49 protein-coding genes (2 of these 49 cut by a window edge) are annotated in these 57,671 nt (G+C 34.1%); 33 read left to right on the top strand and 16 right to left on the bottom strand.

Features of this window, described 5'->3' with window-relative positions; all coding sequences use genetic code 11:
* From T367_RS0106675 to T367_RS21630, 9 genes are all read left to right on the top strand, one after another.
* Positions 1–1,222, top strand: the 3' portion of a protein-coding gene (locus tag T367_RS0106675) for a T9SS type A sorting domain-containing protein (RefSeq protein WP_027419146.1). 644 nt of this gene lie to the left of the window's left edge; only the last 1,222 of its 1,866 coding nucleotides appear in the window; its start codon lies off the left edge, out of view; the stop codon is at positions 1,220–1,222.
* 77 nt (positions 1,223–1,299) lie between these two features.
* Positions 1,300–1,902 carry a TetR/AcrR family transcriptional regulator gene (locus T367_RS0106670; RefSeq protein WP_027419145.1) on the top strand — a complete coding sequence of 201 codons (603 nt, stop codon included), beginning with the start codon at positions 1,300–1,302 and terminating at the stop codon, positions 1,900–1,902.
* 60 nt (positions 1,903–1,962) lie between these two features.
* Positions 1,963–2,763 carry a haloacid dehalogenase type II gene (locus T367_RS0106665; RefSeq protein WP_027419144.1) on the top strand — a complete coding sequence of 267 codons (801 nt, stop codon included), beginning with the start codon at positions 1,963–1,965 and terminating at the stop codon, positions 2,761–2,763.
* 30 nt (positions 2,764–2,793) lie between these two features.
* Positions 2,794–3,528 (top strand): glucose 1-dehydrogenase, encoded by a 735-nt coding sequence (locus T367_RS0106660; RefSeq protein ID WP_027419143.1) that lies wholly within the window; start codon positions 2,794–2,796, stop codon positions 3,526–3,528.
* A gap of 144 nt (positions 3,529–3,672) precedes the next feature.
* Complete coding sequence (locus tag T367_RS0106655; protein WP_027419142.1) at positions 3,673–4,251, top strand: hypothetical protein; 579 nt, start codon at positions 3,673–3,675, stop codon at positions 4,249–4,251.
* Positions 4,248–4,418 (top strand): hypothetical protein, encoded by a 171-nt coding sequence (locus T367_RS24850; RefSeq protein WP_157454147.1) that lies wholly within the window; start codon positions 4,248–4,250, stop codon positions 4,416–4,418. Before T367_RS0106655 ends, T367_RS24850 begins: the two co-directional genes overlap by 4 nt.
* A 143-nt stretch (positions 4,419–4,561) precedes the next feature.
* Positions 4,562–4,813 (top strand): hypothetical protein, encoded by a 252-nt coding sequence (locus T367_RS0106645; protein WP_027419141.1) that lies wholly within the window; start codon positions 4,562–4,564, stop codon positions 4,811–4,813.
* Positions 4,814–5,908, top strand: coding sequence for a DUF695 domain-containing protein (locus T367_RS0106640; protein WP_027419140.1), 1,095 nt, complete (start codon positions 4,814–4,816; stop codon positions 5,906–5,908).
* A 9-nt stretch (positions 5,909–5,917) separates the two neighbouring features.
* Positions 5,918–6,967, top strand: a complete 1,050-nt coding sequence (locus T367_RS21630; RefSeq protein WP_051568405.1) for an endonuclease/exonuclease/phosphatase family protein — start codon at positions 5,918–5,920, stop codon at positions 6,965–6,967.
* A 32-nt stretch (positions 6,968–6,999) separates the two neighbouring features.
* On the opposite strand, the gene nhaA is transcribed toward T367_RS21630, so the two are convergent.
* A complete protein-coding gene (nhaA, locus tag T367_RS0106630) occupies positions 7,000–8,307 on the bottom strand; it encodes a Na+/H+ antiporter NhaA (protein ID WP_027419139.1) in 1,308 nt (435 codons plus the stop codon).
* 86 nt (positions 8,308–8,393) lie between these two features.
* Between nhaA and T367_RS0106625 the strand changes: the two genes are divergently transcribed.
* Positions 8,394–8,744 (top strand): hypothetical protein, encoded by a 351-nt coding sequence (locus T367_RS0106625; RefSeq protein WP_157454146.1) that lies wholly within the window; start codon positions 8,394–8,396, stop codon positions 8,742–8,744.
* Positions 8,745–8,750: 6 nt separating this feature from the next.
* Here the strand turns inward: T367_RS0106625 and T367_RS23750 are convergent, their stop codons facing one another.
* Positions 8,751–12,047 (bottom strand): choice-of-anchor I family protein, encoded by a 3,297-nt coding sequence (locus T367_RS23750; RefSeq protein ID WP_051568403.1) that lies wholly within the window; start codon positions 12,045–12,047, stop codon positions 8,751–8,753.
* A 303-nt stretch (positions 12,048–12,350) separates the two neighbouring features.
* Here T367_RS23750 and T367_RS0106615 point away from each other — a divergent pair, with 303 nt between their 5' ends.
* On the top strand, positions 12,351–12,887 hold the full coding sequence (locus tag T367_RS0106615) for a hypothetical protein (protein ID WP_027419137.1): 537 nt from the start codon (positions 12,351–12,353) through the stop codon (positions 12,885–12,887).
* A gap of 803 nt (positions 12,888–13,690) precedes the next feature.
* Here T367_RS0106615 and dxs read toward each other — a convergent pair.
* The gene (dxs, locus tag T367_RS0106610) at positions 13,691–15,634 is read right to left on the bottom strand and encodes a 1-deoxy-D-xylulose-5-phosphate synthase (protein WP_027419136.1); all 1,944 of its coding nucleotides are present in this window, start codon (positions 15,632–15,634) and stop codon (positions 13,691–13,693) included.
* A 253-nt stretch (positions 15,635–15,887) separates the two neighbouring features.
* Here dxs and T367_RS0106605 point away from each other — a divergent pair, with 253 nt between their 5' ends.
* The gene (locus tag T367_RS0106605) at positions 15,888–16,613 is read left to right on the top strand and encodes an outer membrane beta-barrel protein (RefSeq protein ID WP_027419135.1); all 726 of its coding nucleotides are present in this window, start codon (positions 15,888–15,890) and stop codon (positions 16,611–16,613) included.
* A 7-nt stretch (positions 16,614–16,620) separates the two neighbouring features.
* Here T367_RS0106605 and T367_RS0106600 read toward each other — a convergent pair whose 3' ends face one another.
* On the bottom strand, positions 16,621–18,129 hold the full coding sequence (locus T367_RS0106600) for a hypothetical protein (protein WP_027419134.1): 1,509 nt from the start codon (positions 18,127–18,129) through the stop codon (positions 16,621–16,623).
* A 160-nt stretch (positions 18,130–18,289) separates the two neighbouring features.
* Here T367_RS0106600 and T367_RS0106595 point away from each other — a divergent pair, with 160 nt between their 5' ends.
* The 8 genes from T367_RS0106595 (at position 18,290) to T367_RS0106560 (ending at position 28,940) form a co-directional block, all read left to right on the top strand.
* Positions 18,290–19,009 carry a dolichyl-phosphate beta-glucosyltransferase gene (locus T367_RS0106595; protein WP_027419133.1) on the top strand — a complete coding sequence of 240 codons (720 nt, stop codon included), beginning with the start codon at positions 18,290–18,292 and terminating at the stop codon, positions 19,007–19,009.
* 41 nt (positions 19,010–19,050) lie between these two features.
* A complete protein-coding gene (locus T367_RS0106590; RefSeq protein WP_027419132.1) occupies positions 19,051–21,456 on the top strand; it encodes a DUF2339 domain-containing protein in 2,406 nt (801 codons plus the stop codon).
* Positions 21,457–21,503: 47 nt separating this feature from the next.
* Entirely contained in the window at positions 21,504–21,818 is a 315-nt protein-coding gene (locus tag T367_RS0106585) for a hypothetical protein (RefSeq protein WP_027419131.1), read from the top strand.
* A gap of 39 nt (positions 21,819–21,857) precedes the next feature.
* Positions 21,858–22,157: a hypothetical protein gene (locus T367_RS0106580; protein ID WP_027419130.1), complete on the top strand. Its 300-nt coding sequence runs from the start codon at positions 21,858–21,860 to the stop codon at positions 22,155–22,157.
* A gap of 424 nt (positions 22,158–22,581) precedes the next feature.
* Positions 22,582–24,981 (top strand): NACHT domain-containing protein, encoded by a 2,400-nt coding sequence (locus T367_RS0106575; RefSeq protein ID WP_027419129.1) that lies wholly within the window; start codon positions 22,582–22,584, stop codon positions 24,979–24,981.
* 160 nt (positions 24,982–25,141) lie between these two features.
* A complete protein-coding gene (locus tag T367_RS0106570) occupies positions 25,142–26,032 on the top strand; it encodes a hypothetical protein (RefSeq protein WP_027419128.1) in 891 nt (296 codons plus the stop codon).
* Between the two features lie 119 nt (positions 26,033–26,151).
* Complete coding sequence (locus T367_RS0106565) at positions 26,152–27,585, top strand: carboxypeptidase-like regulatory domain-containing protein (RefSeq protein WP_027419127.1); 1,434 nt, start codon at positions 26,152–26,154, stop codon at positions 27,583–27,585.
* A 629-nt stretch (positions 27,586–28,214) separates the two neighbouring features.
* Positions 28,215–28,940 (top strand): hypothetical protein, encoded by a 726-nt coding sequence (locus T367_RS0106560; protein WP_027419126.1) that lies wholly within the window; start codon positions 28,215–28,217, stop codon positions 28,938–28,940.
* A gap of 418 nt (positions 28,941–29,358) precedes the next feature.
* On the opposite strand, the gene T367_RS0106555 is transcribed toward T367_RS0106560, so the two are convergent.
* A complete protein-coding gene (locus T367_RS0106555; protein WP_027419125.1) occupies positions 29,359–30,210 on the bottom strand; it encodes a hypothetical protein in 852 nt (283 codons plus the stop codon).
* A 314-nt stretch (positions 30,211–30,524) separates the two neighbouring features.
* Here T367_RS0106555 and T367_RS0106550 point away from each other — a divergent pair, with 314 nt between their 5' ends.
* The 5 genes from T367_RS0106550 to T367_RS0106525 all read left to right on the top strand — a co-directional run bounded on the left by T367_RS0106550 (position 30,525) and on the right by T367_RS0106525 (position 36,583).
* Positions 30,525–31,013 carry an AAA family ATPase gene (locus T367_RS0106550; protein WP_027419124.1) on the top strand — a complete coding sequence of 163 codons (489 nt, stop codon included), beginning with the start codon at positions 30,525–30,527 and terminating at the stop codon, positions 31,011–31,013.
* A 506-nt stretch (positions 31,014–31,519) separates the two neighbouring features.
* Positions 31,520–33,109: a T9SS type A sorting domain-containing protein gene (locus tag T367_RS0106545; protein WP_027419123.1), complete on the top strand. Its 1,590-nt coding sequence runs from the start codon at positions 31,520–31,522 to the stop codon at positions 33,107–33,109.
* Positions 33,110–33,332: 223 nt separating this feature from the next.
* Positions 33,333–34,223 (top strand): hypothetical protein, encoded by an 891-nt coding sequence (locus T367_RS0106535; RefSeq protein WP_157454145.1) that lies wholly within the window; start codon positions 33,333–33,335, stop codon positions 34,221–34,223.
* Positions 34,224–34,385: 162 nt separating this feature from the next.
* A complete protein-coding gene (locus tag T367_RS0106530; RefSeq protein WP_027419121.1) occupies positions 34,386–34,901 on the top strand; it encodes a hypothetical protein in 516 nt (171 codons plus the stop codon).
* An 89-nt stretch (positions 34,902–34,990) separates the two neighbouring features.
* Positions 34,991–36,583 (top strand): T9SS type A sorting domain-containing protein, encoded by a 1,593-nt coding sequence (locus T367_RS0106525; RefSeq protein WP_027419120.1) that lies wholly within the window; start codon positions 34,991–34,993, stop codon positions 36,581–36,583.
* 30 nt (positions 36,584–36,613) lie between these two features.
* Here the strand turns inward: T367_RS0106525 and T367_RS0106520 are convergent, their stop codons facing one another.
* The 5 genes from T367_RS0106520 to T367_RS0106500 form a co-directional block, all read right to left on the bottom strand.
* Positions 36,614–37,657 carry a M42 family metallopeptidase gene (locus T367_RS0106520; protein ID WP_035842780.1) on the bottom strand — a complete coding sequence of 348 codons (1,044 nt, stop codon included), beginning with the start codon at positions 37,655–37,657 and terminating at the stop codon, positions 36,614–36,616.
* A 4-nt stretch (positions 37,658–37,661) separates the two neighbouring features.
* Complete coding sequence (locus tag T367_RS0106515) at positions 37,662–37,961, bottom strand: hypothetical protein (protein ID WP_027419118.1); 300 nt, start codon at positions 37,959–37,961, stop codon at positions 37,662–37,664.
* 88 nt (positions 37,962–38,049) lie between these two features.
* Positions 38,050–38,460 (bottom strand): BrxA/BrxB family bacilliredoxin, encoded by a 411-nt coding sequence (locus T367_RS0106510; protein ID WP_027419117.1) that lies wholly within the window; start codon positions 38,458–38,460, stop codon positions 38,050–38,052.
* A gap of 368 nt (positions 38,461–38,828) precedes the next feature.
* Positions 38,829–39,842 (bottom strand): NAD(P)/FAD-dependent oxidoreductase, encoded by a 1,014-nt coding sequence (locus tag T367_RS0106505; RefSeq protein ID WP_027419116.1) that lies wholly within the window; start codon positions 39,840–39,842, stop codon positions 38,829–38,831.
* A 9-nt stretch (positions 39,843–39,851) separates the two neighbouring features.
* On the bottom strand, positions 39,852–40,550 hold the full coding sequence (locus tag T367_RS0106500; protein WP_035842777.1) for a ComF family protein: 699 nt from the start codon (positions 40,548–40,550) through the stop codon (positions 39,852–39,854).
* A gap of 497 nt (positions 40,551–41,047) precedes the next feature.
* Here T367_RS0106500 and T367_RS0106495 point away from each other — a divergent pair, with 497 nt between their 5' ends.
* From T367_RS0106495 to T367_RS0106485, 3 genes are all read left to right on the top strand, one after another.
* Positions 41,048–42,025: a ribonucleoside-diphosphate reductase small subunit gene (locus T367_RS0106495; protein ID WP_027419114.1), complete on the top strand. Its 978-nt coding sequence runs from the start codon at positions 41,048–41,050 to the stop codon at positions 42,023–42,025.
* 81 nt (positions 42,026–42,106) lie between these two features.
* The gene (locus T367_RS0106490; protein WP_027419113.1) at positions 42,107–44,470 is read left to right on the top strand and encodes a ribonucleoside-diphosphate reductase subunit alpha; all 2,364 of its coding nucleotides are present in this window, start codon (positions 42,107–42,109) and stop codon (positions 44,468–44,470) included.
* A gap of 262 nt (positions 44,471–44,732) precedes the next feature.
* A complete protein-coding gene (locus T367_RS0106485; protein ID WP_027419112.1) occupies positions 44,733–45,155 on the top strand; it encodes a DUF1801 domain-containing protein in 423 nt (140 codons plus the stop codon).
* Positions 45,156–45,162: 7 nt separating this feature from the next.
* On the opposite strand, the gene T367_RS0106480 is transcribed toward T367_RS0106485, so the two are convergent.
* The 5 genes from T367_RS0106480 to T367_RS0106460 all read right to left on the bottom strand — a co-directional run bounded on the left by T367_RS0106480 (position 45,163) and on the right by T367_RS0106460 (position 49,189).
* A complete protein-coding gene (locus T367_RS0106480) occupies positions 45,163–45,624 on the bottom strand; it encodes a hypothetical protein (RefSeq protein ID WP_027419111.1) in 462 nt (153 codons plus the stop codon).
* Positions 45,625–45,726: 102 nt separating this feature from the next.
* Positions 45,727–46,914 carry an energy transducer TonB gene (locus T367_RS0106475; RefSeq protein WP_027419110.1) on the bottom strand — a complete coding sequence of 396 codons (1,188 nt, stop codon included), beginning with the start codon at positions 46,912–46,914 and terminating at the stop codon, positions 45,727–45,729.
* Positions 46,907–47,278, bottom strand: a complete 372-nt coding sequence (locus tag T367_RS0106470) for a BlaI/MecI/CopY family transcriptional regulator (RefSeq protein ID WP_027419109.1) — start codon at positions 47,276–47,278, stop codon at positions 46,907–46,909. Before T367_RS0106470 ends, T367_RS0106475 begins: the two co-directional genes overlap by 8 nt.
* Before the next feature lie 150 nt (positions 47,279–47,428).
* The gene (gene purQ / locus T367_RS0106465) at positions 47,429–48,115 is read right to left on the bottom strand and encodes a phosphoribosylformylglycinamidine synthase subunit PurQ (RefSeq protein WP_027419108.1); all 687 of its coding nucleotides are present in this window, start codon (positions 48,113–48,115) and stop codon (positions 47,429–47,431) included.
* Positions 48,116–48,223: 108 nt separating this feature from the next.
* Complete coding sequence (locus T367_RS0106460) at positions 48,224–49,189, bottom strand: hypothetical protein (protein WP_027419107.1); 966 nt, start codon at positions 49,187–49,189, stop codon at positions 48,224–48,226.
* Positions 49,190–49,242: 53 nt separating this feature from the next.
* On the opposite strand from T367_RS0106460, the gene T367_RS0106455 reads away from it, so the two are divergent.
* The 5 genes from T367_RS0106455 to T367_RS23745 all read left to right on the top strand — a co-directional run bounded on the left by T367_RS0106455 (position 49,243) and on the right by T367_RS23745 (position 57,136).
* A complete protein-coding gene (locus T367_RS0106455) occupies positions 49,243–49,434 on the top strand; it encodes a hypothetical protein (protein WP_027419106.1) in 192 nt (63 codons plus the stop codon).
* 387 nt (positions 49,435–49,821) lie between these two features.
* Complete coding sequence (gene fbp, locus T367_RS0106445; protein WP_027419104.1) at positions 49,822–50,817, top strand: class 1 fructose-bisphosphatase; 996 nt, start codon at positions 49,822–49,824, stop codon at positions 50,815–50,817.
* Between the two features lie 38 nt (positions 50,818–50,855).
* The gene (gene tpx / locus T367_RS0106440; RefSeq protein WP_027419103.1) at positions 50,856–51,353 is read left to right on the top strand and encodes a thiol peroxidase; all 498 of its coding nucleotides are present in this window, start codon (positions 50,856–50,858) and stop codon (positions 51,351–51,353) included.
* A gap of 123 nt (positions 51,354–51,476) precedes the next feature.
* Positions 51,477–54,809: a transcription-repair coupling factor gene (mfd, locus tag T367_RS0106430; RefSeq protein ID WP_027419102.1), complete on the top strand. Its 3,333-nt coding sequence runs from the start codon at positions 51,477–51,479 to the stop codon at positions 54,807–54,809.
* A 74-nt stretch (positions 54,810–54,883) separates the two neighbouring features.
* Positions 54,884–57,136 (top strand): RNA polymerase sigma factor, encoded by a 2,253-nt coding sequence (locus T367_RS23745; RefSeq protein ID WP_072032171.1) that lies wholly within the window; start codon positions 54,884–54,886, stop codon positions 57,134–57,136.
* 4 nt (positions 57,137–57,140) lie between these two features.
* On the opposite strand, the gene T367_RS25545 is transcribed toward T367_RS23745, so the two are convergent.
* Positions 57,141–57,671: the 3' portion of a PKD domain-containing protein gene (locus T367_RS25545; RefSeq protein ID WP_157454144.1), read on the bottom strand. The gene runs 2,802 nt beyond the window's last position; 531 of the gene's 3,333 nt are visible here — the last part of the coding sequence; its start codon lies beyond the right edge, outside the window; the stop codon is at positions 57,141–57,143.

Raw genomic sequence — 57,671 nt, 5'->3', positions numbered from 1 at the left:
TGATTTTATTTTCTCCGGAGATTTTACTGACGTAGATGATTTACCCTGTTTAAATATTGGTAAATATGAAGATGGAATATTGTCATGTCTCGGCGAAGGAATTTCAGGTATGGTGAGTGGTTTATTTTATACAGTAGACGACGGTATCTACGTTTATGGTGAGTTAATTCATGATGATATATCTTACCCAATGGCACGTTACCAAGATGGAGATTGGTTTTATGAAACAATACCAACACGTTCAGGCGCTATTAGCTCAACAGGAAAAATAGCATATGGTTCGAATCAAATATATTTAGCCATTAGTCATCCTGACATTCCAGGTCAAGAAATTTGGTTATTAAACGATGCAGGTGAATGGACTAAAAGTGCAGAAATAGATGGACATATTTATACAGCAGAACAAACCAGTTTAGGCCATCTTTTTGCAGGTAGTTTTAATGCCGCTACAACTTATGATGACGAAGGAATAGCGTCAACTCATATTGTCAAAAACATTCTATATAACAGTGTATTATCAGGGTGGAATGCCATTAACGAACCTACAGTAAGTGACACAATTAAATGTGTTAAAAGTATCGGATCCTCGATCTATTTCGGAGGTTCTGCTAATCGAGATACGGAGAGTAATGTTTGTTTAAGTCGTTATTTCGCTGAAACAATGCTTCCACTTGTGACACTAGATGAATTCTTTGATGAAGACTATGTATCTTTTAATGACATTGAATTTTATGACGATGTGAATTTGGTACTAGGTGGTGATTTTAGATATGGCGGTTTTGGAGGAACTCATGGCAGAAATTTAGCCTATTACCATTTGATATATGATCGTTTTAATCCCATAGCGGAATTCCTTGGAACTGTTCATTCCCTTTTGGCATTAAATGTAAATTTATACATTGGTGGAGATTTTAGATCAAACGGCATAAGTCTAACCAACTACAATCATATGGCAAAACTTAAACCTGCAACTGTTGGTTTAGATGATTTGGATAGTGATTCGAAAATGATTGCTTACCCTAATCCATTTAAAGACAAAATTCGTTTGACAAATATTGAAGAAGGATCGAATTATTCGTTAATTAACAACTTAGGTCAAATGGTTCGTCAAGGTCAGGTTACCGATCAAACAATTGATAATTTGGATGGATTAGCGCATGGACATTATGTTCTCAAGATTGAGCAAGAAGACAAAATCTACACAAATATAGTGGTGAAGTAAACTTAAAGTCTGTTAAAAAGAAGTTAAAGCGCTTATCTAAAACATTCGAATAGGTATTTTTTATTTATGTTTGCAACATGCAACAAGATTTAAAATCGCAACAAACCAAACAACTCATCATTAATGAGGCGTTTAATCTGTTCTATGAAAACGGTTTTAAAACGACGAGTATTGAAAAAATAATGAAAGCCACACAGCTTTCAAAAGGCGCATTCTACCATCACTATAAGAACAAAAAAGAGATTGGTTTAGAAGTCATCAAATTAAAAATACGGAAAAGGGTTTACGAAGGAATGATCATTCCCTTACATGCTAATGGAGATGCTTATGAGATATTGTCATCGACCTTTTTAAATCGAATCAAATCATTTCCGCTTTACGATAAAGAACATGGTTGTCCAATGAATAATTTCATCAATGAGATTGGAGATTATGAGCAAACCTATCAAGTTGCTTTACAAAAAATAATTGAAGCCTGGAAAACAGAATTGATCTGTTTAATTGAGCGTGGAAAAGCGGAAAAAACCATTAAGTCTAGTATTGCAAGTGAAGCCATTGCTATTTATTTAATCAGTGCTTTTGAAGGAATTAGAGGAATTAGAAAATTATACGAAGACGATGTCATCCTTGATCAATATTTAATGGGACTTGCATTATTTTTAGAAAGATTAAAAGCTTAAATATTTTTTTTACCATAAAACATACGGTTACGAATGTTTTATAAATTAACAAAGATTAAAATGAAAAACACCAGAAGAAACTTTATAAAAAAGTCAGCCATTCTAGGCATAGCTGGCGCGACAATACCACAATTCACATTTGCTAAAAACGAAACAATGACAAAAACAAACGAAAACAACAGCACAAGACCAAAAGTCCTATTCTTTGATGTCAACGAAACATTATTAGACTTAACCGTGATGAAAAAAAGTGTAGGTGATGCATTGGGCGGTAGAAAAGAACTTTTACCACTTTGGTTTACAACAATGTTACAATACTCATTGGTATCAACTGTCGGGCGACAATACAATGATTTCGGAATAATTGGTTCAGCCGCTTTACAAATGGTTGCAGCCAATAATGGCATCACTTTAAGTGAGGAAGAGGCACAAGCAGCAATCCTTGGTCCCATTCGTTCGTTACCCGCACATCCAGAAGTTAGAGAATCGTTAGAAGCTTTAAAAGCGGCAGGATACAAATTAGTATCTTTCACTAACTCTTCGAATATTGGCGTGGAAACACAATTCAAGAATGCGGGATTAATTGATTTATTCGACGAGCGATTGAGCATTGAAGACATCGGTAAATTTAAACCTCATACAGATGCTTACGATTGGGCAGCAAGAAAAATGGGCGTTCAACCGAACGAATGTTTATTAGTCGCTGCACATGGTTGGGATATTGCGGGTGCTATCTGGGCCAATTGGAGAGGAGCATTTGTCAGTCGACCAGGTGCGCAACTTTATCCTTTAGCTCCAAATCCGGAAATAAACGAACCGAACTTAAAACTTATTGCGGAGCGATTGATCAATTTAAAATAAGACTATTAACCCCAAATAAAAACATAGCATATGCAATTAGAAAATAAAGTAATTATCGTCACTGGTTCTTCAAGAGGAATTGGTAAAGAAGTAGCTATACTATTAGCAGAAAACGGTGCTAAATTAGTTGTCAATCATTCGAACAGTGCAACGGAAGCACAAGCAACAGCTGATACAATCACTAAAAACGGAGGAGAAGCAATTGTCATAAAAGCTGATGTCAGCAAAAGGCAAGAAGTAACCGAATTATTCGAACAAGCCATTGCGCATTTCGGCAAGGTTGACGTTTTAGTTAATAACGCAGGTGTGATGACTTCAAAACCATTAAAAGACTATACAGAAGAAGAATATGACAATATATTCAACGTAAATGTTCGCGGAATTTTCAACACCTTACAAGAAGCAGATAGAAGTCTAGCTGACAACGGGAATATCATTAATTTTTCGTCGAGTACAGCAAAATTAATGTTCCCTACATACAGTATATATTCAGCTTCAAAAGCTGCTGTTGAACAAATGACACGTGTTTTCTCAAAAGAAATCGGTCGTGGAATATCAGTCAATGCCATTGCGCCAGGCGCAACTGAAACTGAATTATTTTTAGAAGGAAAATCACAAGAAGTGATCGACAAATTAAGCGCCATGAACGCATTCAATCGCTTGGCAAAACCAATTGATATCGCACGTGTGGTACTTTTCTTAGCCAGTGATGATTCGAAATGGATCTCCGGTCAAGTGATTGGTGCGAATGGTGCATTGGTATAAATTCTTTACAAAAGAGGAATAAGAAGGGTAAACAATAATATTGTTTGCCCTTTTTTTGTTGAATTATAAGTATTACTATTTCAAATATTTATTATTTATTCTATCTTACACTGCCTTAAAACAGTTGTTTATCAAATAGAAAAAGTGAATGAAGATTTTATAAATATCGCCGTAAATAATGTCCTTTCAATCTACAACTCACCGGGACAAAATCTGCATAAAAGCAAATTCAAAACAGATTTTAGGAAAAGTATTCCTGTAGAAGATATTATTGAATTTTTAGTGAACAGTGATTTTATAGAAACTGATCGCCATGGTGACGACACCTACTTTCTCAATCATGAAACTTATGATTTGATCGAAACAAACAACTTGGAAGATGCCATACGTTATCAAATAAGCTCAAATGAAGGTGAAGATTTAGAAATTGAAGAAACTGAACCCCGTTTAACATTAGATGAAATCAATGCATTAAACATTCAAATAAAAAATCAGAATAAGGATCAAAAAAAAAATACCAGAACATTGATCATAGGCGTATCAATTACCATAACAATCGTCTCTTATTATGTTAGACTTGGTCATGAAAATAAAGCGCCTGTACGATACGGAATAGAACAGATGGATCTAAAGAATATCAGCATTGACTTACAAACACAAATCGACTCTTTAGTAGCAGAAAAGACGAGGAAAAATACGGAGTATAAAGCGAGACTAAAATGACATTAAAAGAACTTCCAAAATATATTCCATTCTTTTTTGCCATTGCTTTGATACAAGTCTATTCACTAAAAACTGAATTTACACCAGCCTATTATAACGAAAACGGATTGCTAGTTAGCACTGCTGTCATATCAGCTGTCAATTATGCAAAAATAGCTGTTCCATAATTCTCATATTTATTCTCGCTGAAAAACCGGTTTGGCGATACTTATTCATATTATTAATCTTACTATCATTTACGCCGCTTATTAAATTCTACAATTACCAATATTCATTTGGAATTGGATCCTTAAAAATCGAATTAATTTCATTGGGTTTATTAATTTCGCATCTTCTATTAAACCCTGAAATTTTCACCGCCTTTAACGCCTTATTCCCCTTGAGTGAAGATGTAAATGAAACAGAAAAAGTCGTCATCTTAAAACAAGAAGAAAGTCGTATAAAAAAATATGAACAGAAATATAATTCAAAAACTCAAAACGAATTAGAGGATATTGTAAATGGAAATGCTTATGTTGTAGAAGCGGTTGAAGCAGCCAAAAGATTATTAAAGCAATTTTAAATGGGACTCTTTAAAAAATTTAGAAATAAGCACACAACAGAAATCAATACAAATGAGGATTTCTGGAATTGGTTTGTCGAAAATGAAAAATCATTTTTCAAGACTGTCCGAGAAAGACAACAAATTGAAAGAGATTTCCTTGATCAACTTGCGCAAAAGTTAGATAAGCTAATTGGCGGTTATAATTTCTTGACGGGTATGTTTGATGAGAAGACTGCGGAATTAATCATAACGGCAGATGGTGTTGTTAAACACATCGTTTTTGTTGAAGAATTAATTCAAGCTGCTCCCAGCATTGATGGTTGGAGATTTACAGCATCGAAACCGGCCTTACCAAAATCACATCAAGGAATTATATTAGAAGATATGCCTTTCGACCCATCGAATCTTAACTTCTATTCGAATGAAAATCCGAACCGACCTGATGAAATAAACATTACTGTTGTTTATGACAATTATAAAGAAGAATTAAAGGACCCAATAAGCAGTGGTGTATTTATTTTTCTAGATAATTTTTTAGGAGAATTAGCCGTTGTTACGGATATAGATTTTGTCTACATTATCGGTCCAGACAAGATTGAAAAAGAATTGATTCCAATTGAAAAATTAAAAGATTTTATAATCTGGAGGCAAAAAGAATTTGTTGAAAAATACGAAGGTACTTTGTACAATACAGAAAATGACAAATACCATTCGTTAGAAGCCACACTCGAAAATGGAAAACCATTAATTGCAATCATCAATACAACGCTGTTAGAATGGGATAGAAAAGCTTCACATCCGTGGATATTACTTCTAGAAATCAATTATGAAGGCAATGAATATGGAATGCCCAATGATCAGTATTACGAAATAATGGATCAGTTTGAAGATGAATTGATGGAGCGACTGAAAACCGAACAAGGTTATTTAAATGTAGGCAGAGAAACCGCTGATGGTTTAAGAAAGGTTTATTTTGCTTGTAAAGACTTTAGAACGCCATCAAAAGTAACAGCTGAAATACGATTTAAATATCAAGATAAATTGAATGTAGAATACAATATATACAAGGATAAATATTGGCAGACTTTTAATCAATTCAAACCTACCATCTAAAACAATATCGTGACGACAGCCATTACAATCATCGCCTATATATTTGCTACCTTTAGTTTCCTCCCTGAAATTGGAACGACACATTGGTTTTTCAGGATCTTCGATTTCATTCGAATTCAGGTTGTCTTATTACAATCCATTGTATTCGTAACTGGCTTATTTCTATTCGAAGAAGGCAATACCTTAATGTTAGCAGCCTTAATCATTCTCTTTATTGCCATCATCTATCAGGCAATAGTTATCGCTCCTTATATCCCCTTCAAGAAGAACAAAGACAAAGGGCAAAAAAGCACCATCAATATCCTAAGTGTAAATGTGCTACAAAAGAATGATAATTACGAGGAGCTTATAAAACTAGTGAAAGAAGTAGATCCTGACATTCTTTTAACGATGGAAACAAATAAGGCTTGGGAACAAGCACTTGAAAAAATAGAAGTTGATTATATATCTGTTCACAAAGCGCCGAAAGAGAATAGATATGGCATGCATTTCTACTCTAAACTAAAAGCGCATAAAATTCAAACGCACTATTTTATTTCAGATGAACGACCGGCAATTGAAGCGCATTTAGTCGATAAAAACGGCAATGATTTCGCCTTTATTGGCATTCACCCACCACCACCCAGTCCAACAGAAAAAACAACTTCTAAACAAAAGGATGGTGAATTAATGAAAGCGGCAAAACATATCTGCGAATTGAATATGCCGACCATTGTAACAGGAGATTTTAATAATGTTTGTTGGTCAAAAAGCTCCAAATTATTTTCAAAGGCTGCCAGTCTAGTTGATGCTAGATTGGGCAAAGGAATTTACGGAACCTTCCCTGTATCACCAGCCATTTTCAGATTCCCATTAGACCTACTCTATCATTCGAAAGGTATCGAAGTCAATCAACTCAAAATACTTAGAGATATAAGCTCCGATCACTTCCCTTTTTACACGGAATTAACAATCGTGAATGAACATGCTGAACCGAATAGCAATTTAGACAAGGATCTAAAAGAAAAAGCAGACGAAATTATTGAAGAAGGAGAACAAGCAGAGGAGATTGACGAATAAATGCTATGATTCAAAGACAATCATCTCAAATATTATTTCTTGTCTTTCAGTGTCAACCTCAGCAATACATATCCTAAAATTCCAGCGATTAGTGAACCTAGAATCACACCTATTTTAGAGGCATCTACTAAATCTTTATCAGCTGTAAAGGCAAGATTCGCGATAAAAATAGACATCGTAAAGCCAATTCCAGCTAAAAATCCTACACCAATAATATGGATCCACTTTATTCTATCAGGCAGTTTCGCCAATTTTAATTTCACACTTAAGAAAGTGAAGAAAGTAATACCAACACTTTTACCTAAAATCAATGCAATAGCGAGATTGAACATTAATCCCGTATCCAAGGATGCATCACTAGCAAAGTCAACCCCTGCGTTTGCAAAAGCAAAAATGGGTATAATTACAAAGGCGATCCAGTCGTGTAATTCATGTTCTAAATGCTGTAAAGGCGATCTTACTCTTTGTGTCCAAGCTTCAATTTTATCTAAGGCATGTAATTGCTCTTTTGAGGCAATTGGCACATCTAAATTTTCAGCATTGCCCAATTCCAAAACCTTTGCATCAATTTTTTCCATTGAATCTTTAATCCCAAATCGTTGTCTTAAAGGAACAGTAAACGCAACTAAAATTCCCGCAATTGTTGGATGAATTCCAGACTTCAAAAACAAGAACCAAATCACAAGACCGAAAATAAGGATCAGGTATTTGCTATAAATTTTTCTGAACATTAAAATAAACAAGTAAACCAAAGGAATCATCGCATATAACAACATCATCCAGTCGATATTCTCACTATAGAATACAGCAATAATTAACACAGCGGCAATATCATCAACAATTGCTAAAGCCGTTAAAAACACCTTTAAACCAATAGGCACACGTGAACCTAAAACCGTCAGAATAGCCAATGAAAAGGCAATATCAGTCGCCATTGGAATACCCCATCCTTTTTCAGTAATAGGATCCTCATTAAACACCAAAAACAAAACAACAGGAAGAATAACCCCACCCAGTGCCGCAAAAATTGGCAAGGAAGCCTTTTTCATAGAGTTCAATTCCCCAATCAAAATTTCTCGCTTGACTTCGAGCCCAATTAGGAAAAAGAAAATGGCCATTAAACCATCATTAACCCATAGAATAAGAGGCTTAATTAATTCGAACGAACCAAAATTAAATCCAACCGGATAGTCCCAAATTTCTTGATAAGAATCAGCCCAAGGTGAATTGGCCCAAACGATGGCAGCAATTGTTGCAACAAATAACAAGATCCCGCTAGAACCTTTATAATTCATAAAACTTTCTAACGGTGTAAATATGAGATGTTTTGGCTTTTTCAATAGTTAAATTTTAGTGAATTTATACCCTACAAAAATACGTATTTGATTACTTTTTTTAGCTGATTTTAACAGCCTTTAACATTTAGGTGTTTTTTGATTTGTTGTGGGGTTTATTTGTTGAAATTGTTGGTGGTTTTGGTGCTTTGTTTAGCTATCTATTTAATCTAAAACATAGGACTTTGTCCTATGTGAATAAATATCGCCCCTTCAGGGCTTTTAGATCCCTTCGGGACTTGAAAGAACTTCGTCTTTCTTTAATTGGGGATTGCCCCTTCAGGGCTTTTTTTGGTGAAGCCCCTTCGGGACTTGAAATGAGAATTGCCCCTTCGGGACTTGAAAGGGCTCGTCTTTTTTCGGGACGATTGTTGATGCGTGAATTAAAAACTAAAAATCCCCTTGCATACGCGATGCAAGAGGATTTAATTATCTTAAAATGATCAATTTTATTTGATGATCAATTTTTTACTTTGACTTGTTTTTCCATCTGACAATTCAACAAAATAAATTCCTGTTGTGAATTGACCTAGGTCCAATTGCATGCTTCCATTATTAGAACTTTGAATCTCATGAGAAATAACAACTTCACCTAAGATATTAATCAATTTAACAGTTCCATTTCCGTTCAACATCCCAAACTCAACAGTTGTATATTCACCTGCTGGATTTGGATATACAGTAAAGGCACCAAAATCATTAGCAGCTAGACCTGTATAAGCAACCTCATAAGTAGCTACTCCAGTACAACCTTCTTCATTTGTAACAACTACAGTATACTCACCATCAAATTCTGGCGTAATCTCTAAATCATTTGCACCATCAATTGCTTCACCTTCGTAAAACCATTGATACGTATCAAATACACCTGTAAACAATACCCCATCAGTTACTGAAATAACCGGCGTTGGAGTTGGCAATTCATCAATAAATAACGAATCAGTTTTACCGATACAAGCTGCATCCGTATTTTCAAAATACACTTGGTAGAATCCTGCTTCGTCAGCTGAATAAATTGCTTCATCTGCTCCAAGAAGATCTGCACCATCTAACAACCATTGGTAGGCTAAATCCGCATCAGAAACAGCCATTAAATCTAATTCTTCACCTGCACAGAAAGTCGTTGCATCATCAGTTGTATTGATAACCAAATCAGACAATGCAATACATGAATTCACCTCGAAAATAGACAGTGTACTAGAAACCTCATTCGCTAGAATTAAAATCCCTTTTCCATTTGGAGAATCCACAGCATCAATAAAGATAATTCCTTCAGCTCCTCTATCAGGACCATTCGTTTCAACATCTCTATTATTTTCATAACCGATATAAATTGGTGTAGCAGGATTGTTAATATTGAAAGCGAAAACACCACCCACTCTTTCTAAGGAAACAAATAAATAAGCATTCCCATCAATCATTGCCGTTTTTACACCTTCTGGTTCTGGGCCTTTATCATCACTTCTATTTTTCACATCTTCATCTTCATTGTCTGCATTAAACAATTCAGAGAAGATTGGATGTGCAGCCAAAATTTGCTCGAATAAATCACCTGAATCGAATAAACGATCGCCAGTTGCAGCTTCCCAAATTGTAAATGAACGCGTTCCGTACGAATGAATCACATCGATATCACCATCGCCATCTGTATCTCCAGTTGCTGATGTTGTTTTTAGTCGACCTAACAATAAATCGTTCTGCCAAATTGCTGCATCAGGGAAAGCTGTTTCATCTAATAATAAATCACCCACTCTCTCCTCTTCACTATATCCATCATAATCTCTCGAATCACCTTCATTGGCAGTAATCAAATAACTTTGTCCTAATATTTCAATTTGATCAATTGCATCTGGCATGTGCATACCTTGAATTGGGAAATTCGCAATATTAATTCCAGATGTTCTATTCGATGCATCTAAACCAAATCCATAAACAGAATGATCAATTGTACCCAACGGTAAAATCTCAATTATTTCTTTAGCAATTAAATCAACCTTAGCCAATGCATTGTTCTCTTGTAATACAACAAATGCTGTTGCATCGTCATTTAAGATAGTAACATACTCTGGCTCCAAATCTTGTGCAACTGTAGCATCCAAACCAAAGATTCGAACACCAGCAGCTTTTAAATCCGCTTCCATCGCGTTAAAATCCATGAAATCAAGAATAGTCACATTGTCTGCTGATAAAGCGGTATAATCATCTTCTAAGTCAATTATAGCAATTGTTCCGTTCGGATCTACATCATAATCATCATTCGGCTCACCTTCACAAGCAACTACGATTTGTGTTCCAGCATGATTAAAAGTGATCATATCAGGCATTGCTCCAACAGTCAAACGATTCAACCAATTACCATCAACATCTAAAAAGGTTATAAATCCAGGATCTTGTGCATTTGGCGCCTCCAAAGCAACAGCAACAATTCCATCATAAACAGCGATTGAATTCATAAATCCTACAGAATCAAAATTGATTGCCATCATTGCTACCGGAGCAGCTGGATCAGATAAATCAACAACATCAACAGTATTTGCAATACTATTCGCAATGAATAATCTTTCTGAATCTTTATCAAAAGCAATAATCTCAGCTGAACTATCTCCTTCTTCACCATTCGAATAACTTGTCAATAATGACATTTTCAATTCGTTTGTTGCTGTTGGCAAAATACGATCGTTATCATTAATAAAAATAATCAATTCTTCGTCACCAGTAAAAGTTGCGTTTACGAAGTTTTCTAAGCTACAAACTATATATTCTGCTTGCTCAGCTAACATATCGTCAAGAATCTCAATTGTGAATGCCTGTGTACTTTCCATTCCTGCAGGAAAAACAATTGTCGTATCAATTAAAATAAAGTCATCAGGAGAACCTGCGTTTGAAGTCGATCGAACCACAACATCAACAGATGCATCTTCGTCATTAAACATAGACAAGTCAAGCGCTAAAGAAATGATTCCAACATCTTCCATCACCCGCATTTCATTCTCTGCAAATTCGATAGTTGGAATTACATCTTCCGCATCAAATACAATAGAAGACGTACCATCTGTTGCTTCCTCATCTACAAAAGTTCTACCCGTTGTAAATTCGAATGTTTCTAAATCGTAAACACCAGACAAAGTTGTTAAGTGAATATCTTCACCAATAAAACTACCGTCAATTAATTTGCCACCGCTATAAAAATCATTTATTGGCAATTGATATCCTTCAGTATCTGAAAAATAAGCACTTCCTAAATCAGTACCATAAATTACAGCGTCTGTAGGAACCGTTTCAGCAGTAATTTCGGCAACTGGTAAATTAAAAACTGCGATTCCATCACAGTTTCCACCACCATTACCAAATACACCACCATCATTCGCATCACCTATTCCACCATCTCCATTTTCAACAGCATAATCAATTGCACGCAATACTGTTCCTGTAGGTGCCATTAACGACCCGCCTACATAAACAACATCACCGACAGCAACTGTTCCTGTTGATATTTCAAATGCATAAGTAACATCACTTCCTTCAATCCATCCGTTTGCTGTGGCGTCGCCATTATCAGAAACGATGATAGTATAAGGAGTGATCGAAAAATCAATATCATCTGTAGCTATTAATTCTACATATTCGTAAGGTGAATCATCACCATCCGGATTTTGATAAAACTCTGAAATTAACATTCCAGGGTTTTGCGCTATCGCCATTTGTGCTCCACAAATTACCAAAAGTGTTAAGTAAATTTTCTTCATAATTTTTTGTCTTCGTTTTTTTTTAACAAAACTACTGGCAAGCAATTATGCCCGTATTACCTGAGAATTACGGTAATGTTATGGTGTATTATTAATATATTAAGAGGGATAACAACAAGTGAACCACTTCATTTTATTCTAAAATAGATCGGTTTACTTATAAATAATGCTTATTTTAGGTGTTACCCAACCTGAACCCATTCAGAACTTTTAACATCTTTCCGATGAAAGCTCAGGTTAACAAAACTTATATTTATCGATAAACAAGATCCCTCAAAATCTTTTTTATCACAACTCAAAAACATGAAAAAACTTATTTTAATTCTTGCCGTTATTGGCATGACCACAACTGTATCTGCACAATTCGATTTTGACTATATTATTGGAATGGATTATGAAAATGTTAAAACGGAATATGAAAGTTATAACGAATTAGGCGATACCATTTCTTGTACATTAAATAATACACAAGATGGTACTGAAATTATTCTTGCCAACACAAGTGAACCACAAGACAACGCCGACGTCCTATTTGAAATTCATCTTGATTATGACAGCGTTTGGAACCAAGTAAATAGAGTTGTTGTCACTTCTAAAAACAGTAATAGTGATGAGTCTTTACTTGATTTTTTTATTCGAAACTCTAAAGTCCACAACTGGGAGATGGTGGCTTGTAATCAATTCGTTTCAACGCGCAATACACGTAACATCAAATCTAAAAACGACAATAAACTCGTAAGTTATTTGGTTGCTTCGTTAGATAATAATGATTTTGTTTTGTCAGAACAAAGCATGTCTAAGGACGAATGGATTAAATATAAAAAGGAATTGAAGCGATAATTGGTCAATATTAAAAAAACATCAATCATTATAAATGATTGAATAACATTCCATCTACCCTAATTGATTAGATTAAACATTCGGAATAACGTCTGGAATAATTTATATTTTGACATTAGAAGTAACGGATCAAGACTAATTCTTGTGGAAGAGCTAAATACTTGAGTTAATCTTAATATGATTAGAGCCACATTTTTGAATCATCAAAATTTTATTTTGACTTTTTTGGTTACCCGATTTGCTTTTAAACTTTATTTAACCTCTTCTTCCTTTTTTTACAGCAAAAAAAGGAAGCAAAAAAGGCTGCCTGGCAGGGCCTACAACCAATAGCCCGCTTTTACTCACCAACGCCACTCTTGAAAATGGAAAAGATCGGTGATCTCCAATCAGAGATTGGAGCTTCCTCACTTTTTTACCAGTTTCAATTCGTTTCTTATGGCTCTTAAAAGAATGGCATCGAAAAATCGAGTTTCGGATATGATTATTGGGTTAAGTTGTAATTAGTAAAATTATTTTACTCTAAAAAAATCAATCCAACACTTATTCTTTTTTACAAAGAAAATTATTTTGGCCTAAATTCCTCCCCAACTTTTGTGACTGATCCGTAAAAAACTACATCTGGAATCAACACGAGCATCATCGGAAGATTGACTTTAAGGAGGAGTATAGGTATTATTTGGAGAGGTATAACATTGATTATGATGAGGATTATGTTTGGGATTAGATTTGACATATCCTAAGACTTTGTCCTAGGGAATAATAATGCGCCACTTCAGGGCTTGGAAAGGGTGAAGTTAAACCGACTATCCTACCGAAGCATTACCTTGCTTCGCAATACCATTCATCAACTTCTCAGCTGCGGCAACCATTGCTGGTGCATCAAAATTACACTCTGCGTATAATTCGTCTTGTGTGCCGTGGTGAATAAATTTATCTGGAATTCCTAAACGTACCACCTTGGCTGTATATCCATGATCTGCCATGAATTCTAATACTGCAGAACCCATACCGCCCATTATTGCACCATCTTCTACTGTAATTACCTTGTCAAATTTTGAGAAGACTTCGTGTAATAACATTTCATCGATCGGCTTAACGAAACGCATATCAAAATGCGCTGCAGAAATACCTTTCTCTTCGAGTGTGGCAATAGCTTTGGTTGTATAATTCCCGATTGGACCAATGGTTAAAAAAGCAATATCATCGCCCGACTTTACTTTTCTACCTGTACCAATTTTAATTTCTTTGAATGGTGTTTTCCATTTCGGCATTACCCCTTTTCCTCGTGGGTAACGAATAGAGAAAGGACCTTGATCTGGCAATTGTGCCGTGTACATCAAGTTTCTCAATTCAGACTCATTCATAGGTGAAGACACAACCAAATTGGGAATACTTCGCATATATGACAAATCATAAGCACCGTGATGTGTCGCACCATCAGCACCAACCAATCCTCCTCTATCTAAACAGAAAACGACATTTAAATTTTGTAAGGCTACGTCATGTATTACTTGATCGTATGCGCGTTGCATAAACGACGAATAAATATTACAAAACGGAATTAAACCTTGTGTTGCCATACCTGCCGAAACAGTTACCGCATGTTGCTCAGCAATACCCACGTCAATTGCGCGATTCGGCATTGCCTTCATCATTATATTTAAAGAACTACCAGATGGCATTGCCGGAGTAATTCCCATAATCTTATCATTCTTTTCAGCCAATTCAACAATGGTATGACCGAATACTTCTTGAAATTTTGGAGCCTGTGGAGACGAAGGCACAACCTTAACAATCTCACCGGTATCTTTATTAAAGACTCCTGGTGCATGCCATTGTGTTGCATTCCCATCCTCGGCAGGTTGATATCCTTTACCTTTTTTGGTAATGACATGCAAGATTTTCGGTCCAGGAATATCTTTTAGATCTTCCATGATATTCACCAATCCTATTGTGTCATGCCCATCAATAGGCCCAAAATATCTAAACTTTAAAGATTCGAAATAATTACTATCCTTCAATAAAGTTCCCTTTAAAGCATTACTGATTTTAGAAGCAATGGCTTGTGCATTTGGACCAAACTTAGATATTTTCCCCAACAATGTCCAAACATCATCCTTTACTTTATTGTAGGTATGTGATGTCGTAATATCCGTTAAATATTCGCGCAATGCACCAACATTTGGATCGATAGACATACAGTTGTCATTCAATACAACTAAAAGATTCGTATTTGTAATTCCAGCGTGATTTAAACCTTCAAAAGCTAAACCTGCCGTCATCGAACCATCACCAATTACGGCAATATGCTGACGATCATCTTTCTTATACTCATTGGCCAAAGCCATTCCTAAAGCACCTGAAATTGAAGTAGAAGAATGTCCTACACCAAAAGTATCATATTCACTTTCGCTTCTTTTAGGGAATCCTGAAATTCCACCTTTAATACGATTCGTATGAAAACGATCTCTACGACCAGTTAAAATTTTATGTCCATAAGCCTGATGACCTACATCCCAAATTAATTGATCGACTGGTGTATTAAAAACATAATGCAATGCAACGGTTAATTCAACTACTCCTAAACTCGCCCCGAAGTGTGAATTACCAATTTTCGATATGACATCAATAATATATTGTCTCAACTCATCCGCTACCTGAGGTAACTGATCAATTTCGAATTTTTCTCTTAAATCTTGTGGAATTTCTATTTGTCGTAGAAGGTCTCCGGCAGTATATTCTGTCATAGGGCGATTATGAATTACAAAGATACATAAAGTTGGCTTAAATTAATAACGTTTTAATTAACAAAGCATACAATGTATTTAACATTAATTACGAAAAAACTGATGTTTTGGTTGACAACCCAAGAATTAAAACGCATTCAACGCTTGTAAAACATGCATCTAACTTCTCAAAACAATATAAATCAACGAGAAACGTTAACTGTAGCAAATCAACTTTATGTAGTAAACTGACCTAACTTTAAATAAGACGATCATGAAAATTATTTTGCTCAACTTTATTAGTTTCGTTTGTATTCAAACAGCATTCTCACAACACAACCTCAGCATAACACCATCTCTTGGTATTAGTAAAATTGCAATTAGAGCGGATTATCTAAAACCTTTTAAGCTGAATCAAGAAACGAGTACCAGATTTAGGGAAAGTTTTGGTCTTAATGTTGATTATCGATATGACTTCAATAAAATTTCCATCTCTACAGGTCTTGGATTGACAACAATAAGCGGAAAACAAGAGGAAACCTTTATCAAAGAAAGTTTTAATGGCGCGTTTTACGAATCAACCACAATGAATCTTGCCAAAAATAGATCAACACTATACGCCTCTTTACCGCTCGTATTTTCTATCACGAATAATAAATTAACCTTTGGAATTGGGTATCAAATTATGGCTAGCCTATCCAGTCGAACGCAAGTCATGCGATATGCGGATATTGACTCGGAAAACCCTACGCTCCTTTCAGATTATCCCGCTGGAAAAACAACAAGATCAATAGACTATGGCGCTATTTTTCAATGCGGATATCAGATTATGCCAAGAGCCACAATAATAGCGAAAGCATATATCGGGGTGAATGATATTAGTTATGGAAACGAAATCAGACAAGCTTCATCATTTCCGAATCCGCCGAGTACGCATCAATTATACAGCAGACAATTTACGATTGGTTTCAGCTATCAATTTCTGCGCAGACCTGTGTAGTGCAAGCCTAAACTTTAATCAAACCTAACATAACGTCATAGAAATTTGCACTTGACATCTTCGCTTTTAACCAAGCATAATAACCCATCGCTTGCAAATCTTCTTTTTCCTTTTCTATCCAATCAATTGATGTTTCAACTTTATTGTAAAATGCCTCGCTGGTAATATCATTGGGATGATCAATCATAAACTTGAGCAGGTTTAAAAAGACTGAAATTCGACGGTACTTCTCAGTCACTAAAAGGTCTTTTTGACTCCGCTCCATGGCAAGAATACGGTCGAATGCTATCTCATAATTGCCCAATTCGTATTGATAAATTATTTCGATTAGATTTTTTTTCACCCGCCATTCAACGCCAATATTCTTATCTAACCAATGGTCTGTTTTCCCCATCAATTGTAAAGTACGATTGGCCGTTTTAAAATCATTATTTTGAAAATGATAAATCGACAGATTCAAACGGGCATTTAACTCATCTTCTTTTCCAATTGACTTAAATGTATTCAGTGTTTCTAGTATTTCGATCGCATTTTCAATCGACCCATTAAAATTCTCACAAGCCGCGAGCAGCAAATGATATTTCGGATTAAAACGGTTAAAAACACCTTTATTCACTTGGGTTAAGGTTGTTTCCATCTCCTGGAGATATTCAATTGCTTTGTCAAATTTCTTGTTCCGATACAAAGTATGCGCAATGATGTAAAGGATATTTAATCGATAGGATGGTTTGGCTTCAAAATAACCGGATGCATTGATCTTGTCGTAATTCTGAATGGCATATTCTTCGAACGAATAGAAGGCTTTATTCGCTAGAATTATTCCACGAGCGATGAGCATAAAATTATACCGCAATTTCGGTCGACGAAAAAGTGTATCGTTCATCTCGAAGGTATTGAGTAATAAATCGAGGATGCGCTCCAAATCCAAATCGACTGCTTGAATTTTAACTTTTGCCAATTCTTGCTTTACGAAACTGCCCACAATTTTCAATTTCTGATCATCGTCCGCTAAGAGAGCGATTTGCATCCTTTTTTTAACCAAATCATCTAAAGAGGATTGGACATAGGCTGTGTCGAAATGCTCTATTTGTAAATCGTAAATAAGTTGAAGCTGGACATTTAATTCGGCCTGTTCCGCCAATCGCTCACTCTTCTTTAAATTCTTCCAAGCTAATTTGGTGAGGTTGTGCGCAAATAAATGCCGAACTAAAATTAAGTTCTTACTGATCTCTGCATCCAAACTTTCATCTGAATCAATCTGACGCAAATAAATGAATTCGTTGATATGTTTAATCAACCTTTTCCGAACACTATGATAGGCGTTTTTCTGCTGATCATCTCCGTATAATTTTAGCAAGACCTCTCCATTATCAATGTCCCGCTCTTCTACAAAAAGGTCGAATAAATCTAAGTCAATCCTCGAGTTTTTAAACCGATTCCGCTGAATGAATTGCCTGAATTCTTTCTGCTCAAGTGATGATAAGGAATGGATAATGGCCTGTAAATCGTCTTTCATAATCAATTACTAAAGTACGTTTTAAAACAATTAAAACACCATAAATACAACATAAATTAAGTTAATGCGTCGATTTCAAAAGTACGTAATTTGAAAATCACACCTTGTCAGGGATTTGATATCGACCTAAGTTTGACCCAAGAAATTAAAAAACAGAATCATGAAAGATATCAGCATAATAATACCAGCATACAACGAAGTGGAACGCATTCAACCTACAATTGAAAACTGCATTCAACATTTAAACCAAACGAATTATACTTATGAAATTTTGGTTGTAGATGATGGTTCAACTGACCGAACGGTTCAATTGATTAAAGCATTAGAATTGGAACATCATCATCTTAAATTAGTCGTTCAACCTGAGAACAAAGGAAAAGGCGCTGCGGTGAAACGCGGTATGCTAGAAGCTATTGGTGAAATTCGTGTTTTTATGGACGCGGATGAATCGACACCGATATCTGAATTAGAAAAACTCTTGACGCCGATCATTCATTATGGGGCAGACATTTCAATCGGATCGAGATATTTACCAAGTTCTGATGTAGCCATTCCACAACCTTGGCATAGAAGAGTGTGGAGTCGATTTGCGAATCAGATCGTGCAAAACATTCTACTGCCTGGCATTGTCGACCCGAATTGTGGTTTCAAAGCATATACAGCTGAGGCTGCTGAAAAGATCTTTTCTAAATGCGAAATCAACCAATGGTCTTTCGACTTAGAAGCTTTAGGATTGGCAAGATCTTATAATCACACCATCGCCGAAGTTCCAGTGAGATGGCTGAATGACGAACGGAGCAAAGGTAAATTCAGTCATTTACCACAAGAAATAAGAAACCTCTTTATCATCAAACACCGCATCCATTTACAGCAACAATAAAAGATTAAAACCACAATAAATATTCATCTAAATTTTAAGTTATGACTTTATTTATTTCACTGATCATTGCTGTCATTTTAATCGTAATGATCAATTCTTTCAGAAATGAAACGACAAGACAGTTTAGCCAATTGGGACAAAATATTGACGAACTAAAACGAAAGGTAAACGGTCTAAAAACAGAAGAAATCATTCCTAAACCTTTACCAAAAGTTGAAAAAGCACCAATTGAAATTAAAAAAGCACCGCCTGTCGTTCAACCAAACCCCATTATAAAGGAAGAAGCTTCGGTTGTGAAACCAGTGATTCCAAAGCCTGTTGAGAAGGAAGAAATTCCATTCGTCAAACCTGTCGAAAGACTAAAATCTGCAGAACATATTAAGGTATCGGTTCCAAAAACGGAACCTTCTATCGCTACTGTTCAACCTAAAAAAGAAACAACGCCAAAACCAGCACGAGATTATGAAAAACTAATCGGTGAAAACTGGTTAAATAAAATCGGTATTGCTATTCTAGTGATCGGTGTAGGATTCTTTGTAAAATACGCCATCGATAAAAATTGGATTGGAGAATGGGGCCGTGTATTAATTGGAATTGGAACAGGCGGATTATTGATCGGTGTGGCACATGCATTACGTCGCAAGTACATGGCATTTAGCTCGGTATTAATTGGCGGTGGAATTAGTATTATGTATTATACCATTTCAATCGCTTACCACGAATATGGCTTATTTGCGCAACCCGTAGCATTCTTAATCATGGTACTCATCACCCTATTTTCTGTCGGTATTTCTATTATTTACGATCGAAAAGAATTGGCCATTATTGCTCTGATTGGTGCCTTTACCACGCCATTTATGGTGAAAGGTGAGACCAATAATTATGTTGCCTTCTTTACCTACATCACAATCATCAATACAGGCATGTTAATGTTGAGTTATTTTAAAAAATGGAATATTATCGGGAAGTTAGCCTTGTATTTTACTGTGTTATTTTTTGGAGGATGGTTATTCACCGTTGGCAACCTTTACGGATCAATCGAAGCAAAATGGGGATTGTTTTTCGTACATGTATTTTTCATCCTGTTCTTAGGCATGACTTTATTGTATAATATCAGCAAAAAGGTAAGATTTAACGCATGGGAAATTATTCAACTCTCTACCATCACGATCCTTTATTATACTTGTTCGATGTTCTTATTGCCGAAAATAAATGCAACAGATTGGCAAGGAACGTTAACGATATTGATTGCTAGTTTTTTCTTTGTCTTATTCATTATCGTTCGACGATTTAAGCAACCAGAAAACACGATTTCGATCCTACTTCTAGGCAAAGCCATCAGTTTTATAACCTTGGCTGGCGCATTAATGTTCGACGGAAATTATATGACCATTTTCTGGGGAATTGAAGGCGTCGTTTTATTGGTAGTTGCGCAAAAATCGAATTTAAAGATGCTTAAAAATGCGACACAGCTTGTTAGTATTATTGCATTCATAGGATTTGCAAAAGACATGTTGATCAATACAATTTACCCTCAATATAACACCCCGATTTTTAATAGTGAATTTCTGAGTTATGTTTTTGTATTGGGTGCATTGTATGCCATCTTTATCTTAATTAAAAGGAATGCAATAGCAGGAGAACGCCTTTTATTCCCGATGCATTTATACCGCAGTATTTTGGGCGGCGCGATCTTTTTAGGTCTTTACTTGGCCAGTTTACAAGAATTAACGAATCAAATTCGGACAATAGAATATAAAAGCGCTGAAATATTAATCATTTGGCTCTTCCATTTTGTATTCATTTCCGTGACATTGATTATTGCCAATATGCGGAAATCAATTCCATTGCAACAATTATTCTTTGTATTCGGAACTGTTTGCACATTGCTCTACTTACTTTTTGCCAACGGAACAATCATCAGCATCCGTTCGATGGTTATCTTGAATGCGGCTGAGCAAGGATTCTTTTATATGCATTATGTGGTTGTACTCTTCCTGATTGGCTTAATGTATTTATTACATCGCGCTGGGAAAGCTATTCTACCAACAGGGAATGAAAGCGTTATTATCACTGCGGCTTTAGCCATTGCAGGAATTGTTTTAGCATCGTTCGAAATGGATCATATTGCAGTATTTAATTATGCATCAAAATTCAGTGAATCGACAATTCTGCGCCATACACAAACCGAAGGTTATACGGTGTTATGGGGAATATGCTCATTGGTGATCATGGTAATTGGCATGCGTAAACAATGGCGAACATTCCGCTTATTGGCGCTTGCTATTTTCACTGTCGCCTTATTAAAACTGTTCACTTCAGACATTCAAAACATCACGGAGGCAGGAAAAATCATCGCCTTTATTTCATTAGGTGTATTGTTATTGATTGTGTCGTTTTTATATCAAAAATTAAAGAAACTCATCGTTGACGGGAAGGTTGACTAAATCTAAATCAGGTGCGGACTTCGGTTCGCACCGTTAATCTAAAATCTATGAAACAAATAAATATTTACAAGTTAAGTTTTTGGCTAATTACGATTACACTTTTTGCGCTCACTACACATATCACCCTTTCAGGCATTTTACTTTGGGCGACAGGCGGATTCGTTATTGTTGTTTCCATTGCATATATTATTTCCGCGATATTTTATGCGATTGCGAAAAAACAATTGAGCAAAATAGATGCTCAACCTAATAGCAAATATTGGAGTTGGGCGTCATTCATCCTTTTCACCCTTATTAACACCATCCTAATCACCCTCGAAATCATTGAAATTAACCAAGATCATCATTGGGCTTTTGGATAAAAATCATCAAGAAACAAACCCTATTTTAAAACGAATAATATGAAAGAATTGACACAAATAAAAAGTGCTTTTTTAATTTTCACAGGACTATTAATTATCCTACATCTCTATGTATTTACAAGTGATTTTTTCGGATATTTCTATCTCTTCTACCTTTGTTTTTCGGCACTCGTATATGGCACCTTGAGTTTGCTTTATATTTGGTCGCGTTATTTGATTAAAAAAGAAAGCGAAAAGAACAAAGGACTGGCCTGGATCCCATTCATTTTTTGCATCATCGCCAATCTGACCAACGTAATCTGGCCTATTTTAGAAGATCAACATTATCGTTATTTTTAGATGAAGTTGATCAATATTCAATTGGAAATCATATATTTGAAACCACAACCTGAACACCTGACTTGAATTCTTTTTAGCTATTCTTAAATGATTGTAATTATTTACAAATATTTACATACGAATATAAAAGTGAATAAAACGGACTGGTGTGTTTTAATCGGTTGTTGTGCGTCAGCTGACAGACCAACGAAAATTGAGCTAAAATTCAAACCTATATATACTTACAAACGAAAAACTAAGCGGTATTTCAATCAGATTCTGAAAATCATTACGCAGGTATTATTTACTCGAACGAAACAATAATTAAGAGAGGGTTTAAAAAAAATAAAACAAAAAATTGTAACTTGACCTAAAATAAATTTGCTAAGTTTTTCTATGCTAAATTTTATAAAAAGCTTAGTGGTTAAGAGTAAATAATGACTTTATGAGTAAAAAAGAAACAACAAAGAACAAAACATTTAAAAGTGTAAAAGATAAACTTGAATTTATTCAAAAAAGTTGCTACGAAACGGAATTATTCGAAGATTTAGCTGTTCTTTTTAAAAAAAAGAAATTCAATAATGTTAGAATTACTCACGGACCAAATGAATTTGGGAAAGACCTCGTTTTTTCAAGATATGATGAAGATTTCGAAGAAGATAAATGGTATGCAGTAATAGTAAAAAACAAACCAGCAACTCAAAATGATTTTGTCAAAGGGAATGAAATCGCAAATCAAATTAACGTTGCACTTTCTGAACCCTACACTAATCCAAAAGGAGAAGAGAAAATAGTTTCTAAACTTTTCATCGTTATAAATGGGACTGTAACACCAAATGCAACAAAATTAATCTCTAAATTTATTGAACCGAGTATTTTACCAAATATAAAAATATGGGATTATCAAGGATTAAAGGAACAAATTGAAAGGCATACTAAAGAATCATTTTTAGACAACAATGAACCTTTTCTTAATTTATACACAACTGAGCAACAAAAGAAATTGTCGGATATAAGTATATCAAATAATGTTTTTGATATGAAATTCGACGATATCGACCAAATATTCGTGAATGTTCAAACAACTTACTCACGTGAATTAAAAAAAATAAATAATTACATCACTTACGACAAAAGTGACAGCAAGTATAAAGAAGAGGATATTGAAGGTTCTAATGAAATTCTTAATTCTAACAAAAACTTTATAATTCACGGAATTCCAACCAGTGGCAAAACGTTGTTTTTAAAAAGAATAGGTTTAAAAGCATTAAATTCCGACAAACCAAAACCAAATGCTGTCTTCTATTTTGATTTACAAAATCATACAACTAAGGACATTGACATTAACGATTTAGTTAAAAATCAATTTAAAGAATTAACCAAAGGAGAGAATTTCAATAAAAGTGAATTTTCAAAGACTATTTTACTTTTTGATTCAATAGATTTTATCAAAGATTCAGAAATTCGTTTATCTATCTATCAGCAAATAGAAGAATTTAGTAAAGAAAACGAAGAAAACAACTATCAAATTATCATTGCTACAAGAAGTTTTAATTTCATACAGAGTCAAGAACTATTTAAAGATTTTAAGGATTCAGAACTACTTCCTTTCAATTTTAAACAGGCTATGACGCTTGTAAAAAAAATCATTCCCAATAACAGTAGTAAAACGAACAACTTTCTTACAGCATTGAAAAATTCAATGTTGAATACAACATTACAGCGAACACCACTTTCGTTAACACTTTTAGCTATTTTATATCGTGATGACAAAATTGACTTAAAAGAATTACCTGCTAATATATTTTCGTTATATGACCTATTTACTGATGTTTACCTAGATAAATGGGATTCGACTAAAGGACTTACGCAACTCTATAAATATGAACAGACTAAAAATATACTTGCCTTCATAGCGTTTTATTTACATAAATTAGGCTGGAATTCAATAAGTCAAGATGATTTAAACACCTTTTTAATCACATTAAGAGAAAAGTATAATTATGATGAATTAAATGATATTGACAACTTTATAATTCATTTAAAATCAAGAAATGGCGTATTTAACTTTGAGGAGATTAGTAATTCTTTTAGCTTTTTTAATCACTATTTTCAGGAATACTTTGCTAGTTTATGCATAGAAGATGAAGACGATGATATTTTAATAGATAACTTTTTCAATAATTGGTGGAGTAATTCTTTAGTTTTCTATTGTGGAAAAAACCCAAAAAGCAACAAATTGCATAAAACAATTATCGAAAAAATTATCCCAATTGATTCAGCACAAAAAGTTACTTACATAAACAACCATTCTAAATGTTTACAAGCTAGTCACGCTATTTCAATTGAAAATAGAACATCTGTAGTCAACAAGCTAATTGTTGAATTTGATAATCTTTTCAAATCAATATATAAGGAAGCTGAAGAAAACCCAGATTCTATCATAAATCAATTACCCTTTGTAAATATAATCAATCAAAGTAAAAGTTTATTTGAATCAGTTTTTGGTTCCAAACATATTGCAACCAAAGAAACAATTGAATTTTTTGAAAAAGTTTTATTAGATGAAAAGAATAACCTTTCTAATATTACAAACTATAATATCGCATATTTTTTAGCTTTTATTAATAATTCTGTTTTTTCACTTGAAGTATTCGCTGATTTAATTGGAGATGATATCGTTTGGAATAGAATACTCTATGTTGATATAAACTTCTTGAAAATGAAAAAGACGATTGACGACAAAAAATATGTAAGAATAAAAAGAAAAATGAATAAGAATAAATTTTTAATTCAACACATATTAAGAAACAGCGTTACTGAAAAAAATAAACTAATTGAATAAAGCCGAACGCACAACACCGCCTATAATTAATTGCCTGGTAATAGGCTAGTTACGAAAGTACTCGCGGACTTTCAATTCGGTTTTTATTTGCTAACTTTAGCGCTTAAACCACGCAAATAACCATACACAAAACCGTTGTGTGTAATGCAAAAAAAACTGAATGGCAACAGATGGAACTAAAATAATTGACGGAGATACAGCTCACGATACCTATTGGGGAATTATGGACTTGTATGATAGTGAAGCTACTTCAGAAATGATACTCAATGAATTCCCAATAAAGCAACCTGATTATTTTGATGCTTTCGATAATGAAATTTATGTAACAAGTTGTGGACTTGCGTATTGGGAAATCGGACTAATGACATCTGAAAGAATTGAATATATTGAGAATGTTATAGCGAAAAATGCTTGTATAGACGAATGGAGAAAGTTATCTGAGAAAGAAGGTAAATCAAGAAAAAGTGTGTTAACACGGTTTTTAAATAAAATCAAAAAAGAAAATACTAAAATACGAAAGCCAAAAAAGTATCGCAAAATTTCCAACTTCATATTTAACGAAAATGATATTTTGTTATTTAAGCTTAAAGACAATAGTTATAGAAGTTTAATCTGTATCAAAATAGACCAATATAGAGGAAATTGTAATTATTGGTTTGTACCAACTATTTATAATAGTTCCGAAAAACCAACAGAAAAATCAATTACTAAAGAAATGATTTTAGGAAGAACTATTGGCTCTGGATATGATAAAGAAACAACTAGAAAAGAACAACCAGGAGTTGAAATTATTTGGGACTATGTTGGTGGAAATCCTAAATTTCTTTTTGGGTTTGTAATTGATGCCGTTGAGCACAAGGATTTACTAAAGTTTAAAGATTCATTTGAAAAAGTAGGTTCTGTAAAAATAGTTGAAGGATTAAAGAAAATAGGTTCATTTGGTTATTCAGAAAACTTTGAGCGTTTTGAGGAAAGATATACAGACCTAGATAAACAAATAAGCATTTTTGGCTATAAAAAATACCCAATCGAAATAATGATAGAAAAATAAAAACACCTAACACTATATTTAGCAAATAGGGCGTTTGGTGATTTTTAAAAGTTCAGAGCTATTTACAAACACCGCCAAATCGTTGATTTGGCTTTAATCCTTTTTCAAATACTGATATTATGTTTAAATTATTGACCTTATTAGTTTTTTTAATTGTCCATGGTTATCAATTTGCTCAAATTCAAATTATTGACAGTTTGAGTTCTGAACCAGTCCCGTTTACTCATATACGTATTGTTAAGAATAATAAAAATGTAATCTCCAATCACGACGGCTACTTTTATTTGGATACATTACGTTTTAATGATGATTCTTTAATCATTTCAAGTATTGGTTTTGAGACAAAAAAAATTGCAGTAAACAATTTACATTCTTCAAGTAAAATACAATTAATTCCAAAACAACAACAACAATTAGATGAAGTAGTTGTTGTTCAAAAAAAAGGCAAGTATAAATTGAAGAAACTTGGTATTACAAAAACGCCAAGAAAATTATTTCCCCAATATGGGATGACGTCTCAAAATGGAACTATCCAAGCAGTTTATATTCCAAACAATTATTCAGCTCCTGGAGTATTAAAATACGTCAATGTGTACATTACAGATCAAGGTTTTCCCAATGCTTATTTTAGAATACATGTTTATGATGTTTCTTTATTAGAAATCAAACCAGGTAAAGAACTCACTTCTTCAAACATTGTGGAGTCAGGAACGAAGGGGAATGAGTGGGTGCAGTTTGATTTAATTGATGAACGTATTATGATTAGGGAAAATGGGTGTTTCGTTGGTATTGAATGGTTTGAGAATACAGATTCAAAACCTTACCAAGACACATTGATTTATAAGGCCACCGTGAATAATGGTGATTATCATAAAGACACGCTCGTTACCGAAGTTAAAAGTGGTTATGGTGTTGTTCTTGGAGCCAGATACGAACTTTACCAAAATAATAAAAATAAAATTTGGTATAAACTGCCCTTTGCAGGTGAATGGCTCAAATGGAGTGTATATATGGCTAAATACAAACATGAACTTCATGATTCTTTGATACCGTATTTTATGCAACAAGTGGATATGACAGATCATTCTATTCAAGTACCATGTATTAATATAACAGCATCCTTCCCAAAAGTAAAAGCTGAACTAAATTATACCGAGCCACAAAATCAAAAATTAAATCAATTTGAAAATATTGAAGAGGACTTATCTAAGTATCCACAATCAAGTGTTGTCGAATTGTTCAGCTCCTTTATTGCAGCATTTGAAAATGATGATATTATCTATGCTCTGAAATATTTATGTATTTATAGAAATAATGAACTAGAAACCATGATTACCATTTTAGAGGATAATTATACCACGACGGGTAATTACTTTTCTGACACGGTTAAAAACCAAATAATCAAAAAATTTAATGAAATTTTAGAAAACCTGAGTGTTGATTCATTAACCAAAATTGATTCTCAGCATTATGAATTAAAAGCTAACAATAGAATTTTCAATTTGTTCATCGTTGATGGTAAATGGAAACTTCAAATTATCACTTTTGAATGAATCATACATTTGAATCTACTAGCAAGCCAATTTTACCCTTCACCCTCAAGACCAAAACTTGGTTCATTTGTATTTATCCATAACAACTTCACAGACAACCTCTTTAATGTATTATTTTGAGGTTTTTATTAATTTAGGAACTTGGATTAGTGTTAAATCTGTTATTATTGGAGGAATTTGCTATTTCACAATTGTATCGATAATTGTCTTTATAAGACTAGTATTCTTGTTTTCAAAGTTTGTAATACAAAGTGCAAAAAGACAATAATAAAGCAAAGGGCATAACAAGGGCTATGCGCAATATACCTGTTGCAGACGCAACACAGACACACTGCGCATAGCCGAGCCATTGTTTTCCAACACCAACCCAAAATATTCGCAAATGAATGTAATTTACGTCTCGTGGGATTAAAAATAACCGTGACTAAAAACACACCTAAAGCATAGCCCTTCCATACTTTTCAAGCGGCATATTTATTAAGTCCCCTATTTTTTTTAATTTGATTATATTTATAAAAGAAAAAGTAAACTTAAAAATTAAAAAATAGGCTTCGCATAAACTCAAAGGTCCATGCCTTTTAACATGCCACTATTCTTTTGATATTATTTGTAAAACAATCACCAATTTAATGGGCGAAATTTTAAAAGTATGTAATATATGTAATGTTGAAATTCATGGACCGTATTGTCATCAATGCGGGCAGCAGATTACAAACAAAAAATTAACTTTCAAATCTATACTTAATGATTTTGTATCAAATCTCTTCAATTTAGAAAGGTCAGGATTCGCTACTTCATTAACACTACTTAAAGAACCGAAGAAAGTAGTCTCAAGTTATTGGTCTGGAAACAGAAAATACTATGCCTCACCAAGCAAATTTATACTGTATTTAATAATTGTATTGGGAATTCACATCGCAAGAAGCAACAACACAATTTTAGGCATTGGCTTTGGAAATACTCCAAAAGCAATAATAATAGTTTTGCCTTTGCTCCTTATCTTAGCTTCCTTCATAACTTTTACTAAACTAAAAAAATCTATCTGGGAACATTCTATTTCAATTCTCTACCTCTATAGTCTGTGGTTAATAATATCTATTATCGTTTATGAGATATTATATAGCTTTATTAATCAAGCTGTTTTAGATTCCTTTGAAGTACCATTGCTCTTAACTTTCGCATCATTTTTATTTACTTTCATATGGAATAGTCGCATCTTTTCAACTGATAAAAACGTGGTAATTAAATCTATTGGTAATACAGCGTTGCAATTTATCCTATTTATCACAATAGTTGTCATAACAATAACAACCCTTTTATTCATATCTAATGATCTTGAGTTTACTTTTAAGTAATCAATATTGTAAAAGAGTCATTTTGAATTAGTTTAACATACAGTTCAGTTATTCGTCATCCCTTTTTCAGCAAGTCTATATCCTCACTCAACCCAAATCAGCAAATCACAATCATCATTTTCCTAAACCAAAAAGAACAAACTACTAGATTGACTATCAAACATTTTGATTGTATTTAACTCGTTAACCTAATCATCATATTATGAAACTTCTAATCGCGATATGTGATTAAAAAAGAAAGCGAAAAGAACAAAGGACTGGCCTGGATCCCATTCATCTTTTGCATCATCGCCAATCTGACCAATGCAATCTGGCCTATTTTAGAAGATTAACATTACCGTTTTTTTTAAATGAAGTTGATTTATTAGGCAGAAGTGATAATTTAATGTGTAATATTTATTGCCGAGGATTTTTAAATTCACTCAACATCCTCTAGCATTTTAAGTAATTCAGTTCTATTTACATCTTCCAAGAAATACCCGAAAAAATAATGTTTTAGTAATTTTTCAGCTATGATATTCTCGGTAACAATTTGTGGTTTATTTTCAGTTTTAAAAAGTATAATATCGAAACACTCTTCTTTTGAATCTAATTTATCTTTTAGAAAGTCCAAAGCAGAAGAATCAACCCACTCTTTCGGGATATGTTGAATTTCAGCATATAGAGGTTCCTTTTTTAAATAATCAAAGAAAACATGAGGTTTTATGAATGAGAAATAATAAAACTCATGCAAGTTATTGGCATTAACTTCAAAACCATTTTCAACTAAACATCTAGATAATTCGAATCGTCCAATTGGATCATTAAAAATTTCGTAAGTTCCAAAATGTAGACCTGTTGAATCATATTCATTTTGATAACCTAAAATAGAATCGATCTTTCCATACGAATACTTTAATCTGCCAAGCTCATCAAAATATAAACTGGTACCGGTCTTTGAATCGCTATAACTCAAGTTTAATAGCCTTCCATTCACCCGATAGTTAGCTTCAAATGAAAAATTAGAGATTTGATTATATCTTTTAACTGTGTGAATTGAACCTGTTTCAAAAAATATATCATACCCAACTTCAATAGGGTCACCTAAAGGATAAAACCTTGTCGTGTCAAAATAATTTATCGTATTAATTCCTCCACCTTTGTCTAGAACAGTGTCTCTTAAATGACTCTTATCCAACGATTTAAAATTATCAATCAAACCTTGTCCAAATCCAATAGAAACCGAGCAAAAGAGACTTACGAAAATAATAAATTGACTTAAACACTTCATTATAGTTGCTTATACGTTATAATTCGCGAGTTATTGTATCATGTAATTTAACCATAACAGAATGGTTAAATCGTCCACGCCTAAGAGAAACAAAGATCGATAAGGTCAATGATAATAATTGACTACCGATAACTCATATCTATACAACCTACCAAAATCTCAAATATTGGTTGTTTTATTTCTAAAAATTATCCTAACTTCAACTCATGATCGCTAATACTAACAACCAGTTATCTATACGATTCAACTGAACTGCTTGAGAAAAGCAACGCAACCTTGCTATTTATATTTAATATTAAAAAAAACATTGCTCCATGATTCACCTTATCGTTGGAAATACCGGTGCTGGAAAAACGACTTATTCGACCGAATTGAAAAGTAAAAATAACGGCATAATTTTTTCCATTGACAAATGGAACAAGACTTTATTTCTCGCTGACAAAAAACCGACAGACGGCTTGGAGTGGTTTTTAGAAAGAATTGACCGCGCGGAAGTAATGATAATGGAATTGGTAACACAATTAGAAAACGCAAAAACCGATACCATACTTGACTTAGGTTTTTCGAAACTAGCGCATAGAAATAAATTCAGAAAGTTCGCGGACACGAACGGATTCGAATTAAGAATTCATTTCTTAGACATTTCAAAAGAAACCCGGTTGAAGCGGGTAATGAAGCGAAATTCGGAAAAAGGTGAGACTTTTGAATTTGAGGTCAGTCAAGAAAATTTCGATTTTATGGAAAATTGGTTTGAGAAGCCAAGTGAAATTGAGATGCAAAATGGTATCACCATTGTGGAATGAGACTAAACAAGACTAAATCGATGATTTTAAAACTCTATTTTCTTAATCAATTCATAGTCAATAAAAATAGTTCATTTTGGTGGGAATTCTTGGAAGTGGTCAGAGGAAATTAATTTCAAATTTGATGATATTAAAAATGAGTTTATTCCGATTAAATATATAACCCATTCTTTTTGGTCGTTTTATCCTGACAGCACAATGAAAGTTGACTCTATTCTATACGAAAAAAATAGCCCCGGCTTAAAGAATTTCACCTACCCAAATAACCAATAAAAAGATGGCGACGTTGCTTTAAAACGACCAATCGTAGTCATGCAAATCAGTCAAACAAGCGGATAATAAATCAATTGAACCTTGAATATCATCTTTATTCGCCATTTCAATGACTTGGTGTAAGTGACGGGTTGGAATTGAAATTGCCTATTAACACATGTTAAAATCACATCCTTTTTCATTCATTATCAGTTATTTTAACTATATTGAATATCCTAACCTAATTTTATTTTATGAAACTATTTATCACGCTACTAATTTTCTCAACTTATGCCATTTCACAAGACATTGATATACTATGGCAAAAAACAATTGGCGGTAATTTTGATGACGGATCAGACGACATCGTAATTAATGATGCTGGCGATATTTTTCAAATAGGCACTTCAAGTTCAGATATCTCAGGTGATAAAACAGAGCCAATAATTGGAGATCGAGATATATGGATTGTCAAAACCAATGCTGTCGGTGAAATTCTTTGGGACAAAACTATAGGTGGAACAGAACGTGAACGGTCTGCAAAAGCAGTTATTTTAGCAAACAAACTATATGTCTTATGTACTTCTACATCTCCAATAAGTGGTACTAAAACAGCTCCTCATTATGGATTTAACGATTATTGGTTAGTTTGTATGGATATGGAAGGAAACCAATTATGGGATATGACCTATGGAGGTGATAAAAACGATCAAACTTTCGATATTAATGTAAATCCAGCAGGAAACTTATTGATTGGTGGCATGAGTTTTTCAAGTATATCCGGTAATAAAACAGATTTAATAGGTGGGGAGCGCGATTTCTGGATTTTAGAAATAAGCCCGACAGACGGTTCAATATTACAACAAAAAAGTATTGGTAGTAACGGTCCTGAATCTTTTTCTTCTTTGGTCTGCGATACTGATGGTAATATCTATTTAGTTGGTAGCTCAGGTACTAATGTTGAAAAAGATAAAACCGATCCTGGTTATGGTGATGGTGATATTTGGATTGTAAAAATGGACAGTGACTTTAATTTACTTTCGGATAAGTGTTTTGGTGGTACAGCAGGTGACGAGGCATCTGGAACCAGCTATATCTATGAAGACCATTTATATTTTACAGGAATAAGCCAATCTGATAACGACGGAAATAAAACAACAATTGCGTTCGGCTCGATGGATGTTTGGTTAGTGAAAGTTGACTTGGACTTAAATTTTATTTGGGATATAACTTTGGGAGGACTTGGATATGATACACCGCGAGATTTGGCCGTAAAAAATGACCAAATTATTTTGACTGCCCTTTCAGATGGAGATATTTCTGGTAATAAAACTGTCAATAGTTATGGAGATTTTGATATATGGTTGTTAATCTTAAATTTAGAGGGTGAAATTCAATATCAAAATGTATATGGCGGGGATGATTCGGATGATGGTAGATTTACATTTGATTCAGAAGACAAGATAGTTGTTTCAAGCTCTTCTAAATCAAATGTTTCAGGTGTAAAAACATCTCCTAACAAAGGTGGATATGACTTCTGGCTCTTTAAACTCGATGCATCTATTTATTTAAATATTTCGGACAATGAATTATCACAATCCAGCTCAATCAAGACCTACCCTAACCCTTTTATTGAAGATGTCAAATTTGCATTCGAAAGCCCTATAAAGTATCAGTCTGTTTTGACCATTTACAATACCCAAGGTCAAATGATAGACCAACTCGACGTTCAACCGAACAGCACTAACTTAGTTTGGAATACAGCAAACCTTGCGAATGGGGTTTATTTTTATGAAATATCTGTGGATGACATCCTACAAAAAGGGAAAATCATAAAGCAGTAAGTGGAATATTGGTCGATCGCTAATTAGCGCTTAAAACGACCAATCGTAGTCATGCAAATCAGTCAAACAAGCGGATAATAAATCAATCGATCCTTGAATATCATCTTTGTTCGCCATTTTGTAAACATATCTCTTTACATAAAATACACTTTGAACTCCTATCTATTTTACTTTTTCGTATGTTTGTAAACTTGTTAGTTTACATTAGTGATGAATTGAACCAATGAAAAACTTATCATTCATATTTATTTCATTTTTATTGGGATGTACACAATCCAACTCATCTGATAACATGAACATGATTGATAATGGGTTTAAAACGGACACCTCATCATTTGCAACCTTTCTAGCATCACCTTGTGAATTTGGTGAAATTGAATTTAAAAACATTTACCCTAAACTTCAAACCATTAAAGATGATGCAGTAGAGCATATAATTGTTCTAGACTCTTTGAGAGCTACAGGTTTTGATGTGTTGAATTACAGCAGAGGAAACTGGGAAAGAGGACCTCGGATTATTAGCTGTAATATCACAAATTACTACTGTGATTGTCAAATTGATAAACTCTATTATTCATCAAATATTAAAGACAAATACCGTGTAACAGAACGAGTGAATTGTCATAAAAGAGAAGGCGAATTAAAAAGTTTTATTCCAGACGAATATGAAATACTTGACTCCGTTAAAGGTTTTATAAACAATGACAGTTTAACGGATGTGATTTTAGTTCTTAAATTAATTCAGGAAGTTGCTACTGAGGAAAAGCGTCCCATTTTAGTACTCCTCAACACAGCTAATGGATACACCCTTAATTCCAGAAACGAAAACTACATGCTTTCGTGGAACGGCGGTGGTTTACATGGCGATCCATACGACAGAATAGAACTAAAGAATAAGGAATTCAAAATAGTTCATTTTGGTGGGAGTTCTTGGAAGTGGTCAGAGGAAATTAATTTCAAATTTGATGATATTAAAAATGAGTTTATTCCGATTAAATATATAACCCATTCTTTTTGGTCGTTTTATCCTGACAGCACAATGAAAGTTGACTCTATTCTATACGAAAAAAATAGCCCCGGCTTAAAGAATTTCACCTACCCAAATAACCAATAAAAAGATGGCGACGTTGCTATAAAATCTCTATTGCAGCAACTCATTTTTTTGATTATTTACTATATTACATAATCTTCGATTCACTTTTTAAAACAAACAGAAAGAACTTCACTTTTAACTCCGTAACATTCCTTATATTTATCAGTGAACCAAACTATTGAAATGTTGCACCATAGAATTAAGCTACTTTTAATCACCTCACTTCTGACAGTTCAACTGAAGGCGCAAAGTGATACATTGTCAGATGCTCAATTGATATATACATATCATGAAATTTTAAGAACCGATCGTTCAAATGTTAAAAACGAAGAAATTCGTCATTTAATTTTTCGCAGAAACTTTAATACGATCATTTCAATTATCAGAACCCAGGGATACCCTATATTATTAGTCGAACCAAAAAAACGAAAAGATAAATATATAATCTTCGAAGCTTCTTCAATCACATTTTTTCATATCCTACAAACCTTTCCAGACAAGCTACTTGACCCGGAAATAATAAATTTACTCAAAACAGAAATCGAATCGGGTAGAATGCCAAATGATTTACTTAAAAAAGAGCTAATTGTGTGGAAAAAGATGAATGATTTACCAAACAATAAATATCCGCAAAAAATATCGACTGAAACCTTAACCCTATATCAGAATGCGCTTAAGGTCTTAAAAATGGAAGAATAAAAATTAATCTATTCGTTTTGTTAAAAAATAATAATTGTCGACATAAAAATAATTTATTGTGATTATATTCAACAACCTAATTACACATTATGAAACTACTCTTCGCATTATTCTTTACTTCAACTTTCACCTTCGCCCAGGACATTGATATACTATGGCAAAAAACCATTGGCGGTAATTTTAATGACGGATCAAACGACATCGTAATTAATGATGCTGGCGATATTTTTCAAATAGGCACTTCACGTTCAGATATCTCAGGTGATAAAACAGAACCAATAATTGGAGATCGAGATATATGGATTGTCAAAACCAATGCTGTCGGTGAAATTCTTTGGGACAAAACTATAGGAGGAACAGAACGTGAACGGTCTGCAAAAGCAGTTATTTTAGCAAATAAACTTTATATTTTATGCACTTCTGGTTCACCAATAAGCGGCACAAGGACAGCAAACCATTATGGTCTCGACGATTATTGGCTAGTTTGTATAGACATGGAAGGAAACCAACTTTGGGATATTAGTTATGGAGGGGATAATTACGATCAAACAACAGATATTAAAATAAATCCAGCAGGAAATATAATGATTGGTGGCACAAGTTCATCAAATATATCTGGAAATAAAACGGACTTAATAGGTGGAGAAGCAGATTTTTGGGTCCTAGAAATCAACCCAATTGATGGTTCAATACTTCAGCAAAAAAGTATTGGCAGTAATACTATAGATTCCTTTACTGCTTTTTCATTCGATACAGAAGGCAACATTTATTTATTCGGCGACTCAGGATCTAATATAGAAAAGGACAAAACAGATCCTGGTTATGGCGATGCCGATTTTTGGATTGTAAAAATGGACAGTGATTTTAATATAATTGCGGACAAGTGCTTTGGCGGTTCATCATACGAAAACGCACCAATTGGAACTAGTTTTATCTATGAAAATTATTTATATTTTGCTGGTGGAAGCGGTTCAGATGACGATGGAAATAAAACAACAATTTCATTAGGCATAATGGATGTTTGGTTATTGAAGGTCGACTTAGATTTAAATTTAATTTGGGATAAATCGTTGGGTGGTTTTGGATATGAATTCCCGAGCGATTTGGAGGTTAAAAAAGAGCAAATTATTCTGACTGCAAATACAGAAGGAGATATTTCAGGAAATAAAACGGTTAATTCATACGGCGAACAAGATATGTGGCTGTTAATTTTAGATTTAGATGGTGAAATTCAATATCAAAATGTTTATGGTGGCGATGGATATGATTATGGTCATTTTGATTTCGATAGAGATGATAATCTAATCGTTTCTTGCACTTCAGCTTCAGGTATTTCCGGCGTAAAAACTGATCCAAGCAAAGGGGATGCGGACTACTGGTTATTTAAACTTGACATGTCACAGTATTTAAATATTAATGACAATGAATTATCACAATCCAAGTTAATCAAGACTTACCCTAACCCTTTTATTGATGACGTTAGATTTGCATTCGAAAGCCCTATAAAGCATCAGTCTGTTTTGACCATCTACAATACCCAAGGTCAAATGATTGATCAACTCAACGTTCAACCGAATAGCAATAACTTAGTTTGGCATACAACCAACCTAGCCAGCGGTGTTTATTTTTATGAAATATCTGTAGATGATAAGCTACAAAAAGGGAAAATCATAAAGCAGTAAGTGGAATATTGGTCGATTGCTAATTAGCGCTTAAAACGCCCAATCGTAATCCTGCAAATCAGTCAAACAAGCGGATAATAAATCAATTGAACCTTGAATATCATCTTTATTCGCCATTTCAATGACTTGGTGTAAGTGACGGGTTGGAATTGAAATTGCTCCAGCAATCGATCCTCCATCAGTCATACGCTGTATCCCAGCAGTATCAGTACCTCCAGCAGTTAGTATTTCTGGTTGCCATTTAATTTTATGTTTATCAGCCGTCTGTTTCATGAAAGCCACCATGCGGTAATCACAGATGGTCATCGCATCCATAATCTTGATTGCCGTTCCATCACCTAATGAAGTGATTTTCTCATGATCAGCAGCACCTGGAACGTCATACGCAATTGTTGTATCCAATCCGAAACCAAAATCAGGTTTAATTTTCAAAGCAGAAACATTTGCACCTCTTACCCCTACCTCTTCTTGCACGGTAAACACACCATAAACATCATAAGGCACTTCCTTATCTTTTAATGCTCTTAGTGATTCAATCAAAATAAAAACAGCCAAACGGTTGTCCAACGATTTTGAATTCACACAATTCCCCATCTCTATAAATTCACGCTCACGTGTAATCGGATCTCCAATCTTAATAGAAGCTTCAACCTCTTCTTTAGACAAACCTGTATCAATAAAATAATCAGATATTTTAGCGACCTTATTTCTTTCATCCGCAGTCATTACATGAATTGGTTTTGACGACATCACGCCAATAATATCCTTCTTCCCATGAATAATAACACGTTGCGCTGTCAAAGTTTTAGGATCGAATCCACCCAAAGTATGAAAACGAATAAATCCATTTTTATCGATATGCGTCACAATGAAACCAATTTCATCCATATGCGCACCAATCATCACCCTTTTATCGGCTTTACCTTTTTTGATTGCATAAACATTCCCCATATTGTCAACCTGTACTTCGTCAACTAAAGGTGTTATTTCTTTGATCACTATTTCACGCACTTTTTGCTCAAAACCTGGAGCACCTGGCGTTTTACAAATCTCAGCTAAGAGTTCTAAATTCATACGATTAATTATTTTTTTCAGCTTGCATTAACAAAATTCGATATGCAATCATTAGGGGAACGCCGATTAGGCAAATAACAAGTAAAAACCAACCTTTCCAAGTTGGTATAACATCCGCAACACGTGTTGTTGAAACCGCTTCCGGCAAAAAATCCCAATTCATAAAAGCCCTTAAGCTAATATCAATTGAATAGTTTGCGCCACTTTCCAGAATCGTAGCTTCGAATATTTCAGCAGGATAGAAAAAGAAGAAACAGAAGAAAGCTGCAAGAACACCAATATAAGTTAGAATGATTTTCAACATAGGTGAAGCGTTTAAAAATTTAAAATAGTGAATTCTCAACTGTTAGCCAATTGAGAATTCACTTAATAATGGTAATCCGAAATATAATTTAACAATATTCGTCAAAAGCCATCGCTAAGTTCTCTGCAATCATTTCAGCAGTACGTCCTTCAATATGATGTCTTTCAATAAAATGCACTAAAGTTCCGTCTTTAAATAAACCTATTGAGGGTGATGACGGAGGATAAGGTAGCGTATATTTTCTTGCTTGATTAACAGCATCACCATCAACACCAGCAAATACAGTAACCATTTTAGAAGGTACTTTATTGTGTTTAGTTGATAAGATAACACCTGGTCTCATTGTACCTGCAGCACAACCACAAACCGAGTTAATTACGCATAAAACTGTTCCTTTAGAATTGATTGCTTCATCAACTTTCTCTACAGTTTCTATACTCTCAAATCCAGCATTTACCAATTCTTGTTTCATTGGTGCAGTTAATTCTTGTGGATACATATCTTACTTATATTTTATGATTAAATAATTCTAGTACAAATTTGCACATAATTTATTGAAGAATCAATTTGTTTGAACTTATAACCTCAGTTCGACTATAACAAATTTCCACAGAAACCTTGAAAACAGTAAGATTTGATTAAAAAAACGTAAAAATAGCGGGGTAATTTAAGGCTTTTTTGGTCAAAAGGCTGCTGTTTTCATGGTTTTTCGAAGAATTGATTTCAATTTACTTATATTACGTTATGATTTTTCGTAGTGAATACTGCTTCAAAACCATGCCTTATCTAAGATAATTTGAAATCAACTGTGTGCGTTTGCTATAATCGAACTGAGGTTTATAAATTCTTAAAAACAATCCAAGAATACTATTTATAAAAACGCTTTAAATCCACAGTCGAATCGATTGTTCCACCTTTATAGACAGCAGCATACAATTCAGCAGCACAATAAGGACCAACCATTACACCTTTTGTTCCCAATCCGTTTAAAACATGAAGATTTGGACGTATTGAATGCGTTCCCAAAACAGGCATTCTATCTGCAAGTGTAGGACGCAAACCAGCCTCTTGGTTGATAATTTCATAATCGAAATTCACCAGTTTGGCCAATTTTTCAATCAATTCAGCCTTCCCATCTTCCGTTGGAATGGGTGTTTCTATTTTCCAATTATAAGTCGAACCGACGATATACTCACAATTCCCAATTGGTAAAATAAAAATATTCCGATTGATCACATCCGTGCAAACCTCCACTTTCGTTTTAATCGTCAGAATATCACCATGCGTTGGGCGCATCTTAACCGCTTCAAAAAATGGGTTATTCAAAATTGCAGCACCTTCACAGAAGAAATAATCAATATTATCGTCAATAGTATTATAATCGAATAATTCTGGAATAAATCGAACACCTTCCTTTTCAAAAAAATCTTTGGACGCATCTAAAAAGAGGTTCACCTTTAAATGACCCGTTGAATGAACAGAGCCCAATCCAAATTCAATTTTAAAATGATCGTTGGGATCAACCTGTGCATTCTCACTAAAAGAAAGCCATTGATCTATAGGAGCGTCAGCCATTTTTACCGACCAATTATTCTCCTCCTCTATATTTGTGAGCACCCTGTGAATAGAAAACTTCCTTAACAATTCAACTCCGAGCAGCTTTTCAATCTTCGGGTAAAAATCATCAATAAAAGGCAATAAAACATCAGCTTTCCAACTCATATTCAACCTTTTAAAAACTACTGGATTTACTATTCCTGCTGCAACTCGAGAAGATTTAGTCATATCAACATGATAGACTTGAAATTTTTTTTGATCAAAATAATGTTGCCATGCCATACATGCGCCAGACAATCCCCAACCAACAATTATATTCTCCATTGTACCACCTTAAATTCGAGCCGCTAAGGTAGCAATACTTACTTTACAATCTTTAATTTTCAATAATTCAGAAGCACAGGCTTCGATCGTTGCGCCAGTTGTCAACACATCATCGACAAGCAGCACATGCTTACCTATTAAGCGTTCAGGTTTCACTACTTTAAAAATTCCACGCACATTATTGTAGCGATCATATTTCGAGAAATTGGTCTGCGTTAAATTATGGATGACACGTTTGACATATTTTGTCTCAACGGGAACTTTCAACACTTTTGCTATTCCATTTGCTATGATTTCGCTTTGATTAAAACCCCGTTCTTTCATTTTTTTCTTGTGTAATGGAACTGGAATAACGTATGAAAAAGGTTCGTTTGGCAGAATATCTTTCCCTAATACTTCGCCAAAATATGCACCAATTTTAAACTTTCTATGGTATTTTAATTGATGAAGTAGGCCTTGAACTTGGTTTCCTTTTTGATAATTAAACAAGCTAAACACTTGATTTACTTCAACCCTACCCCAAAACACTTGCTCCAAAGCGGCTTGATGCATGTCAGCATCCTTTAAATAAGGCAATTCGAACGAACAATTTAAGCAAACATGCTTTTCCATTGTATTCAAATCGGCATTACAAATCTGGCAGTGATTAGGATAGACAATATGCATCAGAGATTCCCCAATGATTTTAAGCCGACTTCCTAATTCCATATAACCAATTTTGATTAAAAAATTACATTTAAACTTAAGAATACTTTTTCACATATCAAAGTGAATAAATATAAACCTCAATTAACTTGATTCGCATATGTTTTTAGGCGTAAATTGTAAGTCGATTTGGACGTGTAATTTGTGATATAAATTGAAGGTTAAGAGAATATCAATTAATTGTTCATTACTATTAACAACTACCTAAATAAAATAATTTTAAGGTTAAAACGTGTTAATTCTAATTCACTATTATACAGGTATTTAGACATGTCAAATTAGCTAAATTGTTGAAAACTATGAGACCTTTGTGAATTAAAATTGATAGGTTATTGTTTAAATAATCGCAATTTTTGTAATCCGATTAAGCACCTCTACAAGGTCTATCAAAATAGGTCAAATCGGCAGAAAAAAATTAAGTTCTCGATTCGGCTTAATTTTTGATTAGAATAACCCAGGATTGAAGCATAAACGAGTACAAAAAATTAAACTAAGAAGTAATGGCTGAGTCACAAGAACCAATTTTGCAGAAGAACAACGATCGATTTGTATTATTTCCAATTGCACACAATGACATTTGGCAATTTTACAAAAGGGCGGAAGCAAGTTTTTGGACAGCTGAGGAGATTGATTTATCACAGGACTTGATAGACTGGAGTGAAAAACTAACTGATGACGAGCGTCATTTTATCAAACACATTTTAGCTTTTTTCGCTGCATCTGATGGAATTGTAAATGAGAACCTTGCTGAAAATTTCTTATCAGAGGTTCAATATACGGAGGCAAAATTTTTCTACGGATTTCAAATCGCGATAGAGAATATTCACTCTGAAACGTATTCATTGTTGATTGATACTTACATCAAGGACAACAAGGAGAAAGACTATTTATTTAACGCAATTGACACTATTCCTTGTGTTAAAAAGAAGGCTGAATGGGCATTGAGATGGATTGATGAAGGATCGTATGCAGAGCGATTAATTGCATTTGCGGCGGTTGAAGGCATTTTCTTTTCTGGTTCATTTTGTTCGATTTTCTGGTTAAAGAAAAGAGGATTGATGCCGGGATTGAGTTTCTCAAACGAGTTAATTTCGAGAGACGAAGGTTTACATTGCGATTTCGCATGTTTATTGTACAACAATCATTTAGTTGAGCAATTATCAAAAGAGACAGTAACAAAAATCATCACGGATGCTGTTGAGATTGAAAAAGAATTTGTTACAGATGCTATTCCTGTGAAGCTGATAGGAATGAATGCAGACTTAATGCAACAATATATCGAGTTTGTAGCTGACCGATTATTAGCTGAGTTAAACTGTGACAAAGTTTATAATGCAACAAATCCATTCGACTTTATGGACATGATCAGCATTCAAGGAAAAACGAATTTCTTTGAGAAAAGAGTGGCTGAGTATCAAAAAGCCGGAGTATTGAACAGTGGTGAGAACCAATCATTCTCGTTAGACGAGGATTTTTAACATCAACAAAATTAACCCCCTTTAGTAGTACCTGTTTCAACCAATTAGCAGGAATTATTATCTTAAAATTTAGGACGCACTATGTATGTAATTAAAAGAGACGGGCGTAAAGAACCCGTTAAGTTTGACAAAATAACCGCAAGAATTAAAAAACTCTGTTACGGTTTAAGCCCAATCGTTCAGCCAGAGATGGTTGCGATGAAAGTTATCGAAGGATTGTATGATGGCGTAAGCACGTACGAATTAGATAATTTGGCTGCAGAAGTTTCGGCTTCAAAAACTATTGAACATCCTGATTACGCGCTTTTAGCATCGCGTATTTCGGTTTCAAACTTACACAAGAACACCAAAAAATCATTTTCTGATACGATCGAAGATTTATATAAATACATCGATCCAATTACAGGAGAAAACGCATCTTTAATTGCTGAAGATGTTTACAATATTGTTTGTGACAATGCTGAGTATTTCGATTCTCACATTATTTACGACAGAGATTTCAAGTATGACTTTTTCGGTTTTAAAACCTTAGAAAGAGCATATTTATTAAAAATGAACAATAGCATTGTTGAGCGTCCGCAACATATGTTAATGCGTGTTTCAATTGGTATTCATAAAGAAGATATAGAAGCAGCTGTTAAGACTTATAATGCAATGTCTGAAGGTTGGTTTACACATGCAACACCAACATTATTTAATGCTGGTACACCTAAACCTCAAATGTCATCTTGTTTCTTATTACAAATGAAAGAAGATAGTATTGAAGGAATTTATGACACATTAAAACAATGTGCTAGAATTTCTCAATCAGCAGGTGGAATTGGTTTATCTATCCACGACATTCGTGCAAAAGGAGCATATATTAAAGGAACAAACGGAACATCAAATGGTATTGTACCAATGTTGCGTGTATTCAATGACACAGCTAGATATGTAGATCAAGGTGGAGGAAAAAGAAAAGGATCTTTCGCGATTTATATTGAGCCATGGCATGCAGATATTGGAGACTTCTTAGATCTTAAGAAAAACCATGGTAAAGAAGAGCAAAGAGCAAGAGATTTATTCTATGCGATGTGGGTTCCAGATTTATTCATGAAAAGAGTTGAAGAGAACGGCGAATGGACTTTAATGTGTCCAAACGAATGTCCAGGTTTATCTGATGCTTATGGTGATGAATTTGAAAAATTATATACAAAATACGAAGCTGAAGGTAGAGGAAGAAAGACAATTAAAGCACAAGATATTTGGTTCAAAATTCTAGAATCTCAAATTGAGACGGGTACACCATATATGGTTTACAAGGATGCGGCAAACTTAAAGTCGAATCAAAAGAATTTAGGAACGATCAAATCATCGAACTTATGTACTGAGATCTTAGAATATACAGCACCAGACGAGGTTGCAGTATGTAACTTAGGATCTATTGCACTACCTAAATTCGTTAACGCTGAAACAAAGACTTTCGATCACAATAAATTATTCGAAATGTCATATCATTTGGCAGTTAACTTGAATAGAGTTATTGATCAAAACTATTACCCTGTAGAAGAAGCAAGAAATTCAAATATGCGTCACCGTCCAATTGGAATTGGTGTTCAAGGTTTGGCAGATGCATTTATTTTAATGCGTTTCCCTTTTGATTCTCCAGAGGCTAGAGTATTGAACAAAGAAATTTTTGAAACAATCTATTATGCTGCAGTTACTGCATCTAAAGATTTAGCGATAAAAGAAGGAGCATACGAATCATTCAAAGGTTCACCAATGTCTAAAGGAGAATTCCAATTCGACATGTGGGGAGTTAAACCAACGGATAGATGGGAATGGGATATCTTGAGAAAAGAAGTAAAGAAACATGGTGTTAGAAATTCATTATTGTTGGCACCAATGCCTACAGCTTCAACAGCACAAATCTTAGGAAATAATGAGTGTTTCGAACCTTATACTTCTAATGTTTATACAAGACGTGTACTTTCTGGTGAATTCATCATCGTGAACAAACACTTATTGAAAGACTTAGTGAAATTAGGCTTATGGGATTCAACAATGAAAAACAAATTGATGGGATCTAACGGTTCGATTCAAAACATTGATGAAATTCCACAAAACATCAAAGATCTATACAAAACTGCATGGGAAATTTCTCAAAAAGTATTGATTGATCTTTCTGCTGATCGTGGTGCATATATTTGTCAATCTCAATCATTGAACTTGTTCATGGAGAATGCCAATTTTGCAAAATTAACTTCAATGCACTTTTACGGATGGAAAGCTGGTTTAAAAACTGGTATGTACTATCTAAGAACGAAAGCTGCAACGGACGCGATTAAATTTACACTTGAAAAAGAAAAAGCAGCAATGCCGGTTGCAAAAACTGAAGAAGAACGAATGGAAGAAATCGCTTGTTCTCTTGATGATCCGGACAATTGTGACATGTGCAGTGGCTAAATCCAATAGCTATCAAGCGCAGCTTGAATAGTATTGGTGCAGCCACAAACATGCCGAACATAGAGAGGACATGTGTAGTGGTTAACACTTCGACTTCGCTCAGTGCGGAGGTCCAATAGCTATCAAGCGCAGCTTGAGTATCGAATTGATTACTGTAGTTAAACCCTACGAACGATCTCAACAAAGCAAATCAAAAACTACTTAAAAGAGGTGAACCAAATTGGTTCACCTCTTTCTGTTTTATTTTATTAAATTTATCATTATGGCAAAAAACAAAACACAAGCAACTCCAATCAGTCCTTTAGCATTCATCGCAGAAATTGATAATGATAAAAAGAAAGAAGAAGCAAAAGTCTTATTGGACTTATTTGAGAAGGTTACAGGTTATCCTTCAGTAATGTGGGGCGCGAGTATTATTGGTTACGGCAGGTATCACTATAAATACGAAAGCGGACGTGAGGGAGACGCTCTAATCACAGGTTTCTCACCAAGAAAAGCTAAACACTCTATCTATTTAATGGATGGTTTTGACAAACATACAGATCTGCTTGAAAAACTAGGTAAATTCAAAACGAGTAAGGCCTGCCTATATGTCAATAAATTGGAGGATATCGATTTAAAAGTATTAGAAGAATTGATTAAAGCTTCGGTTGCTGCAGTCAAAGACATGTGGGAAGAAAAATAAATAAGTATTAATATACATCCTTATTGATAGGGATCCCCAATTCTCTGAACATTGGTTCTAAGACAACAGTCTGATTAAGTCGATTTTTCGGCACTGATTCGATCCGGTCACACATAAAACAAATACTAATATGCGCAACAATATCGTCTGACTTATAGAAAACGATACCATGATGCGGAATATAACATTCAGATTGCCCTGTTTCATTCGTGTTTTTATTACCATTTAGCACTTCACCCAAGAATTTGATCTGCTCTGGATTTAATTTAGCACCAATAGGGTTAATGACGGTAGGATTCATTTTTCCATCAAAAAAAACACCAGAATTACTAGAAACTCCCTTACCTTCATTCGTATAGTGAAAAGCTTTTACCACGTCATAATCAAAATAAATCCATGACTTATCTTCTGAACAATTTGAAAGACTAAAAACCAAAGAGGTTATTAAAAAGAAAAATAAAAGCTTCATGCCAACAAGGTAGCGATAAAACGAATATTGTACACTTATATCTTTAAGTAAAAAATAATAAACACTCCGGCGACCGTTTACTCCGAAGTGCTTATCAATTTATTAGTTTTCTTCCGATAATTGGAAATTAATCGGCAATACATAACGTACTGCAACTGCCTTTCCGTCTTGTTGACCTGGCGTCCAATCGTCCATCAATTCGACAACACGTTTTGCCTCAGCATCAATTGTTTCACTTACGCCACGTACAACTTTCACTTGATCTACCGAACCGTCCTTATTGATAACCAATTGCGTATAAGCGATACCAGACACGCCATTTTCAACATCAATTGCAGGATACTTAATATTATCTCCGATAAATTGAGCCATTGCCGCTTCACCTCCCGGATATGAAGGTTCTACCTCAGGAATATCAACAATCTCCTCCTCCACAATTTCCACTTTCTCCTCAGTACATTGTACCATTCCTAAAGTCAACAATAGAATAGGAAACATTAAAATCAATCCTTTGTAATTTTTTGTTTTTGTTTTCATCTTTTTAATTCTTTTTTTCAGTGTTAGAACATTATAAAACTGATTGGTTAATAAATATGTATTTGAACTAGTTCCTAAAGAATATGCCAATAAAAATTGCATGTAATTGACATTGTATTTGGTATATAATTGCTGATCAACTTCGTATTCGTGAAGATCAACTAAATACCGTTTTGCGAAGTAAACCGCAGGGTTAAACCATGTAAAAACATGGAATAATTCGAATAGAATAATTTCTAATGAGTGAGACTTTTTATTGTGCAGCATTTCATGTTCAAGGATAATGTCCCTTTGTTCCGCATCAATATTCGGCGTTATTTGAATGTATCGGAAGAAAGAAAATGAAGGCACATCCTCAACAGCATAAACTTTTAAATTCCCCACTTTCTCAAAATTATGATTCAGAAAGAACAAAAATACTTTTGCTGTGCGGATGATTAATAGCACACCTGCTATAACAACACCTAGCCAATAAATATTCCATAAACTCAACCAACCCCATGTATTACTAATCGATTCGATTGCAACGGTCGCACCCGCTTCACCGACATTTACAACAGGCAGCTGCACAATAAAGCTATGCGCTACTTCCGTTGTTTTAAATAATAGCAAGCCTAATAATACAAGCGGACTGGCAAATAAGATGGCTCTTTGAATTTTAAAATCAATAAAATTCTTTAAAATCAACAGCCCTATATATAGTGCCGCTATAATTAAATTAAACTCAATAAAATACCACGTTAAATTATTCATCCCCTTCAGCTTTTATAATTGATACTATTTCATCCAAATCATTCAAATCCATTGAATTCTCTTTCATAAAAAACGAAAGCAATTGTTTATTCGAGTTATTGAAGTACTTTTTCTTTAAAGTCTGTAATTGCTGTAAAGAATAATCATCCTTTGACAAAGTCGGTTCGTATCTATTCGCCTTGCCGAATGTCTCGTAAGTCAAAAATTTCTTATCGACTAAAACACGCACAACAGTTAATACAGTATTGTAAGCCGGTTTAGGCGCTGGTAATGCTTCTAGAATATCTTTAGCGAAACCTTTTTCTATCGACCATACTGCTTGCATGATTTGTTCTTCTGCTTTGGTAAGTTCCTTTTTCTTCATTATTTTTCAATTGCTTGAAGCAAACATACAACTACTTTTCTAATTATACAACTATAAAACTAATTATATAATTATAAATATAGTTTTTAAACCAATAAAAAAACGCCTGACATCCCTGTCAAGCGTTTCATTTATAATGAATTAAATCTTTTAAATATTCGCTAAAATAGACTCGAAAAATAATTTTCCATCTGTATTTCCTAAATCTGCATCAGATGCTCTTTCAGGATGTGGCATCATTCCAAACACGTTTTTGCCTTTATTCGTAATTCCAGCAATGTTTAATAATGAACCATTTGGATTCGCTTCCGCCGTAGCATTTCCTTCTTCATCAACATATTCAAATAAGATTTGATCATTGTCTTGAATTTGCTTTAGCATATCCTCTGGAGCAAAAAATCTTCCTTCGCCATGAGCAACAGGAATCTTATATGCTTTATTGTGATCTAAGTCTTGAGTAATAATAGTTGACTTACTCACAGGCGATAAAAAGATATTCTTACAAATAAACTTTTGTGTATCGTTATGCAATAAAGCACCATCTAACAATGGTGTTTCACATAAAATTTGAAAACCATTACAAACGCCCATTACGTAACCACCTTTTAAACCATGTTCAATAACAGCTTCCATAATTGGTGAAAACTTCGCAATTGAACCTGATCTTAAATAATCACCAAAAGAGAAGCCCCCAGGTAGAACTACAAAATCAACACCTTTAAGGTCTTTATCTTTGTGCCATAATTTTTCAACTTTCTGCCCTAAAGAGACAGCTAAAGTATCATACATATCTTGGTCACAATTTGAACCGGGAAAAGTAACTACACCAAATTTCATCTTATTCTTTTTTTGCAATGCAAAGTTAATATTATTCGTTTAATTCATCTAATAAACGACCAACAATAGGTTAAAGAAAAAAATAAGACACTTAAAAGCTCGGTTAGATTAAACCAATTCGACAATACGAAGGACCAGTACAATAATAAACCAACTTGATATTAGCACATTATAAATCAAGAGATTCCTCACATAAAGAATTTGTACTGAAAGGATAATTGCTATTGGAATAATAGATGCTACTAATAATACATCATAAAAATACCAATTCAAGGCTGTAGAAATTAGTGCAATCCAAATAAAGTGGAAAAGTATTTTACTTCGTTTTTTAAATCGCATCAATTGTCCGCTCATTACGATTAGAAAACGCCAAAAAGAAAAAAGGATTAAAAATAAAATACCAGCATAAAAAGCAAGCAATAACCAATTAAGGTCAAAAGATCTTGGAGCGAGAACAATTCCGTCTTGTGCAAAGATTAAATTCCCCTCAACAATAAAATAAATGGCAAAATAATAAAACCACGGCAAGATAAAACCGAGCAGTACCAAGAACAGTTCTCTCCAAATGAAAGATCTAAACAGGATTAACGTAATTATAGGCAAAAGAAAAAGCGGCAAAAGCCAAGGCACAAGTGCAATTGCAGTTCCTATTAGCAAAGACGCCATAAAAATTGGACTCTTTGCACAATCCTGTCGATTAACCTTAAATAGATAACCAAGGCCATAACTCAATAAGGCATACACTAATATTGTCCAAGAGAAATAAAAAGCATTAAAGGTGAAGAGCAGCAGTGTATAAATAAAACCAGGTAAATAAGAGTTCTTTGAATAAAACCCATAATTATTCACCACATTATTCAACTGTAAAGCGGTTAAAGTTATTATAAAGGCAGTTAAAAGAAAATTCAACCAAGGAATTTGGTGAATCATTTCTATAAACTGAGACTCCCAGCTAAACACATTAGAATCAGTAGGAATTTCAACTAAAAAAACTTGTAATGCTAAGACGGCAATTAACAATGGCAAAGTAATTATTGCAATCGGTGTTTTAGTTTTGTACAAATTTATTAGCATGCTTCAAAATTAATGTAATTATTTATTACATTTGTTTCACAAATACAATTTATATGAGTTCATCAGATGTTTTTTATGGAATTGCCGACGGAGCGCAATGGTTATTTCGTAACACTTTAGAGCCAATTGGAGATTCTTTTTGGACAATTACGTTAATCGCAGGTTTTTTAGCGTTTGGATATTGGATGTTTAGACAAAACAAATTCAATAACGAAGCGGCGAATAACCCAGATCAGCGTAAGTAAAAAGTAATACTTTGATGAACCTCCAATTTATTGGAGGTTTTTTTTGTTTAAAAAATTCTCGTTTTTAAGAAACGTTCGCATTTTTTAATTCGCGTAGGAAACTAAATATTTTTTTTCTGAAAGCGATAAATAGAATGATATATGGAATTATCATTATATATAAAATTCCAGTATTTAAGGAACTCGAATCCTCTTCCATTTGTTCCATAGCCACTGCTTTACACATTGCGCATTGCCCAAATAAATCTTGCAAAAAACAAAAGAAAAGGAAAAATACTAGTACAAATCTTTTCATTACCGATTAACTTATAGACACAAAGGTACAAATTCAATTGTTAATCCAGTAAAAAATAGCGTTATTTGCACCATCTAAACAAAGAAAAAAAGATGAATAACTTGACAACTTTAGGCGAATTTATTGTAGACAAACAGAAAGACTTTCCAGGATCGAGTGGAGAATTTTCAAGTTTATTAAGTGGCATTAGATTGGCTTCAAAAATAGTTAGTCAGCAAGTCAACAAAGCTGGCCTTTTAAGTCATATAGTTGGTGGAGCAGGCTCAGAAAACATTCAAGGGGAGCAACAACAAAAGTTAGATGTAATTGCAAATGACCAGTTCATCAAAGCCTTAACAGCAAGAAATGTTGTTTGCGGTATTGCATCAGAAGAAAATGATGATTTTATTAAAATCAATGAAACTGGTAGATACATTGTTGCAATGGATCCACTTGATGGTTCTTCGAACATTGATGTAAATGTTTCAATCGGAACAATTTTCAGTATTTACAAGAGAAAAACGCCCGTTGGTACACCTGTAGAAAACGAAGATTTTTTACAGCCAGGTACCGAACAGTTGGCTGCAGGTTATATAATTTATGGATCATCAACTATGTTGGTTTACACAACAGGGTTTGGAGTAAATGGATTTACTTTTGATCCAGGTATCGGTGTTTTTGTTTTGTCACATCCCAATATGAAATTTCCTGATTCAGGAAAAATTTATTCAATGAATGAAGGGAATTTCTTAAGAAGTTCGAAAGGCGTTCAAGACTATATTAATTATGCAAAAACTATTGATGAAGAAACAAACAGACCATATACAGCACGTTATATTGGATCTTTAGTTGCTGATTTTCATAGAAACTTGATTAAAGGAGGGATTTATATTTATCCTTCAACTACAAATGCACCACTTGGTAAACTACGTTTATTATACGAATGTAATCCTTTGGCATTTATTGCTGAGCAAGCAGGTGGTGCAGCATCTGATGGTAAAAAAAGAATTATGGAAGTTACACCTACAGGTTTACATCAACGTGTTCCTTATTTCACAGGGAATTCGGCAATGGTTGAAAAAGCAGAAGCATTTATTGCAGCTGAATAATAAATTAAACAAAGAACAATTAGTTAAAAGATAGAATTATGGCAAAAATAACATTAGGCGGAGCGCCATGTAATACAAATGGAAGTTTACCAGCAGTAGGAACAAAAGCAAAAGATTTTGCCTTAGTTGGTGTTGATATGGGTAGAAAGTCATTGGCTGATTATGCTGGAAAAAATTTAATTTTAAATATTTTCCCGAGTGTTGATACTGGTGTATGTGCTGCATCTGTTAGACATTTTAACGAAAAAGCATCTGCTCTTGAAAACACAACAGTATTGTGTATCTCTCGTGATTTACCATTCGCTCAAAAAAGATTCTGTGGTGCTGAAGGCATAGAGAATGTAGAAGTGCTTTCAGATTTTGAAAAAGGTGCTTTTGGTGATGATTATGGTGTTTCTATCGAAGATGGAGCATTTAAAGGTTTGCACGCAAGAGCAATTGTAATTTTAGATGAAAACGGTACAGTAAAATACACTGAACTAGTACCAGAAATTGGAGAATCTCCAAATTTTGATGCAGCTATTGCTGCGCTTTAATAAAGCTTTCAAGAATCAAAGCGATTGTAAAAGATTGCTTTGATTCTTTTTTAATATTAAATCCACCGATTAATTTTTTCTTTTCGGTCATATTTTCCAAATTATTAGGGCTAAATTTGCGACATGACCGTTGATGAGTTTAAAGAAGCCTATAAAAATTCAGACAAAGTACAATCCATAGCCTCACTTTTACAAGAAGAGGACAAAAAAATCGCAATTAAGGGATTAATTGGATCTTCAAAAGCAGTTATTGCAAATGCTATAATCGAATCACATAGAGGTTCGCATTTATTCATTCTGAACGATAAAGAAGAAGCTGCTTTTTTCTTAAATGATATACAAAACTTAAATAAGAACAGTGATAAACTTCTGTTCTTCCCCCACAGTTATAAAAAGCCTTATCAGTTCGAAGAAATTGACAATGCTAATGTTGTTTCAAGAGCAGAAGTTCTAGAAAGAATCAATCGTGGGAACCAAGCTATTGTTGTAACTTACCCTGAAGCACTTTTTGAAAAAATTATTACTAAAAAGCAATTCGCAAAAAGCATTTTAGAAATCAAAAAGGGGATAGAATATTCAATTGACTTTATCAACGAATTATTAATTGAATACGAATTCGAAAAAGTTGACTTCGTTTACGAACCTGGCCAGTTTGCTGTAAGAGGTGGAATCGTTGACATTTTTTCGTTCTCAAACGATGTACCTTATAGGGTTGAATTCTTTGGTGATGAAGTTGATACCATTCGAACATTCGATCCCGTTAACCAACTGTCCATTAAAAATATTGCACGACTTACAGTTGTTCCAAATATTCAACAATACAAAACAGAAGAGGTAAGAGAAACCCTTTTCAACTTTATTAGCAACACTTCAACCACTTGGATTAGTGACTATAAAGGCATTCTTCAAACGATAGATGTTGAATATGAAAAAGCACTAAAAATATACAAAGGCCTGCCTGACACTGGGGTTAAACATTCACCGCCAGTTGATCTATTTTTAGGCAAAGCAATATTTGAAAAGCAAGTCCTTCAACACAACATAATTGAATTTGGTGAGCGTCATTTTTTTAAAGGTGACGAATTCCATTTTAATTTTGGATTGCAACCTAGCTTTAATAAGAAGTTCGATTTGTTGATTGAGAATTTACAGCTCAACGAAAAAGCTGGCTTCAAGAATATGATTATTGCCAGTCAAGCCAAACAAATCGAGCGATTATATGCCATTTTCGAAGATTTAAATTCGAGTATACAATTTAGCACACTTTCTTTTGCCTTACATGAAGGTTTTATAGACAACGACGAAAAATTTGTTTGTTATACAGATCATCAGATTTTTGAACGTTATCACCGGTTTCGGCTCAAGGACGGATACAGAAAAAACCAACAAGCTTTAACGCTTAAAGAAATTTACAATCTTCAAAAAGGTGATTTTGTTACACATATTGATCATGGAATTGGTCAGTTTTCTGGATTAGAAATCATTGATGTTAACGGCAGACCACAAGAAGCCATTCGATTGGTATACCGTGACAATGATGTTTTATATGTTTCTATCCATTCCTTACACCGTATTGCAAAATATACGGGTAAAGAAGGCACACAACCGAAAATGAATAAGATTGGTACCCAAACGTGGAGCAATACCAAGAAGAAAACTAAAACACGTATAAAAGAAATTGCGTACGATTTAATTAAATTATATGCACAACGTAAACAAGAATCAGGATTTGCATACTCTCCTGATACTTATTTACAAAACGAATTAGAGGCATCATTTTTATTTGAGGACACACCTGATCAATTAACAACAACAATCGCTGTTAAGGAGGATATGGAATCCGATTCACCAATGGACAGATTGGTTTGTGGAGACGTTGGTTTTGGTAAAACTGAAATTGCCGTTCGAGCTGCCTTTAAAGCCGTTGCTGACAGCAAACAAGTTGCCATATTAGTTCCAACAACAATCTTAGCTTTACAACATTATAAAACATTTAAAGATCGACTTGAAGGAATGCCTTGTACTGTTGATTATGTTAATAGATTCAAAACTACTAAGCAGACCAACGAAACACTAAAAAGATTAGCCGAAGGTAAATTAGATATCATTATTGGTACTCATAAACTAGTCGGTAAAAATGTCAAATTCAAAGACCTTGGATTGATTATAATTGATGAAGAGCAAAAATTTGGTGTAGGTGTAAAAGACAAATTAAAACTATTTAAAGCGTCAGTTGATACCTTGACTTTAACTGCGACACCAATACCTAGAACGTTGCAGTTCTCGCTAATGGGCGCAAGAGATTTATCGATCATCAATACACCACCGCCGAATAGGCAGCCGGTAGATACCGAAGTGATCACTTTTAACGAGGAAATCATTCGAGATACCGTTTCTTACGAAGTACAAAGAGGTGGGCAAGTATTTTTTGTACACAATCGCGTACAGAACATTCACGAAGTTGCAGGCATGATTCAAAGACTTTGCCCTGGCGTAAGAGTTGCGGTTGGACATGGACAAATGGATGGAAAAAAATTAGAAGAATTAATGTCTGATTTTATCGATAACGAATATGATGTTCTAGTCGCAACTACCATTATCGAATCGGGAATTGATGTTTCAAATGCCAATACCATCATTATCAATAATGCACAGAATTTTGGATTAAGTGATTTGCACCAAATGAGAGGGCGTGTTGGTCGATCGAATAAAAAAGCATTCTGTTATTTAATTGCTCCGCCCCTACATACTTTGCCTTCTGATTCGAGAAAAAGATTAGAAGCGATTGCACATTTCTCAGATTTAGGATCAGGATTTAATATCTCAATGCGTGATTTAGATATTAGAGGTGCTGGAAATTTATTGGGAGGAGAACAGTCAGGATTTATTTCAGATATAGGATTCGAAATGTATCAGAAGATCTTAAACGAAGCGTTAAAAGAATTAAAACAGAACGAATTTAAAGAATTATTCACCGAAGATAGTTCGGTTGACGATGATGAATTTGTGACAGATTGTATTCTTGAAACAGATTTAGCTTTATTAATTCCAGATACCTATATCAACAATGTTGCGGAAAGATTAATGATCTACCAAAGCTTAGACAATTCGAATGATCACAACGACTTAGAAAAATTCAGTCAAGGTCTAATCGATAGATTCGGTCCAATGCCAGAATTGGTAGAGGAATTGATTAAGTCAATCGAATTAAGATGGAAGGCAAAAACTATTGGATTTGAGAAGTTGGTGATCAAAGGCAATAAGATGATTGGTTATTTTGTAAGTCAACCAGATTCACCATATTATCAATCGAGTCATTTTACGAAAGTTTTAAGTTTCATTCAAACCAATCCAGCGGATGCAAAAATGAATGAGCGGAACAATAAATTAAGACTGATTTTTGACAAAGTTAATTCGATTTCAAAGGCCATTTCTAACCTAGAAAGAATTAGCTAATCAATTTATTTTGTTTGGCTTGTGACTTTTACCTAACTTAGGTTTCATACTTGTTGAAACCAATAAGCGTTAAAATGAGCACATCAGATAAAAAAGAATTTCTCGAAGCCTACCATAAGATACACGATTCACTTGTTCGATTCTGTATCGTAAAGAGTCGCGGAATCATGGACCCAAATGATTTGGTGCACGATGTTTTACTTGTAGGGTTAGAGAATTATAGCAAGATCAAGAATAAACAAGCTTTATTATCTTTTCTATTTACAACGGCAAATAATATTTGCCTCAATAAAATTAGACGAAAAAAATTCGCGGGTGATTATCATCAAAAGCAAGCAGATAATCTACGTGATCATTCGGTTGGAATAGAAGAGAAAATTGACTTACAAATACTTTATGCCGCTTTAGACGAGCTACCTGAATTACAAAAGGAAGCACTCGTACTTTTTGAAATAAGTGATTTACCGATTAAGGAAATCATGGAGATTCAAGCATCAAAAGAATCTGCAGTTAAGCAAAGGATAAAACGAGGACGAGAAAAACTAGTTTCTCTATTGAAGGAAGATTATGCAAAAGAAACAGCACTTGTTGCAGCCCTATTGCTCAATTTAAAAGGATCAGCAACAGAAAACATAGATCTATACTTCGCTGCTGCACAAAATCAGGCCTTACCAATGAGTCTACTTGATGCAACAGAAATCATTCAAAGTTATGGACTAAGTGGAAGTGCTGCATTATCTAAAGGGATAGTAACAGGTACTCAAAAATTAATTGTGGGCGTTGCAAGTTTCATTGTTATTTCGGGCGCCGTACTTTTTATTTCGAATAAAGAAAATGCCAATAGCCAAACACATCTTGAAACAGCTTTTATTGCTCCCGCAGTTGAAATAGTAGAAACAGTTGAATTCGATGAAAAGCCAACCTTAAAAAGTCCAGTTAAAACGTTAACGAAAGCCAATAATACTAAAATTGATAAAATAGGAATTGGCCCGCAAGCGATGCTAACAAGGTTCGTTCCAGGTGCGCTTCCCAATCAAATTCAACAAATAAATTTACCACCAGATACGATTGATGATAAACCTAGTAAAACATTAACCATAGATAGTGATAGAATAGCCGCAGCAGACATTCATTCGATAAATATCAACGATTTAGGAGAGAAAATTACGATTAGCACTTGGAAAAAAGAAGAGATCCTGATCGCATCAGATTTTGTTTACAATGGTAAAAAACCAGAAGACGATAAAATTCTAGCCGAAAAATTAGGCCATATTATCAATCTCAAAGATGGCAAATTGGATATTAATTCTAAATTCGATGGTGAATGTACCAAGTACATATCATTGGGCAAAAAGAAATACAGTACTGTTACTTTTCCAGATGGCCAAACGGTTAAATACAGGAACCTCGAACGAACTTATACCATCCATATCCCAGAACGTTTGGCGTTAGAATTAAATGCCAAAAATGCAGAAATTGACTTGAATAAAAGTGTTGGGAAATTATCTGGAAGTTTATTCCAAAGTACATTAAACGCAGGCAACATTCAAGGTGATTTGAATTTAGAAGCCAAATACAGCACCATAAATGTTGGCAATTTTACAAATGCGAAACTGGAATTTATGCAAAGCACATTCAATTTTGGCAATGGGAATAATGTCGATATCAATACAAAATATTCAACAATTAATGGTGCTACCATTCACGACCTGAATACACAATCAATGCAGACAACCTTTAATTTTCAATCTGTAACAGGTGATATTGATGGTGATTTTAAGTATTCTAATCTCACCGCTGCTACAAAAGGCGCTGTAAATGCAACTACACTTCAATGTGATTTTACATTAACAGATATTAAAAAATTAACGGGCTCTCACAAGTATTCAAACATTTCAGCGCACAATATATCCGAGGTTGATTTCAATTCAATATTACAAGTGAAGTTTAAAGCAAATATTATTGGTCAACTTAAGATCAATTCAAGTAAATACTCCAAATATTCTATACAAAACATTGCCGAATCCATTGATATCAATTCATTACAAGATAAAATTGAGATTTTAAGCTTAAGTCCGACAGCTACCTCCGTTGTATTCAGCGGAAAATATAGTGACTATGATTTAACCTTAAACAGAGATGCTAAATACGATTTTAATTATACAGGAAAATACAGTCAAATTCAATATAATAAATTAAACTTTGTAGCCCGAACGATTCAAGACGAGAACAATACCAATATCATTCAAGGTTTATTCAATCAAAATGGAGCAAACCAAGCCAATTTATCATTGAATTGTTTTCAAGGCACAGTCGAATTGCAATAGGCTCTTATTGCAATACAATTTTGCTTTGATAAATTACTGTTTCATTTCTCAATTGAACGTAATATGTGCCACGCGCGATTGAAGTCAAGTTTAATTCTGTATTCGCTTCACGAACTGATTCGGTTAAAATCAATTTACCATCCATACTATAGACATAAATTGAACCATTCGTGAAGTTATCAGGATGAACGATTATTATGCGACCAGTTGATGGATTAGGACGAATTATAAACTGTGCGTCAGTTAGCGTTTCAAGTCCAACCCCACTCGGATTTTCGACAGTCACTGTGACAGATGCCGTTTCTTGACAATCATTTTCGTCCATAACAGTAACTGTATAAGTCGTTGTTTCTTCTGGACTAGCAATTGGAGAGGCAGATGTAGGATCATCCAAACCAATAATTGGCGACCAAGCATAAGTCAAACCTCCACTTGCCATTAAAGTTGTTGATTCGCCTGTCAGTATGACTACATCATCACTAATTGTAACAATAGGCAGCGGATTAACAACAATCTCAATTGTTCTTGTTTCAGA

The organism is Crocinitomix catalasitica ATCC 23190 (genome assembly GCF_000621625.1).
GTDB classification, from domain to species: domain Bacteria; phylum Bacteroidota; class Bacteroidia; order Flavobacteriales_D; family Crocinitomicaceae; genus Crocinitomix; species Crocinitomix catalasitica.
The sequence above is the reverse complement of the archived record's forward strand: the minus strand, read 5'-3'. Positions and strand labels throughout refer to the sequence as shown.

What these genes read in the sequence shown, in the direction of transcription:
- T367_RS0106575 (WP_027419129.1), top strand. Translation starts at nt 22,582, where the DNA reads ATGAGTAAAAAAGAAACAACAAAGAACAAAACATTTAAAAGTGTAAAA.
- tpx (WP_027419103.1), top strand. Translation starts at nt 50,856, where the DNA reads ATGGCAAAAATAACATTAGGCGGAGCGCCATGTAATACAAATGGAAGT.
- T367_RS0106660 (WP_027419143.1), top strand. Translation starts at nt 2,794, where the DNA reads ATGCAATTAGAAAATAAAGTAATTATCGTCACTGGTTCTTCAAGAGGA.
- T367_RS0106510 (WP_027419117.1), bottom strand. Translation starts at nt 38,460, where the DNA reads ATGTATCCACAAGAATTAACTGCACCAATGAAACAAGAATTGGTAAAT.
- T367_RS0106600 (WP_027419134.1), bottom strand. Translation starts at nt 18,129, where the DNA reads ATGAAAGACGATTTACAGGCCATTATCCATTCCTTATCATCACTTGAG.
- T367_RS0106490 (WP_027419113.1), top strand. Translation starts at nt 42,107, where the DNA reads ATGTATGTAATTAAAAGAGACGGGCGTAAAGAACCCGTTAAGTTTGAC.
- T367_RS0106485 (WP_027419112.1), top strand. Translation starts at nt 44,733, where the DNA reads ATGGCAAAAAACAAAACACAAGCAACTCCAATCAGTCCTTTAGCATTC.
- T367_RS0106615 (WP_027419137.1), top strand. Translation starts at nt 12,351, where the DNA reads ATGAAAAAACTTATTTTAATTCTTGCCGTTATTGGCATGACCACAACT.
- T367_RS0106470 (WP_027419109.1), bottom strand. Translation starts at nt 47,278, where the DNA reads ATGAAGAAAAAGGAACTTACCAAAGCAGAAGAACAAATCATGCAAGCA.
- T367_RS0106555 (WP_027419125.1), bottom strand. Translation starts at nt 30,210, where the DNA reads ATGAAGTGTTTAAGTCAATTTATTATTTTCGTAAGTCTCTTTTGCTCG.
- T367_RS0106530 (WP_027419121.1), top strand. Translation starts at nt 34,386, where the DNA reads ATGTTGCACCATAGAATTAAGCTACTTTTAATCACCTCACTTCTGACA.
- T367_RS0106455 (WP_027419106.1), top strand. Translation starts at nt 49,243, where the DNA reads ATGAGTTCATCAGATGTTTTTTATGGAATTGCCGACGGAGCGCAATGG.
- T367_RS0106605 (WP_027419135.1), top strand. Translation starts at nt 15,888, where the DNA reads ATGAAAATTATTTTGCTCAACTTTATTAGTTTCGTTTGTATTCAAACA.
- T367_RS0106505 (WP_027419116.1), bottom strand. Translation starts at nt 39,842, where the DNA reads ATGGAGAATATAATTGTTGGTTGGGGATTGTCTGGCGCATGTATGGCA.
- T367_RS0106670 (WP_027419145.1), top strand. Translation starts at nt 1,300, where the DNA reads ATGCAACAAGATTTAAAATCGCAACAAACCAAACAACTCATCATTAAT.
- T367_RS0106565 (WP_027419127.1), top strand. Translation starts at nt 26,152, where the DNA reads ATGTTTAAATTATTGACCTTATTAGTTTTTTTAATTGTCCATGGTTAT.
- T367_RS0106585 (WP_027419131.1), top strand. Translation starts at nt 21,504, where the DNA reads ATGAAACAAATAAATATTTACAAGTTAAGTTTTTGGCTAATTACGATT.
- T367_RS0106525 (WP_027419120.1), top strand. Translation starts at nt 34,991, where the DNA reads ATGAAACTACTCTTCGCATTATTCTTTACTTCAACTTTCACCTTCGCC.
- T367_RS0106460 (WP_027419107.1), bottom strand. Translation starts at nt 49,189, where the DNA reads ATGCTAATAAATTTGTACAAAACTAAAACACCGATTGCAATAATTACT.
- T367_RS0106595 (WP_027419133.1), top strand. Translation starts at nt 18,290, where the DNA reads ATGAAAGATATCAGCATAATAATACCAGCATACAACGAAGTGGAACGC.
- T367_RS0106665 (WP_027419144.1), top strand. Translation starts at nt 1,963, where the DNA reads ATGAAAAACACCAGAAGAAACTTTATAAAAAAGTCAGCCATTCTAGGC.
- dxs (WP_027419136.1), bottom strand. Translation starts at nt 15,634, where the DNA reads ATGACAGAATATACTGCCGGAGACCTTCTACGACAAATAGAAATTCCA.
- T367_RS23750 (WP_051568403.1), bottom strand. Translation starts at nt 12,047, where the DNA reads ATGAAGAAAATTTACTTAACACTTTTGGTAATTTGTGGAGCACAAATG.
- T367_RS0106560 (WP_027419126.1), top strand. Translation starts at nt 28,215, where the DNA reads ATGGGCGAAATTTTAAAAGTATGTAATATATGTAATGTTGAAATTCAT.
- T367_RS0106590 (WP_027419132.1), top strand. Translation starts at nt 19,051, where the DNA reads ATGACTTTATTTATTTCACTGATCATTGCTGTCATTTTAATCGTAATG.
- T367_RS0106550 (WP_027419124.1), top strand. Translation starts at nt 30,525, where the DNA reads ATGATTCACCTTATCGTTGGAAATACCGGTGCTGGAAAAACGACTTAT.
- T367_RS0106535 (WP_157454145.1), top strand. Translation starts at nt 33,333, where the DNA reads ATGAAAAACTTATCATTCATATTTATTTCATTTTTATTGGGATGTACA.
- T367_RS0106570 (WP_027419128.1), top strand. Translation starts at nt 25,142, where the DNA reads ATGGCAACAGATGGAACTAAAATAATTGACGGAGATACAGCTCACGAT.
- T367_RS0106580 (WP_027419130.1), top strand. Translation starts at nt 21,858, where the DNA reads ATGAAAGAATTGACACAAATAAAAAGTGCTTTTTTAATTTTCACAGGA.
- T367_RS0106480 (WP_027419111.1), bottom strand. Translation starts at nt 45,624, where the DNA reads ATGAAGCTTTTATTTTTCTTTTTAATAACCTCTTTGGTTTTTAGTCTT.
- mfd (WP_027419102.1), top strand. Translation starts at nt 51,477, where the DNA reads ATGACCGTTGATGAGTTTAAAGAAGCCTATAAAAATTCAGACAAAGTA.
- T367_RS0106515 (WP_027419118.1), bottom strand. Translation starts at nt 37,961, where the DNA reads ATGTTGAAAATCATTCTAACTTATATTGGTGTTCTTGCAGCTTTCTTC.
- T367_RS0106500 (WP_035842777.1), bottom strand. Translation starts at nt 40,550, where the DNA reads ATGGAATTAGGAAGTCGGCTTAAAATCATTGGGGAATCTCTGATGCAT.
- T367_RS0106475 (WP_027419110.1), bottom strand. Translation starts at nt 46,914, where the DNA reads ATGAATAATTTAACGTGGTATTTTATTGAGTTTAATTTAATTATAGCG.
- purQ (WP_027419108.1), bottom strand. Translation starts at nt 48,115, where the DNA reads ATGAAATTTGGTGTAGTTACTTTTCCCGGTTCAAATTGTGACCAAGAT.
- T367_RS0106545 (WP_027419123.1), top strand. Translation starts at nt 31,520, where the DNA reads ATGAAACTATTTATCACGCTACTAATTTTCTCAACTTATGCCATTTCA.
- T367_RS0106520 (WP_035842780.1), bottom strand. Translation starts at nt 37,657, where the DNA reads ATGAATTTAGAACTCTTAGCTGAGATTTGTAAAACGCCAGGTGCTCCA.
- T367_RS23745 (WP_072032171.1), top strand. Translation starts at nt 54,884, where the DNA reads ATGAGCACATCAGATAAAAAAGAATTTCTCGAAGCCTACCATAAGATA.
- T367_RS0106495 (WP_027419114.1), top strand. Translation starts at nt 41,048, where the DNA reads ATGGCTGAGTCACAAGAACCAATTTTGCAGAAGAACAACGATCGATTT.
- fbp (WP_027419104.1), top strand. Translation starts at nt 49,822, where the DNA reads ATGAATAACTTGACAACTTTAGGCGAATTTATTGTAGACAAACAGAAA.
- T367_RS24850 (WP_157454147.1), top strand. Translation starts at nt 4,248, where the DNA reads ATGACATTAAAAGAACTTCCAAAATATATTCCATTCTTTTTTGCCATT.
- T367_RS0106640 (WP_027419140.1), top strand. Translation starts at nt 4,814, where the DNA reads ATGGGACTCTTTAAAAAATTTAGAAATAAGCACACAACAGAAATCAAT.